This window comes from Micromonospora sp. CMU55-4 (assembly GCF_011602315.1).
Taxonomy (GTDB): domain Bacteria; phylum Actinomycetota; class Actinomycetes; order Mycobacteriales; family Micromonosporaceae; genus Micromonospora; species Micromonospora chalcea.
This window is the reverse complement of the sequence record NZ_JAAOLH010000002.1, coordinates 561,044-607,226: the sequence shown is the minus strand read 5'-3', so window position 1 is coordinate 607,226 and position 46,183 is coordinate 561,044. Positions and strand designations below refer to the sequence as shown.

Here is a 46,183-nt window from a genome sequence, read left to right as displayed (position 1 = left end):
TCCGGATCGGGCGCCCCCCCCCGCCCCCCCCGGCCGCGGGGCCGGCGGGGCCGCGGGGGGCCCCCGGGGCCCGCGGGGGGGTGGGGGGGCTCGTGCGGGGGTCGCCCCGGCCCGACCGGCGGGGCCGCCCGCCAGCCGAGCAGCAGCCCTGGCACCGTGCCGAGCACGGCGAGCACGACGGCTGTCCCGGCGTACACCGGTCGGCCGTGCAGCCATCCCACCATCGCCGCCCCGGCCAGCGCCGCGGTGAGGCCCGCGGCGGCCAGCACCTCGGCGACCCACCGGCCGGGCGCCGCCCGCAGATCGCGCGAGACGAGGGTGAGCGCCGCGGCGCCCAGCAACAGCGGCACGACGACCAGCGGAGCCAGTCTGACCAGCGTGGTGTTCTCGCTCGTCCAGACCGCGAACAGCAGCATCGCGATCAGGACCTGGAGCGCGCCCTGGAGGACAGGCAGCGACGAGCCGTGACCGGACGCCCGTCCGGCCCGTGTCCGGGCGACCAGAAGCACCAGCACGACCAACGCCGGCACCAGCAGCAGCGCACGGACCGTGTCGTCGTAACGGTCCCCCGGCGAGATCATGCCCAGCGGCGGCGGCTCCCCTTCCCACCGGCCACCCGGGAAACCGATCCGCTGCCACCTGCCGGCGACGTCACGCAACGCGAAACCGTCCCGGGCGTTCGCCACCAGCACCACGTGTCCGCCACCGGGGACGTCGAGTACGGCGAGGTCCTGACCGGTGATCCGTTTCCCGTCCGGCCCGGCCTCCTCGTAGCGGGCCTTCAACAACTCCCGCTGCTTCTCGGGGATCTCCCAGGACAGTCGCCAGGTCCGTCCGGCGTCGTCGCTCTCCTCCACGCGGATCCGGCCCGACGCCACCCGGTAGCAACGCTGGGGCGTGGCGGCAACGCACACCGGGTGGTCCGGTCCGATCCTGGTCGGCACGCGCTTCCACAGGGCCTCCTGCTCGGCGTCCACCGGGTCGCGCCACGTGACGCCGGCGTCGTCGCTGATCCGCCACCAGGTGGGGATGCCCTCCTCCGCCGACATCGGGCCGGTGGCGGCGCCGGCGGCCAGCCGACCGTCGACCACCTTGGTGGCGACCGCGTCGGGGCGCTCGATCGGGCTCGTGGCCGCCACCGCGACGAGCGCCGCCGGCAGCAGCACGACCAGCCGGACCAGCCGGGCGGCCCGGTGCCCCACCGGGTCCCGCCGTGCCGCCTTCCACGTCCACGCGGCCACCGCGAGCGCCGGCAGGGTGAGCAGGTCGGTCCGGTCGGCCCGGATCAGCGACGGCCCGCTCACCACGCTCCACAGGCCGGAGGCGGCCGTCGCGGCGTACCCACTGCTCTTGACCAGCGCGAAACCGGCACCGACCGAACCCAGCGCGAAACCGGCGACGGCCCGGGGCCGGAGCCCGGGCACGGCCAGCGTCACCAGCACCGCCACCAGCGGCGGCGCGAGCACCAGCCCGGCGACGTCGCTCAGCTTGCCGGTCACCAGGCCCGGAAAGGCCGCCTTGAACACATGGTCGTTGAGCACCAGCACGATCAACGAGAGCACGGTTCCCGGATGACCCAGCCAGGCGAGCGAAATCCGGGCACCGTCGGGTGCTGTCGACTCGGAGGGGCGCATCCGTCCATCGTGGGCGCGGACAGTCGCGCTCCGGCCACGGAACGGTGAGGATGCGGCGTCAGGTGCCGTCGGAGGAGTGACCGGGGAACAGGTGCGCGGTCGGGTCGATGACGACAGCCGCGTTGTTCACAGCCGTGGCCGCCTCGCCGAAGCCGGTGGCGATCAGGCGGACCTTGCCCGGATATTCGGTGATGTCGCCGGCGGCGAACACCCGGGGCAGGTTGGTGGCCATCGCGCTGTCCACCACGATGTGCCGCCGGTCGATGTTCAGCCCCCACTCGGCGAGCGGGCCGAGGTCGGCGGTGAAGCCGAGCGCGGCCACCACCGTGTCGACCGGCAGCGTCTCCGCCTCGCCGCCGCGGACGGTCAGCTCGGCGCCGGTGACCGTCTCCTCGCCGTACAGGCGGCTCACCTCGGCGTTGACGACGATCCGCACCGGCAGCGCGCGGACCCGCTCGATGGTGGCGGCGTGCGCCCGGAAGCGGTCCCGCCGGTGCACGAGCGTCACCGACCGGGCCAGCGGCGCGAGCGTGGCGGCCCAGTCGAACGCCGAGTCGCCGCCACCGACGATGAGCACGTGCCGGTCGGTCAGCTCGGCCGGCTGCGGCACGAAGTAGACGATGCCGCCGCCGGTGAAGCTCTCCGCGACCGGCAACGGCCGGGGCGTGAAGCTGCCGAGCCCGCCGGTGACCAGCACCGCGCCGCAGCTCAGCTGCTCGCCGCCGGCTAGGCCGAGCACCGGCCGGCCGTCGAGGTAGGACAGCTTTTCCGCGCGTACGCCGAGCTGGTAGTCGGGGTGGAAGGGCGCGGCCTGGGCGACCAGGTTCGCGACCAGCTCGCGGCCCTTGATCGCGGGAAAGCCGGCGACGTCGAGGATCAGCTTCTCCGGGTACATGGCGGTGATCTGACCGCCCGGCTCGGGCAGCGCGTCGATCACCGACACGGAGAGTCCGCGGAATCCGGCGTAGTAGGCGGCGAAGAGCCCGGCGGGACCGGCCCCGATCACGGCGACATCGACCTCGCGCATGGCTCACCGTCACTTTCCGCTTCGGGATCAACCCTCGCTGATGCCGAAACGGTAGGCGGGCGGGTGGCCGCGGGCAAGCATGTCCCGGGGTCTGATCAACGTGCCGTCAGGGCAGCGTCATCCTGGGTGAGCCGAGACGGTCCGCGTCGTCGGTGTCCCGGCGGCGGCGGAACAGGATCGCCGCCACGACGCCGCCGAGCAGCCCGAACAGGTGGCCCTGCCAGGAGACGCGCTCGTCGGTGGGGAGGATGCCCAGCAGTTGCCAGCCGTAGAGCAACCCGACGAGCAGGCCGACGGCGAAGTTCCACCAGCTCCGCTCGACGACGCCGCGGGTGAGCAGGATGCCGAGGTAGCCGAAGATCACGCCGCTGGCGCCGACCACCACCGAGTTGGGCGAGCCGGTGAACCAGACGCCCAGGCCACTGACCAGGATGATGACAGCGGTGGACCAGAGGAACCGGCGGGTGCCCGCGGCGAGCACGAACGTGCCCAGCAGGATCAGCGGGATGCTGTTGCTGTAGAGGTGGTTCCAGCCGGCGTGCAGGAACGGCGAGAAGAAGACACCGTCCAGGCCCTGGATCCGCTGCGGGATGATGCCGGCGGTGTAGTCGAGGCCGAGTCGCAGGCCGACGTCGAGCGCCTCGATGAGGAACAGCACCGGCACGACCGCGCACATGGCGACGAAGGCCCGGCCGAGCGCCGCGTAGAACGCATCGGTGCCGAACCGGTGAGGGTCGCCGCCGCGTGGGCTGTCAGGCCAGGTCACCTACCAAGAGCTATCAGTAAAAGTGGCGGGCCGCCAGTCGGGGCCGGGTACGACGACGGCGGGACACCCGGTTCCGCCCGGGTGTCCCGCCGTCGTCACGACGTCAGTACCAGCCTGAACTCTGCGACTTCTGCCAGGCGCCGCACGGGGTGTCGTACCGGCCCTTGATGTAGCCGAGACCCCACGTGATCTGGGTCGCCGGGTTCGTCTTCCAGTCGTCCGCGACCGAGGCCATCTTGCTGCCCGGCACGGCCTGCGGGATGCCGTAGGCCCCGGAGGAGCTGTTGGACGCCTTCGGGTTCCAGCCGCTCTCCTTGGTCCAGAGCTTGTCCAGACACGGGAACTGGTCGATGCCGAAGCCCTTGTCGAGCATGACGGCGCAACCGATCTTCCGGTTGCCGCTGTACTCCGCGCACGAGGACGGGATCGGGCCGTCGTACGGCTTGATCTTCGTCTCGCTCTCCGCCGCCTCCCGTTCCTTCTTGCGGGTGGCGGCGGCCGCCTCGGCCTTCTTGGCCCGCTCGGCGGCCTCCTTCGCCGCCGCGGCGGCACGCAGCTTCGCCTGGTACTCGGCGGCACGCTGCCGGGACGAGTCCACGCGGTGGTCGGACAGCCGTTCGCGCTGGTACGCGTACTCCGCCTGGTCGACCTCCAGGCCGACCTGCGCGGTCAGGCCCTGCTGCTGGGTCTGGCGATCCTCGCCCAGATAGAAGCCGCCGGCCACGCCCACGGAGAGCAGTGCCACAGCGGCGGTGCGGGCGCCGAACCGGCTCCACAGCCGACTCACGAAGTTTCCCTTCGTCGGGGGCAGGGACGCGGCACGCGTGGCCTACCGGGCCGCGCCGAGGTGCCGCGAGCGCTCCGGTACCGGTGTGACTGCGGGGCGTACATGGCTCCCGAGTGGTCGGTGACGCTCGATGGACACCATTGCGCACAGTGAGGCCGGTGGGAAATGGCCGGGCCGAAAAGTGACCTGCGTCACCCTGAAAATCAGGATAAAGTGGGGCAAAAGCGGCGGTCAGCCGGGGATGTCCTCCAGTAGATCGGTGACCATAGCGGCGATCGGAGAACGCTCCGATCGGCTGAGCGTGACGTGCGCGAAGAGGGGATGCCCCTTCAGCGCCTCGATCACCGCCGTCACCCCGTCGTGCCGGCCGACCCGCAGATTGTCCCGCTGCGCCACGTCGTGGGTGAGCACCACCCGCGACCCCTGACCGATCCGGGACAGCACGGTGAGCAGGACGCCCCGCTCCAGCGACTGCGCCTCGTCGACGATGACGAACGCGTCGTGCAGGCTCCGGCCGCGGATGTGGGTCAGCGGCAGCACCTCCAGCAGCCCGCGCGAGGTGACCTCCTCCAGCACGTTCTCGTGCACCACCGAGCCGAGCGTGTCGAAGACGGCCTGCGCCCACGGCGACATCTTCTCCGACTCCGACCCGGGCAGGTAGCCGAGTTCCTGGCCGCCGACCGCGTACAGCGGACGGAACACGATCACCTTCTTGTGCCGGCGCCGCTCCATCACCGCCTCCAGGCCGGCGCAGAGCGCCAGCGCGGACTTGCCGGTGCCGGCCCGGCCACCGAGCGAGACGATGCCGATCGACTCGTCCAGCAGCAGGTCGAGCGCGACCCGCTGCTCCGCCGAGCGGCCGTGCACGCCGAACGCCTCCCGGTCGCCCCGGACCAGCCGGACCGTCTTGTCCGGCAGCACCCGGCCCAGCGCCGAGCCGCGCCCCGAGTGCAGCACCAGACCGGTGTGGCAGGGCAGGCCCGCCGCGGCGTCGACGTCGAGCGTCTCGCCCGCGTACAGCCGGCCGATCTCCTCCTCGGACAGGTCCAGGTCGGCCATGCCGGTCCAGGTCGGATCGCTGGCCTGGCCGTGGCGGTACTCGTCGGCGCGCAGGCCGACCGAGGCCGCCTTCACCCGCAGCGGCATGTCCTTGCTGACGAGCGTGACCTCACGCCCCTCGGCGGCCAGGTTCAGCGCCACGGACAGGATGCGCGCGTCGTTCGACTCGTTGCGGAAGCCGGGCGGCAGCACCCCGTCGTCGGTGTGGTTCAGCTCCACCCGCAGCGTGCCGCCCTGCTCGTTGGCGGGCACCGGCCGGTCCAGCCGGCCGTGCCGTACCCGCAGCTCGTCGAGCATGCGCAGCGACTGACGGGCGAACCAGCCCAGCTCGGGGTGGTGCCGCTTGCCCTCCAGTTCGGAGATGACCACCAGCGGCAGCACCACCTCGTGCTCGGCGAAGCGGTGGAACGCCGCCGGGTCGGAGAGGAGGACCGAGGTGTCCAGGACGAAGGCCGGGCCGGCTGGTCGGGGCTCCTCGGCCTCGACAGCGGCGCTGCGGCGGCTGCGGGTGGTCCGGCGGGTCTGGGCGGTCGAGGCCGGGGTCTGCTGCTCGGCTCCGGCGGGGGTACGGCGAGTGGTCACAGGCCTGCTCCGCGGATGGGCACCCGGCCACCCGAGTTCCGCCTCTTCCGGTGCCCGGAGGACACGGGGTCGGATGCGGGCCCCGTGTGCGAGGACGCAGGTCCGGGCTGTCCGGCTGGCCCGGGAAAACCCCGCGCCATGCCTAGACGCTAATCGCCGCGGGGCCGCGGGGCTAGAGGTGCGCGTGGATCATCGCGTGCCAGTCGCCGGACGTACACCTGTTCGGGTGACGGGCGGACCGGAACCGGCCGGGATGCATGCCCCCTGCGCGCATCCCGGCCGGTCGCCCACGGGCGGCACCGCGTCGCGGTGCGGGCCTCAGCCCGGCCGCCGCGCCAGCGTGCCGGCCCTCGGCCCGGCGCCGGCCGCGCCGAACGACGATCCGGTGTACGTGGTGCCCGCCCGCCCCACCGCGCCGAGCTGGGCGGTGGCGGTGACCCGGACGGCCGGGGCGGAGCCGGACCGCACGGCGACAGCGGCCGGTACGGCGGTGCCGGCGAACGGCACGGCCGAGCGCCCGGCCGACGTCACCACTGTCGCGCCGGGGGCGGACAGCGCCGAGGCGATCGCGGCCTGGGCATCTCGACGGCGACGGTTCCAGGCGCCCCGGTCACCGTCGAAGTAGCCCTGCCGGTAGCCGAACCGGTAGCCGATGCGGTAGCTCAGCTGCCCGTGCAGGCGACCGGCCGCGTAGCAGGTGGAGCCGAGCACCAGGACGAGCACCACGGCGAGAAAAGGGGTCATCGCTCGTCCGTCCCGGGGAGTGGGTCGACCACCAGCAGGCGTTCCAGGTCGTCGGTGCTGACCTCCTCGACCAGCTCGACGCTGATCCGGCAGCCGTCGAGGATCACCTCGGCCACCGACGCCCGGCGGATCTCGCCGCCGGAGTCGTAGACCCGCACGCTCAGCTCGGGGCAGCCGAGGTGGGTACGCCAGGCGTCCCACTCCCCCCGGTCGCCGACGCTGAGTGAGAGGTACCGGCACCCGCGGGCGAGATAGAGACGCCAGGGGGCGCTCAGCCCTGCGGACACGCCGTCCGCGATCAGCCCGAAGGCCTGGGCACGGGTCGCGAGCTCGGTCACGAGACCCCCTCGGCACCCGCGGAGTGACGCATGTGAGCACTCGTCGTCTCAAGCACGTGACACACCGTAAGTTGTCTCATGAGCGTGACAGTATCAGCTTTTCAGACCTTTGCCGCCGTACTCGTGTCCATCTATTCTGCCCAGGTGACACCCCTCAGGAGCAGCACTGGATCGTTTACCGGAAAACCGCGATCACCGTCACGTCAGCGTGACAGCAGCGTGCCGAGACCGCCCGACGGGACCGACTGGCCGTACCGTCACGGGGTGACCGAGACGGCCAACGCGCGGAAGATCGCCTTCGCCACCTTCGTCCGACGTGCGCTCGACGACGCGCGAGCGCTGCGGGCCTGGAGCGGCACCGAGGTCTCCCGGCGCACAGGCGTCTCCCGCCAGACCATCAACCGCTGGGTCCGCGGCGACTGGGCCAGCGACCCGGAGGCCGAGCGGGTGGTCGCCTTCTGCGAGGGCCTCGGGCTCGATCCGGCCGCCGCCTTCACCGCGCTCGGCTGGGACCGCGCCGCCGGCCCACGGGCCACGCCCACCCCACCTCCGATGGACCCGGACGTGGAGGCGCTGCTGCGCCGACTGGTCGACCCGACCGTGTCGGACGCGGAGAAGTTCCACATTCGAGAAACCATTCGTTACCTCGCATATCGCCCGACACTGCCGGGCGGTGTCCGAAATAGGGGGAAACAGGCCGGGTAGTTCCTCAGATGGCGAAAGAACGGAAGGTCAGACCCGATCGTTTCGCCTCGGGGACGGATCGGACCCGCTAGCGTCCACGTTTGTACTGCTAGGGGCTCGTCATCGGCGGGGGGACGGGACACAGCCGAACCCAGCCCTGCGGGACAGAAGGAGGGGTCTGTCCATGACCCTGAAATGGTTGGCAGTCGTGGTCGCGGTGGTGTCGCTGACATCGTGCGTGACCGGCAACGTGGTGGTCGGCGTACTGGACGGCGGGCAGCTTCCCCTGGTCGTCAACCTCTTCGCGCTCACCACGGCCGGCACCGCGGTGATCCTCGCCGTCGTCGCCGAGCTGCACGATCGTCTCAACGACCGGGTCAGCGCGCTCACCGAGTTCCTGGTGGCGCGGCTGAACGAGATCGAGGCGCACACCGGCGACCGCAACACCGGCTTCGTGGAGGGCTACCTGCTCAGCCACGGGCAGGAGGCGGCAGTGGTGCCGTTCGGGCGCCGGGGACGGGGAGCCGCCGAACGCTGATCCCCACGACGTTCCCACGTCACATCTCGGCCACGAATACGCCGCCCGGCGCGGGGTACGCTGACGCGCGTGCCGCCGTTGAATCTGGGCAACCAGCAGCCGAAGACCCCGTTGAACGCGGAGCACGCCTGGCGTGCGACCGCCGATCGCGCACGGGACGTCGTTCTCTTCTTCGACTTCGACGGCACGTTGGCGCCGGTCGACGACGACCCCACGGCCGTCCGGCCCGCGCCCAACGTGCTCACCGCGCTGGAGGCGCTCGCCCCGCACGTGCGGCGGATCGCCATCGTCTCCGCCCGGCCGGTGGACTTCCTCCGCGACCACCTCGGCGGCCTCGCCGGAATCGACCTGTACGGGCTGTACGGCCTGGAGCACAGCCACTCCGGCGGTGAGACGGTCACCGAGCCGGCCGCTCTGCCGTGGGTGCCCACCATGTCCGAGCTGGCCGAGCAGGCCCGCGCCGAGCTGCCGCCGGGCGCGCTGGTCGAGTACAAGCGGCTCTCCGTCGCGCTGCACTGGCGTACCGCCCCGCAGCTCGGTGAGCTGGTGCAGGAGTGGGGCCGGGCCCAGGCCGAGCGGCTTGGCCTGCGCGCCCAGCCGGGCCGGATGGTGCTGGAACTCAAGCCCCCCGTCGACCGGGACAAGGGCATGGTGATCGGCGAGACGGTCCGGGACGCCGGCGGCGCCTGGTACTTCGGTGACGACGTCTCCGACATCAAGGCGTTCGCCGCGCTGCGCGCCCGCGCCGCCGCCGACCCCGGCTTCCTCGGGGTCTGCGTCGCCGTGGCCAACCCGGAGACCGGGCACGAGGTGGCCGACGCCGCCGACCTGACCCTGGACTCCCCCGCCGCCCTGGCCGAGTTCCTCACCGACGCCCTGCGCCACCTGACCTGACCCCGCTCTTCCGCGTCGATCTTGCACTTGCCGCCCCGACAAACGGGGACGAAAGCCGCGCACGCGGGGCCGGAAGTGCAAGATCGACGGGGAGGCGGGGGGTCAGGTGCCGAATCGGCGCTGGCGGGTAGCGTAGGAGCGCAGGGCACGCAGGAAGTCGACCTTGCGGAAGTCGGGCCAGTTCAGCTCGCAGAAGTAGAACTCCGAGTGCGCGCTCTGCCAGAGCATGAAACCGGAGAGTCGCTGCTCGCCACTGGTCCGGATGATCAGATCCGGGTCCGGCAGCCCCTTGGTGTAGAGGTGCTCGGAGATGTGGTCGACGTCGAGCGAGGTGGCCAGCTCCTCGAGCGTGCCGCCGTTCGCGGCGTGCTCCGCCAGCAGCGAGCGGACCGCGTCGGCGATCTCGCGCCGCCCGCCGTACCCGACCGCGATGTTGACCTGAGCCCCGCCGTCGCGGTCCCGGGTGCGTTCCTCGGCGGCCTTGAGCGCGGCGGCGTGCTGCGCCGGCAACACGTCGAGCGCGCCGACCATCCGCAGCCGCCAGGGGTTGCCCTCCTCGGCCAGCTCCGTGGTGAGGTCCTCGATGATCTGGAGCAGTGGGTCCAGCTCGGCGGCCGGGCGGGAGAGGTTGTCGGTGGAGAGCAGCCACAGCGTGACGTGCCCGACACCGGCCGCGTCGCACCAGCGGAGCAGCTCCTTGATCCGCTCGGCGCCCATCCGGTGGCCGTCGTTCGGGTCGACGAAGCCCATCTCCCGGGCCCATCTGCGGTTGCCGTCGCACATCACGCCGACATGCGCGGGTACAGGCTTGCCCGCGAGCTTCGCCGTCAGCCGGCGCTCGTACACGGAGTAGAGGAGTTTCCGCAGAGTCATCACCTTGCAGGGTAGCGACCCGTGAGAAAGATCAGTGTCTCGGTGGCGTATCAGCCGACGGCGAGCCGGTCCGGCGCGGTCGCGGCACGTCAGCGGCGATTGCCGCGAGCGTGCGGGCGTCCAGCCGCCCGTCGCCGAGCCCCAGCTCCACCACGGTGCGGTAGACCCGCTCGTCGCGCCCGGCCGCGCCGACCACCGCGTCGACCACCCAGCGCCGACGCGCCAGCCAGGCCGCCGCCGAGCTGTGCCGCAGGTGGGTGCCGAGCCGGGCGCGCAGCGCGGCGGCGTACCCCCGGGCGGCCTCGGCCGGACTGCCGGCCGCCGCCGCGCCGGCCAGCGCCCCCGAGCGCAGCGCGTAGAAGATGCCCTCGCCGGTGAACGGGTTGATCAGCGACAGCGCGTCCCCGGCCAGCACCACCCGGCCCCGCCCGGGCGCCGGCCGGTGGGTGGACAGCGGCAGGTGGTGCGCGCGCAGGCCGGTCACCGTGGCCGGGTCGACTCCGGGCAGCAGCGCGGCCATCCGGTCCAGCAGGTGCGCGCGGCTGAGCGGCTCGCCGCGCAGCACCTCCCCGTACCCGACGTTCGCGCGACCGTCACCGATCGGAAAGACCCAGGCGTACGCGGGCCAGCGCGCCGCCGAGGTGACGATGAGCTGTTCGGGCGGCCCGGGCGGGGCCGGCGCGTAGCCCCGGATGGCGAGCGCCAGGTGCCGGTCCGGGTTGACCGGGTGCCCGAGCGCGCGCCGGACCACCGAACCGGCGCCGTCCGCGCCCACCAGCGCCCGCGCCGACAGCTCACCGTCGAGCACCACCCGGTCGGGAGCGATCTCCACCCGGCGTACGGTGTGCCGCCGCAACTCCGCGCCGGCCGCCACCGCCGCCGCCACCAGGCGTGCGTCGAACACCTGGCGGGGCACCGTGTACGCGGGTCTGGGCAGCGTCCGGGCGACGGTGCCGCCACCGGGTGCTACCAGGCGCAGCGCGGGCAGGGGCGGGTAGCCGTCGACGGCCCCGGTCACGCCCAGCTCGTCGAGGACGTCCAGCGCGTGCGCGGCGATGCCGTCCCCGCACGCCTTGTCGCGGGGGAAGTCGGACCGGTCCAGCAGCAGCACCCGCGCCGCCCCGGCCCGTCGTGCGCCGAGCGCGGCGGCCGCTCCCGCCGGCCCCGCCCCCACCACCACGACGTCCCACACCACCTCATCCTCCCCCGCCGGCCCCCACCCCGGGCATCAACGGGACCGGGTGGCCCGGTACAGCGACCAGACGCAGAGGGCTGCCGCCGTGACCAGCGGGGCGCCGTCGCGGATCAGGCCGTCGGCGCCGAGCAGCCACCAGCACAGGGGCAGGTCGATCGCGAGGACGCCGAGGGTGACGGCCACCAGGCCCTTCCGCGCCCACGCCTTGTCGCGCAGCAGGAACGCGGTGCAGAACAGGACGGCGTAGCTGACCGCGATGCCGGCGCCGAACCAGAAGATCAATGCCGGTACGGCGGCCAGCCGCCCGTCCAGCACGGCGCCGGTCGCCACCAGCGCCGGCACCAGCATCAGCGGGCTGTAGGTGAACGCCGCGACCCGGGCGGTGAGCAGCCAGCCGTTCGCCTGCGGACGCTTCGGCGTCATCTCCCGCCAGGCGATCGTCCCGCCCTCGACGACCAGGCCCTTGCGGTGCCGGACCAGGTACGCGCGGATCGCCTCGGAACGGTAGAGCAGCACCACCACGGCGACGCAGAGCGCGGTGAGCACGGCGAACCCGATCAGGCCGGGCAGCGCGGGCACCCCCTGCCGGGGCACGATCAGCCGCCCGACCGCGAAGATCGTGGTCACCGCCAGGATCAGCCCGAACGGCCGGGCGCCCACCCGGCCCTTGTTCACCTGCCCGATCAGCAGCAGGAAGCCGAGCGATCGGAGCATCGCCCAGCCGGTGCGTACGGCCAGACCGAACTCCTGCTCCGGGGCGTACCAGTAGTTGAGCAACTCGACCACGACGGTGGCCGCCGCGGTCACGGCGAGCAGCGTGGTCAGCGCCCGGACGGCGGACGGCCGCCGGACCTCGACAGGTTCAGCGGCCGTCCTCATGGCATCCGATGTTGCCCGGCGCGGGCAACAGGCACACCTGTTACTTCTGCGGCTCCGCGTCGAGGCGGGCGCGCAGCGCGTCCAGCTCGGCCCAGAGCACGCCGGGGAGCTTGTCCCCGAACTTCTCGAACCACTCGGTGACCAGCGGCAGCTCGTTGCGCCACTCGTCCGCGTCGACCTTCAGCGCGATCCGGACGTCCTCCGGGGTCATGTCCAGACCCTCGACGTCGAGCGCGTCCTGCGCCGGGACCATGCCGATCGGCGTCTCCACCGCCTCGGCCCGGCCCTCCAACCGCTCGATGACCCACTTGAGCACGCGGGAGTTCTCGCCGAAGCCCGGCCAGAGGAAGTTGCCCTCGGCGTCCTTGCGGAACCAGTTGACGTAGTAGATCTTGGGCAGCTTGGCCTCGTCGCCGTCCGCGCCCTTGCCCATCTCGATCCAGTGCCGGAAGTAGTCGCCGGCGTTGTAACCGATGAACGGCAGCATGGCCATCGGGTCACGACGCACCACGCCGACCGCGCCGGAGGCGGCGGCGGTGGTCTCCGAGGAGAGCGTGGCGCCCATGTAGACGCCGTGCACCCAGTCGCGGGCCTCGGTGACCAGCGGGATGGTGTCCCGCCGACGGCCGCCGAACAGGATCGCGTCGATCGGCACGCCGTTCGGGTCGTAGTAGTCGTCGGCCAGGATCGGGCACTGGGTGATCGGGGTGCAGAAGCGGCTGTTCGCGTGCGAGGAGAGGTTCTCGCTCTCCGGCGTCCAGTCGTTGCCCTTCCAGTCGATCAGGTGCGCCGGCGGCTCACCCATGCCCTCCCACCAGATGTCGCCGTCGTCGGTCAGCGCCACGTTGGTGAAGATGGAGTTGCCGCGGTCCAGCGTCCGCATGGCGTTGGCGTTGGTCTTCCAGTCGGTGCCGGGGGCGACACCGAACAGGCCGTACTCCGGGTTGATCGCGTAGAGGCGGCCGTCCTGGCCGAACCGCATCCAGGCGATGTCGTCGCCGATGGTCTCGACCTTCCAGCCCGGGATGGTCGGCTCCAGCATGGCGAGGTTGGTCTTGCCACAGGCGGACGGGAAGGCGCCGGCGATGTGGTAGACCTTGCCCTCCGGCGAGGTGATCTTGAGGATCAGCATGTGCTCGGCCAGCCAGCCCTCGTCGCGCCCCATCACGCTGGCGATACGCAGCGAGTAGCACTTCTTGCCCAGCAGCGAGTTGCCGCCGTAGCCGGAGCCGAAGGACCAGATCTCCCGGGTCTCCGGGAAGTGCGAGATGTACTTCGTCTCGTTGCACGGCCAGGCCACGTCCTGCTGACCCGGGGCCAGCGGCGCGCCGATCGAGTGCAGCGCGTGCACGAAGTCGGCGTCGTCGCCCATCGCCTCCAGGATCGCCGACCCCATCCGGGTCATGATCCGCATGGAGGCGACCACGTACGGGCTGTCGGTGATCTCCACGCCGAACATGGGGTTCTCGGCCTCGATCGGACCCATGCAGAACGGGATGACGTACATGGTGCGCCCGCGCATGCTGCCGCGGTACAGCTCCGTCATCGTCCGCTTCATCTCGGCCGGCGCCATCCAGTTGTTGGTGGGGCCGGCGTCCGCCTCGTCGACGGAGCAGATGAAGGTGCGCTCCTCCACCCGGGCGACGTCCGTGGGGTCGGTACGCGCGTAGAACGAGTTGGGCTTCTTCTCGGGATTCAGCCGGATGAGGGTGCCGTTTGAGACGAGCTCGTCGGTGAGGCGGCGCCACTCCTCATCAGACCCGTCCACCCAGACCACGCGGTCGGGGGTGGTCAGTTCCGCGACCTCACGTACCCAGGCCAGCAGCTTGGGGTGGGACGTCGGGGCCTGATCGATACCCCGAACAGCAGCCGGAGCAACCATGTCACTTCTCCTTGTGGTCGACGCTGACCGATCTATGGGGTGCACGAGTTCTGGCGGGCAAGTACGCCGCCTCGTGGAAACCTGGGATTGGGCTCAGCGTAAACCGGACTGCCTCGCCAGTCAGTGGGACTGGTTGTGAAGAACTGCACAAGGTACGGCCACGCTGCGGCTTCACGATCTGATACCCGCTTTCGCGCGCAGTTTCACGCAAATCCTGCGGTGAACCTTCGACGGCCCGCTCCGTCCCCGGAGTGACCGCGACGCCTGATCGCGGGGAAGCGTACGAACATGTCGTGAAAGACGATTCCGTGATGGGCTCCACAGATTCACACAGCGGGTTACCCTCTGCTCACGGACATCGAGAACGGGCGACAGATCCCCGGCCCGGGCGGCCCGGCCGCGAGGGCCACGACGAAGCCGTCGTGGCCGACTCGCCGTTGCGGTCCGCCCGTGTACCCCACAACCGGTACTCTCGGCGGGTGGCCGCGACGATGACCGGGGACCAACCGGGGGCTCCGCAGACCCGTCGGGGTCCGATCGGAGCACTACTCGACCGTTTCGGTCACCTGATCCACGAGTTGAGCAAGTTCGCCACCGTCGGCGGCTTCGCCTTCGTGGTCGACTTCGTCCTCTTCAACTTCCTGTCCAGTGGCCGGGACATGCCGCCGCTCGCCGCGAAGACCATCTCCACGGTGATCGCGGCGACCGTCGCCTTCCTCGGCAACCGGTTCTGGACCTGGCGGCACCGGCAGCGCTCCAACCCGGCCCGGGAGTACGCGCTGTTCTTCTTCTTCAACGCGGTCGGTCTCGGTATCGCGGTGGCAAGTCTCGCGGTCAGCCACTACGGGCTGGGCGCGGTCTGGCCGGCGGTGTTCCAGACCCCGCTGGCCGACAACATCGCCAGCTTCATCGTCGGCACCGGCCTCGGGACGCTCTTCCGGTTCTGGTCGTACCGACGGTTCGTCTTCGTCGACGCGGGAACACCACCCGTTCCGGCAACGAGCCACGACCGAGAGTCCGGGGCGTGACGAACCGCCCATCCCGACCCGCCGGGCCGAGCCGGCCCAGCCCACTGCCTAAGGTGTTCCGCATGCCTGGAGTCCGTCTGCTGCCCGAGCGCTGGCAGAAGTTCATCCACGAGGCGCTCAAATTCGGCATCGTCGGCGGCATCAACACCGTCATCAATTACGCGGTGTTCAATGCCCTGGCACTCACGGTTTTCCGCGACGGTCAGCTGAAAGCGACTGTGATCGCGACGATTGTCGCCACGATCACGTCGTATCTGATGAATCGTCACTGGACGTACCGGGATCGGCCGAAATCGGCACTCCGGCGGGAATACGTCCTGTTCTTCCTTTTCAACGGCGCCGGCCTGGTCATCGAACTCGGCGTCCTGGCCCTGGCCAAGTACGGCCTCGGCGTACACGGACTGCTGGCGCTGAACGTCGCCAAGACCATCGGTGTCCTGCTGGCGACGCTGTTCCGCTTCTGGTCCTACCGCACGTTCGTCTTCCAGCCGGTGCCCAAGCACGCCGAGGAGACCTGGCACTCGGTGCCGCGTGACGAGTGGGACAACGTCGCCGAGATGGACCCGGTGGCCGAGCTGGCCGAGTCGGTGAGCGAGCTGGAGGAGGAGGAACCTCCCCCGGGCGCCGGGCGACCCGACTACGCGCCGCCCCGGGGCCGTCCGGCACCTGCTGACGCCGGGCTCGGGGGCGCGCTCGGCGCCGACCTGGACGCCGAATTCGCCGCCGAACTCCAGCCCCGCCGCGCGCGCCGCTGACCGACGAAGAGGGCCGGCACCTCCGCTTCCGGGGGTGCCGGCCCTCTTCGGTCGGCGGCGCGGTCAGGGCTGGTCGCGCAGGGACTTGCCCTCGGCCATGTCGGCGAGGATCTCGCGCATCTCGTCGTCGCCCAGGCTGTGCTTGTCGTGGTGCGCCTCGACCAGCTCGTACAGCTTCGTCTGCACCCGGTCCACGCCCGGCACGTCGTGCAGCACCGACTGGCCGCGCTCACCCGCCGACTCGATGGTCAGCGTGCCGCAGCCGAGCAGCCGCTCCACGAAGCGCTGGTTCATGGCGTGGTCGTTGATCCGGGTCAACGGCAGGTCCCGCCGGTTGCGCGACAGCACCCCCTGCTGGAGCAGGACGCGCTCGTTTGTGAACAGGTAGTGCGTGGTGCGCCAGACCAGGAACGGCCACAGAGCCAGCCACAGCACCAGCGCCAGGGCGACCACCGCGAGGGCGTAGAGCGCGATGGTGCCGCCGCTGCCGTCGGGCAGCAGAATCCAGCCGGCGACGACTGCCGCGACGGCGAGCACGAGCACCAGGACCGGCCGGATCAGGGCCTTCCAGTGCGGGTGCAGGTGCAACACGACGTGCTCGTCCTCGGTGAGCACGTCTTCGGGGAACGCCACGGGGGAACCTCCTCGCAGAACAGGACGCGCTGACCGTAACCGGTCGGCGCATCCCGTCGGCATCGGCCGCGCGGGCGGCTGCCCGTGGTTGTTAAGAGGGGGCCCTTCCTCTACCGGAGGCGTTAAGAGGGGGCCCTTCCTTTCACCGCAGGTGCAGCACGTCTCCCGCGGCCAGCCGCAGCGTCTCGGCATTCGTCTCCACCAGGAGCTGCCCGTCGGCGTCCACCCCGGTCGCGGTGCCGTGCGCCTCGCTGCCGTCGGGCAGCAACACCCGCACCTGGCGACCGATGGTGGCGCACCCGGCCAGGTACGCCTCGCGCAGCCCACTGGCCTCCGCATCACCTCCGGCGTCACGCCAGCGCTCGTACCAGTCGGCGAGCGAGCGCAGCAGCGCCCGCAGCAGCGGGTCCCGGTCGGTGGCGGTGGCGCCGGCGAGCTGGAGCGAGGTGGCGGGCAGCCCGGTCGGGTTCTCCGGCAGCTCGTCGGCGCGCAGCGTCACGTTCAGCCCCACGCCGACCACGATCGCGGGCGGCCTGTCGTTCTCCCCCGGCACCGCCTCGGCCAGCACGCCGGCGCACTTCGCGCCGTCCACCAGCAGGTCGTTGGGCCACTTCAGCCGCGCGTCCAGCTCGGCCAGCAGGCGTACCGCCTCGACCAGCGCGACACCGGCGAGCAGCGGCAGCCACCCGTACCCGGTGACCGGCACCGGCGCCCAGCCGCGCTCGGGGACCGCCTCGCCGGGCCGCAGCAGCACGCTCGTGGCGAGACCGGCGCGCGGCGGCGACTGCCAGACACGGCCCCGACGGCCCCGGCCGGAGGTCTGCCGCTCGGCGACCACCACCAGGCCCTCCGGCTCGCCGGCGCGCGCCGCGGCCACCGCGTCGGCGTTCGTCGAGCCGGTCTCGGCCAGCAACTCCAAGCGTCGCCAGGGCCCGTTCGGCGCGACCAGCGCGCGCCGCAGCCGGGCCGCGGAGAGCGGCGGTCGGTCCAGATCCGTGTACGGCGAGCCGGGCATCACGCCAGCCTACGGCCCGGATGAGGCGTACTGCACAGCCTCAGACACCTGAACCATCGTTATATTCCACGGGTGACTACCGAGACCGGGTTCAACATCCACACGACCGCCGGCAAGCTGGCGGACCTGGAGCGACGGCTCGACGAGGCGGTGCACGCCGGGTCGGCACGCGCGGTCGAGAAGCAGCACGCGCGGGGCAAGAAGACCGCCCGCGAGCGGATCGAGATGCTCCTCGACGAGGGATCGTTCGTCGAGCTGGACGAGTTCGCCCGGCACCGCTCGACCAACTTCGGGCTGGAGAAAACCCGCCCGTACGGGGACGGCGTGGTGACCGGCTACGGCACCGTGGACGGCCGGCAGGTCTGCGTCTTCTCGCAGGACTTCACCGTCTTCGGCGGCTCCCTCGGCGAGGTCTTCGGCGAGAAGATCGTCAAGCTGATGGACCTCGCCATGAAGATCGGGTGCCCGGTCGTCGGCATCAACGACTCCGGCGGCGCGCGGATCCAGGAGGGCGTCACGTCCCTCGGGCTCTACGGCGAGATCTTCTTCCGCAACGTGCGGGCCAGCGGCGTCATCCCGCAGATCTCGCTGATCATGGGCCCGTGCGCGGGCGGCGCCGTCTACTCCCCGGCGGTCACCGACTTCACCGTCATGGTCGACCAGACCTCGCACATGTTCATCACCGGCCCCGACGTGATCAAGACGGTCACCGGCGAGGACGTCGGCATGGAGGAGCTGGGCGGCGCCCGTACCCACAACACCCGCAGCGGCAACGCGCACTACCTCGGCACCGACGAGGAGGACGCGATCGAGTACGTCAAGGCGCTGCTGTCGTACCTGCCGTCGAACAACCTGGACGAGCCGCCGGTGTTCGACGCGCCCGCGATCCTCGACGTCACGGATGAGGACCGGGAGCTGGACACGCTGATCCCGGACTCGGCCAACCAGCCGTACGACATGCACCGGGTCATCGAGCACGTGCTCGACGACGGCGAGTTCCTCGAGGTGCAGCCGCTGTACGCGCAGAACATGGTGGTCGGTTTCGGTCGCGTCGAGGGGCGCCCGGTGGGCGTGGTGGCGAACCAGCCGATGCAGTTCGCCGGCACGCTCGACATCGCCGCGTCGGAGAAGGCGGCCCGGTTCGTACGCACCTGCGACGCGTTCAACGTCCCGGTGCTCACCTTCGTGGACGTGCCCGGCTTCCTGCCCGGCACCGGCCAGGAGTGGGACGGCATCATCCGGCGCGGCGCGAAGCTCATCTACGCGTACGCCGAGGCCACCGTCCCGAAGGTCACAGTCATCACCCGCAAGGCGTACGGCGGCGCGTACGACGTGATGGGCTCCAAGCACCTCGGCGCCGACCTGAACTTCGCCTGGCCGACCGCACAGATCGCGGTGATGGGCGCGCAGGGCGCGGTGAACATCCTCTACCGCTCGGAGCTGGCGAACGCCGAGGACCCGGCCGCGGTCCGGGCCGAGAAGATCGCCGAGTACGAGGACACGCTCGCCAACCCGTACATCGCCGCCGAGCGCGGCTACGTGGACGGCGTGATCCCGCCGCACGAGACGCGTACCCAGATCGTGCGGGCGCTGCGGGTGCTGCGGACCAAGCGCGAGACGCTGCCGCCGAAGAAGCACGGCAACATCCCGCTGTAGTACGTCGGGTGCCCCCGCCGCCTCGGTGGCGGGGGCACCGGCGTCAGCAGCCCGGGTTCGTGGCGCGGCACAGCCGCTCGGCCGCGACCCGGGCCAGGTCCCGCAGTGTCACCTCGTCGCCGCCCGGTCCGGTGCTCAGCACCGTGACGAGGTCACCGACCCGCACCACCACCTGCTCCTTCGGCGGGGTCCCGTCACCGAGCCGCGCCCCGGTGTCCAGCCGCCGGCCCTGCCCGACGGCGTGCCGCACGAGCACCGACTCGTCGCCGGCGAAGCCGCTGTCGACCGTCTGCCAGGAGTGGACGACCTCCGCCTGGACCCGCTTGCCCTTCAACTCCACCGGGCCGGTGAACCGCCACGTGCGGCAGGGCGCGAGCAGCGCGGGCAGCTCGTCGAAGAGCCGCTCGCCGTCCCGCGGCGCCAGCCGGTGCACATCCTGCAGGACCACCGCCTGCGGGGCCGACTGGTCACCGGCGCCCGGCCGCTTCCGCAGGAGGGTCACCGACCGCGAGTAGCGGGACTTCACCCACTCCGTCCGCAGGCCCTGCTCCTGCCGGCAGACCTCCAGCATCTTGTCCAGCTGGATCTCCTCGTCGAGGCCGGAGTCGTTCCACGGCGTGGTGCCGGCCGGCCGCACGTCGGACGGTTGCAGCAGCGCCTCGGCGGGCACCTCCGTGGCGCTCCACGGCGTCGCCGACGGATTGGCGGCGACCGGGGCCCGCGCTGGTGAGGCGGCACGCCCGGAGGCCACGAACGCGGCCCCGGAGGAGAGTGCGAGCACCGCCACCGCCGCGGCGGCCACCGTGCGGCGGCTGCGGCGCCGGGCACGTGCCCGCAGCTCGGCCGGTTCCGCCCAGCGGACGTTGCGCAGGTCCCGCTGCATCACGTCGATGAACGCCAGGTCGTCGTCACGCATCGGCGGGCTCCTCCAGATCCACTACCGCGAGCAGTTCGGCCAGGGCGGCTCGGCCCCGGGACAGCCGGGCCTTGACGGTGCCGACCGGGGCCTCGGTCTCCCGGGCCACCTCGGCGACCGGCATGCCGAGCAGGTAGTACAGCGCGAGAGCGACGCGTTGTTCCTCGGGCAGCCGCCGCAACGCGGCCACCACCTCGACCGTGTCGGTACTCGGCGCCGGCATGCTCTCCTCGGCGCCATGGCGCAGATAGGCGCGCGCCCGGCTGCGCAGGCTGCGCCAGCGGCTCACCGCGATCCGGCTCGCCACCACCCGCACCCATGCCTCCGGGTCGTCGTATCCGCGCACTGTGGACCACCGCTGCCAGGCCCGGATGTACGCCTCCTGCACGGCGTCCTGCGCCTCGGCGAGGTCGCCGGTGAGCACGTAGACGAAGCCGAGCAGCCGCTGTCGGCTGCCCCGGTAGAACTCGTCGAATCCGTCGACGTCCGGCACCTGCTACCTCCCGAGTGACGGTCGCAGGGGACACGCCTGGCGTGCCTGGTGCGGTTGCCCGCTCAGCCGATCATTTTCTCGAGTTCGCCGAGCGGGAAGCCGCCGGCCGGGATCCGGTCGCGGACGGCCCGGCGGACGGCGGTCTGCACCACCGCGTTGGCCGGGGTGGGTACGCCGTGCAGGCGCCCGAGCAGCACGATCTCGCCGTTGAGGTGGTCGGTCTCGACCGAGCCCGCGCCCCGGGCCAGGCTCTGCCAGGTGGAACCGCCGGAGCGCTCCTCGCCGCCGACGGGCCGGTGCGACACCAGGTCACCGCGCTCGGCGGCCTCCTCCTCGACGGTGGTGTGCGCGATGCCGGCGGCGGCGAGCGCCGCCTCGCCCTCGGCGCGTACCCGCTTCGACAGGGCCTCGGGCACGTCCCGGCCGAGCAGCGCCTGGAGGCCGTTGCCGAGGTTGGCGAGCAGCTTGCCGTACTTCCAGCGCATCACGTCGTCGCGCACCGGCGCGACGAACCCGGCGGAGGTCAGGTCGGCGGCGACCGCCCGGCTGGTGTCGTCGGCGCCGCTCGGGTAGCGGCCGATGTGCAGCATGCCCGGGTGCGGATGCCCGTTGGCGACCACCAGGCCCGGTTCCAGGTGGGTGGCGGGCAGCCACACGCACACCGGGTGTACGCGGGCGAAGCGCCGCAGCGCGGCCGGCTCGTTCGCCACGCCGTTCTGGGCCAGCACGACCGGCAGCCGTTCGCCCGCCGTTCCGCCGCCCTCGACCGGCGCGTCCGCCCACGCCGTCAGCGCCGCCACGGTGTCCTGCGACTTCACGGTGAGCACCAGCACGGTGTCGGCCGGCAGGGGCGGGCCGTCCGGCCCGGCCACCGCCGGCAGCCGGCCGATGACCTCACGCTCCGGCGTGCGCAGCGTCAGACCCCGCTCCCGCAGCGCGTCCAGATGCGCGCCGCGGGCCACGAGCGTCACGTCGTGGCCGGCGTCGGCCAGGAGTACGCCGATGGTGCCGCCGACCGCGCCCGCTCCGATGATCACATATCGCACGGGTCCGATTCTGCCCCTATGTGGCCTCGCCCGCCGGATACGCCGCTTGTCAGGCGGTGAGCCCCGCGTCGGCCAGGATCGGACCGGCCAGCAGCAGCGCGCCGACCACCAGCGCGCCCACGCTCACCAGCAGGAACACGCCCACCCATAACAGCGCCGGGAACGGCGTGAGCCGGGCGAGCTGGTCGGCGTCGGACTGCGGCATCCGGCCCCGGGCGCGTTGCCGGTGCAGCTCGAACACCGGTCGTACGCCGCCGAGCAGCAGGAACCAGACCGACGTCCAGGCGAACGCGGCCTGCACCTCGGGCGAGGTGTACCAGGAGACGGCGAGCACCACCCCGCCGGTGACAAGCAGCGAGAGCACGCCGAACAGGTTGCGGATCATCACCAGCATGGCGAGCAGCAGCGCCACCGCCAGCCACAGCAGCAGCGTGATCCGGTTCCCGGCCAGCAGCCACGCGCCGCCGAGGCCGAGCAGCGACGGCGCGACGTACCCGGCGAGCAGCGTGAGGATCATCCCGGGCCCGGTGGGGCGGCCGGCGGAGAGCGTCAGCCCGGAGGTGTCCGAGTGCAGCCGGATGCCGTGCAGCCGGCGGCCGGTGAGCAGCGCGACGAGCGCGTGGCCGCCCTCGTGCGCGATGGTGACCGCGTTCCGGGCGATCCGCCACGGCAGCCGGGTGGCGACCACGGCGAGCGCGACCACGGCGGTGAGCACCACCAGCAGCGGCGGCGGGTCCGGCTGGGCGCTCGTCAGCGTGTCCCAGAGCGTGGTGAGGCCGTCGATCAGGGGCATGGGCGGGGAGCCTACCGGCCCGAGCCGTGTCGTTCGACCGGCCGAGTCTCATAGAGTGTGAGACTGATCGGACGAGGCGCCGGAGCGGAGGTGAGGTCGGTGAGCGCAGCTCCCTTGGAGCCCTACAGCTCGCACGAGCAGGACGGCGACAGCCACTCGCTGCGGCTGCACCGGCTCGACGGCGCGCACTACGTCGAGGACGCGGTGGCCAAGGCGGGTGAGACGCTCAGTGTCACCGAGCCGTTCCGCTGGGCGATGGACCCGAGCGCGCTCCGCTGATCCGCAAACGACGCGCCACCTGGGCGAACGATGGGCGTCGATGAAAATTTCCTTGCTCCCTATTGCGATCTAGGGCACTAAGCTCCAAAGATGGGCGTCAATAAACGGACGTTCCTCTGGAGGCAACCATGGCCCGTACCAGACTCTCCGTACGCCGGCTCCTCGCTGCCGGCCTGGCCGCCGCCGCCACCGCGGCCGTGGCCCTCGTGGCGACCGCCGGACCGGCCGCCGCCGCGACCACGCCCGGGATCGACGTCTCCCGTTACCAGGGCAGCATCAACTGGACCAGCGTGCGCAACGCGGGCATCCAGTTCGCCTTCATCAAGGCCACCGAGGGCACGAGCTACAAGGACCCGAACTTCAACGCGAACTACGTCAACGCGTACAACGCCGGGGTGATCCGCGGGGCATACCACTTCGCCCGGCCGAACATCTCCGCCGGTTCCACCCAGGCCAACTACCTGGCCAGCAACGGCGGCGCCTGGTCGGCCGACAGCCGCACGCTGCCCGCCGCGCTGGACCTGGAGGGCAACCCGTACAGCGGCGGCTACTGCTACGGCCTGAGCACCACCGGCATGCGCAACTGGGTCCAGGACTTCCTCAACACCTACCGCTCCCGCACCGGCCGGTACGCGGTCATCTACACCACGACGAGCTGGTGGAACCAGTGCACCGGCAGCTGGAGCGGCCCGTGGGCCAACCACCCGCTGTGGATCGCCCGCTGGGCCAGCTCGCCCGGCACCCTGCCGGCCGGTGCTCCGTTCTACAGCTTCTGGCAGTACACGAGCACCGGCTCCGTCTCCGGGATCAGCGGCAACGTGGACCGCAACTACTGGAACGGTGACCGCAGCCGGCTGATCGCCCTGGCCAACAACACCTGATCCACCGGCTTACGACAGTGGGACCGCCTCCGTGCGAGGCGGTCCCACTGTCGCGTCGTACGTGGCTCAGGCTCTGCGGCGCGCGGAGGCCGGCACGGGCGTCCGGCGCATCCAGCGCCACGCCGCCACACCCGCGATCGTGAGGGTCAGCACACCGAGGACCGCGACCGGCGCGGACAGGCCGGCGGCGATCAGGAGCAGCACGACGTCGCCGAGCGCAACGAGCATCCACAGTGCCAGCCGCGGGCCGGTGTCCCTGCGTCGGTAACCCATGTCGCGCCTCCTTCCGTCGTCGGAGGATTCATACCCCCGAGGACGGAAAGCCATGCGAGCGAGTTTCGTGACCGGCGGGATTCCCGGTCAGTTCTGGCGGTCCGGCACGAAGCCCTTGGTGATGATCTCCCAGTTCGCCAGGTTGGCGTCCCAGTCCTTCGCCGGGACCTCCCAGCGCAGCGCGAAGCCCCGGTTGCTGGCGGTCGCCACACCACGGTTGCGGACGTGGAAGCGGGTGTCGCCGTTGCGCGTCTCCAGCCAGTCCCAGTCGGCGCAGGTGCGGAAGTAGGGGTCGCACTTGGTGATGCCGACCAGTTTGTAGTTGCGCACGAAGTTGCGCCGGCTCGACTCCTGGCTCTTCCAGTCCGCGTACGCGTCCTTCTTCGGGTTCGGCGTCCACTGGATGAACAGCACCCGCCGAGCGCCACCGACCTCATAGAGCACGACGTTGTCGCTGCGGACCCGCGCCTCGAAACCGTTCGGGATCGGCACCTTGAAGCCGTTCGGGCCGGTGTAGAGACGCCAGCCGGCCGGCAACGCGGCCCCGGACGCCGACGGGCTGGCCGACGGCGTGGGGCTGGCCGACGCACTGGTCGCCGGGGCGCTCGGGGACGCGCTCTCGCTCGCCGCGGGCGGCGGCGCCGCCGACGCGGAGGTGCCGGCCGTCGGCTGACCGCCGTCGCCGTCGTCACCGTTGTTCAGCAGCGGCACGGCCACCACCAGACCGACCAGCAGCAGCAGTACCAGCGCGCCGATCAGCAGGTTGCGCCGGTTGGGCGCGGACTTCTCGACCGGCAGCACCGTGGCCCGGCCGGTCGACTGCGCCTCCTGCACCGGAGCCGGGCTGACCGGTGCGGAACCGGACACGGCCGGGCTGACCGGCGCCGGGGCGTCGGTGACGGGCTCGCCGTCGAGCCGCGTCTCGTCCAGCGCCGGGTCGACGCCGTCGACAGGGGCCTCGTCGTCCACCCGGGTCTCGTCGGTGGAGGGCGCCGGGTCGAGCTTGGTGGTCGGATCGGCGGCCGGCGGAGCCACCTTCGCCGTCGGGCCGGCGTCCGAGGTGGGCGCCGCCACCTTCGCCGTCGGGTCGACGGCTGCGGCCGTACCCCCGGTGGCGGCCCCGGAGACCGAGGTCGCCGCGCGCTCGGCCTGGTCGGCCGGGCGCGGCGCCGGCACCAGCGGCGGGCGCGGCACGCGCGGACCGTTCGGCCCCGGCCGGCGTACGCCGTCCAGCAGTGAAATGCCCTTGGCCCGGCGACCGGCGGCCTTGCGCAGCATGCGCTCCGCCACCTCGGCGGTGATCCGCTCGTCCGGGTCCTTGCGCAGCAGGCCCTGGAGCACCGGCTTGAGCGGCCCGGCGTTGCGCGGCGGCGGCAGCGGCTCGGTGGCGAGCGCGGCCAGCGTGGCGATCGCCGACGGACGCGCGTACGGCGACTTGCCCTCGACCGCCGCGTAGAGCGTGGCGCCGAGCGACCAGAGGTCGGCCTCCGGCCCGGCCGTGCCGTCCCGCGCCCGCTCCGGCGAGATGTACGCGGGCGAACCGAGCACCATGCCGGTGCGCGTCACGTTCGGGTCGCCGGGGATCGTGGCCAGGCCGAAGTCGGTGAGCACCACGCGGCCGTCCTCGCCGAGCAGCACGTTGCCCGGCTTGACGTCGCGGTGCATGATGCCCGCCTTGTGCGCGGCCTTCAGCGCGTTCAGCACGCCGAGGCCGATCTCGACCGCCTTGGCCGACGAGACCGGACCGTCCTCGGCGATGGTGTCCTGCAACGACTTCGACGCCACGTACTCCATGACGATCCACGGATCGCCGTCGGTGCGCAGCACGTCGAAGATGCGGACCACGTTGACGTTGTTGAGCCGGGCGATCGCCCGCGCCTCCCGCAGCGAGCGCTCGCGCATCTCGCGGCGCTCCTCCGGGGTGAGGCCGGGCGGCGGGACCAGTTCCTTGATGGCCACGTCCCGGTGCAGCACCTCGTCCCGCGCCTTCCAGACGCGGCCCATGCCGCCCTGACCGAGCGGCGTGATAAGCCGGTACCGGTCGGCGACGAGTTGGGGGAGCGCGTTCGACATCGCAGAAACCGTACCCGGCCGCTGCGACGCCTACACCGTCGGCACGCCACTGTACGGCGAAGGTCGAATTCGTGGCGGTTACCCTTGGGGCATGTCTGCCGAAGAGCCGCTGTTCCGGATCGTCCGCGGCGTGCCCACCGCCGAGGAGCTGGCCGCTCTGGTCGGCGCGATCATGGTGCGTACCCGCCCGGCCCAGGCCGCCACGCCGGCCCCCGTGTCGCAGTGGGCGCGCAGCGCACGTCCCGCCCTCGCCGGCCCGGTCGCCGGCGCCGGCGCGTGGCGGGCCTCCGGCCTGCCCCGCTGACGTCTGGTTCCACCCGCGGCGCCGGGCGGGGCTGCCGGGATCCACGTTGAGCCACTAACCTCACTCAGGGAAACCGTGTGGTGACGGGCAGGAGGCTCCGATGATCCCGGAGGACAACCAGCCAGCCGGCTGGCTGCGCGGCTACGGCGGCATCGAGGCCGACATCCGACAGATGCGGGAGTTCGCCGACCGCCTCCAGGACGAGGTGACGCGCAACTACTCGCCGCATCTGTCGTACATCGCCGACGACATGAAGGCCCCGGTGCCGAACCCGGCCGACGCCTTCATCGAGCTGGTCCATTTCCTCCAGGCCCACCACGACACCCAGACGGCAGCGGTCAGCGCCGTGTGGGACCTGGCACCCGCCACCGGCCGGCTCGCCGACGCCGCCGGCCGGATCGCCAACCACTACGGCGACGCCGACGCGTTCTCCTCCGCACGGGTCACCGACGTCGAACGGGCACTCGCCGGGCCGTCGAGCACCGTCGCCCGCCCGCTGCCGCCACTGGCCGACCCCACCGCCCCCGAACAGAGCCGGGTGATCCTGCCGTGATCGAACGGGGCAGCGGACGCACCTCCGGGCTGACCGACTGGCGACTGATGGACGTCCTCAGCATGTGGGCGTGCCTCCAGGACCAGGACACCGCCGGCCAGTGGAAGCAGGTCGCCGGTTGGCGCAAGGTCTGTGACCTCGCGCTGACCCACCTCAGCCGGCTGCGGGAATACCGGCGCGGCCTCGCCGAGGCCTGGCCGCCCGAGACCAACGCCGCCGCGCGGGCGTACATCGCCGAACTCGACCAGCTCATCGACCGCGTGCAGCGCACCCACGACGCCGCCGCCGCGAACTACGACGCGCTCGCCGCCGCCACCCGCGCCATCGGCAGCGCGCGGGCCGAGCTGCAACCCCTGCACGAGGAGTACGAGAAGAGGCTGCGGCAGAAGCGGGCGTACGAGGCGACGATCGCCGACCCGAAGGCGGTGGCGGGTAGCCGGTTGCCGGAACGGCCCCCGGTCACTGACGACGACTTGGAGCAGTTGAACGTACGGGCGCGCGGGTTGATGACGGGGTTGAGCGGCGAGCTACAGCACGCCCAGGTCATGCTCCAGCGCCCGCCAACACCAGTCGGCCCCGGTCGTCCAGGTCGTCAGGTTAATGATCCCGACACCTACGACCAGGCTCCTCCAATTATCCCGCCTGTCGTTCCAGTGCAGGTTTCAGGCAGCTCGGGGAAACCGTCGCCTAGAAACCCTGCGGTCTCCCCCGTCGAGACGAAACCCTTGACGCCTCCGATCAGCGGCGTCGGACCGATACTCGGAGCAGCCGCACCTGGCACGGCGCAGGCCCCGCCTGAGGCATCTGCGCCACCCATCAAGCCGACGTCTCCAACCACGCCCAGCATTGGCGCCCAGGCAGGTTTCGCACCCACAGGAAGCATGGGACCAGTTTCGCCGCGCCCGCCAGCACCCCCGAGCGGGCCAAACCTGCCTTTCAACGACCCGAACCGCACTTCACCTGGCGGCAGCGGACGCCAGGCTCTGCCCAATGGCTTTATTGGAACACCGACAGGCGGGAGCATCGGCCAACCAACTCCCAACAATCCGCGGCGCGTAAATCCCATTGGTGGGGTCATTGGTGGCGGCGCAGGCACTGCACCTAGCGGCGCGGCGGGTTCTAGGCCTGGAGCAGGACGAACTACTCAACCAGGAGCTAGCTACGGCAACTTCCCAGTAGGCGGCTCACCTTCTGCAGCATCGCACTTTGGTACTAGGAACCGGCGCGAGCATGACGGCGAGGGAACACCGCTGTGGGACGCGGACCATCCATGGCGAACCAACAGAGGCGTGGATCCCGTGATGCTTCCACCGGAAGAGGACGGCCCGATAGACCCTGGCCCAGCAATCGGCTTTAACCGGTGAGTGTGGGTCGACCGCTCCTGGCAGCACTTCTGACACTCCTCGGAGCCCTACCGGCACAACAAATGATCGCAGCACCGACTGCGCCCGCAGACCTCATACGGGCAGACCAGTGGCACCTGCGCTACTTACGGGCGGATGACGCCAATTCAATCAGCCGCGGGAGCGGGGTGCTAGTTGCAGTTCCTGACACCGGCGTTGACCCCCACCCAGACCTACTAAGTAATCTACTTCCCGGGACGACAACAATAGCGGGCAGGTCCGGCGACGGCCGCAGTGACCTGAACAGTCACGGCACCAGCATGGCCGGCCTAATCGCCGCGCATGGGCAGTCAGACGGAACAGGAGCGATTGGGATTGCCCCGGCGGCAAAGATCTTGCCAATCCAGTCCTCCGGCGGGAACAATATAGGAGAAGCAGATGACCTCGCTTCGGGGATACGCTACGCAATCTCGCAACATGCCGATATAATTAGCGTCTCCAGTAGCGGCGCATCAAGCCCCGAGTTGGTTAACGCAACTCGGGCTGCCCTTTCGGCCAACATTATCGTTGTCGCAGCTGCCGGAAACGCCCCCGACGACACTCATGTTGGCTATCCCGCAAGTGAGCCCGGTGTAATTGCAGTCGGAGGAGTAGACCGCACGGGAAACCACGCTTCCGTTTCAGTCCGCGGGCCAGAGATTGATATTGTTGCCCCAGCCGTTGATATCTACAGCACCAGCTACGGCGGCAAATATTCGAAGGGCACGGGGACATCCAGTGCTACCGCGATTGTTGCCGGCGCTGCTGCCCTGATCCGCTCCAAGTACCCCAACCTCCCCGCGCAGGAAGTCGCCCACCGGCTGACCGCCACCGCCGTCGACAAGGGACCACCAGGCCGCGACGACCAGTACGGCTATGGCGTCATCGACCTGGTAGCGGCGCTCACCGCTGATGTCCCCCCGCTCGGCTTCGAGTCCTCGAACGTCACGCCACCGGCGTCGGCGGAGGCAGCCCCGGAAAAGGGCGACGACAGCAGCGCGACCGTACGCGGGCTCGCCACCCTGGGTGTGCTGGTGGCGGCGGGCGGCGGATACCTGTTCTGGCGTCGGCGCCGACGTGCCGACGACCCGCCGCCGAGGGTCAGCCGGTAGCGTCGGCGGGGTGTCGACCTCCGTACCGGTGCGCCTCGTGCTCGCCTCGCAGTCTCCCGCCCGCCGCAAGTTGCTCCAGGCCGCTGGCATCGAGCCCGACGTGCTGGTCAGCGGCGTGGACGAGTCGCAGGTGGTCAGCGAGCGCGCCGAGGATCTGTGTCTGGAGTTGGCCCGGTTGAAGGCGCAGGCCGTACGCGATCGGCTGCGGCCGTCGCGGGATGAGCGCACTCTCGTGCTCGGCTGTGACTCGGTGCTGGCCTTCGACGGTGAGATCCTCGGCAAGCCTGATGACGCGGCGGACGCCACCCGGCGGTGGCAGCGGATGCGCGGGCGCAGCGGTGTCCTGCACACCGGGCACAGTCTGATCGACGTGACGTACGAGTCGCGGGCCGAGGCCGTCGCGTCGACCACTGTGCATTTCGCCGACATCAGCGACGAGGAGATCGCCGCGTACGTGGCGACGGGCGAGCCGCTGGCCGTTGCCGGCGCGTTCACCATCGACGGGCTGGGCGGCGCGTTCCTGACCGGGATCGAGGGTGACCCGGGCACGGTGGTGGGGTTGTCCCTGCCGTTGCTGCGCCGGCTGCTCGCCGAGGTGGAGCTGAGCATCGTCGACCTGTGGACGAAGGTCGCGCCCGGGGGCCAGGAGATCGAGCATCTCGGCTAACGTCCGGACATGACCACGAAGCCTCTGCCGCTCACCCCGGAACTGCACGCCTATCTGGTGGCCCACGGGTCCGCGCCGGACGAGATCGTCCGGGAGCTGGCCGAGGAGACCCGGGCGGCCCTGCCCGCCGAGGCGGTGATGCAGGTCGCGCCGGAGCAGGCGGCGTTCCTGACGTTCCTGACCCGGCTGCTCGGCGTACGGCAGGCGGTCGAGGTGGGCACGTTCACCGGCCTCTCCTCGCTGGCGATCGCCCGGGGGCTCGCCGATGGCGGGCGGCTGACCTGCTTCGACATCTCCGAGGAGTACACGGGCGTGGCCCGGCGCTACTGGGAGCGCGCCGGTGTGCAGGACCGGATCGAGCTGCGCATCGGCCCGGCCGCCCAGACGCTGCGCGAGCTGCCCCGCGAGCGTTACCTGGACTTCGCGTTCATCGACGCGGACAAGGTCGGCTACCCGATCTACTGGGACGAGCTGGTGCCGCGCATGCGCCCCGGCGCGGTGGTCGCCGTCGACAACACGCTGCGCGACGGCCGGGTGCTCGCCCCGCGCAACGCCGACGACCGGGCGATCGCCGCCTTCAACGACGCGGTGATCGCGGACGTGCGCGTCGAGGCGGTCATGCTGCCGATCGCCGACGGCGTCACACTCGCCCGAGTGCTCTGAGCCGGCCCGAACACGACCTCGCCGAAGTGGCGGCAACCCTGAACACCGGATACCACCACCTCGCCGAAACGGAGTCGATCAAGTCGCGCGGACCGGCGCGGGCAAGGCACGCCCCAGCCGCACCGTCAGCAGCACCGCCACCGCGATGAACGCGGGCAGCAGCAGGAACGCCGGGTGCGGGCCGGCGCCGTCGGCCACCCACCCGAGCGCGACCGGCGCGATCCCGAAACCCACACCCATCGAGTACGCCGACCAGCCCGCCGCCTTGTCGGCGGCCGGACCGGCGACTGCGAGCGCGATGGAGATCGCCAGCGGGTAGTGCAGCGCGTTGCCCAGGCCGAGCACGACCAGGCCGGTGACGGCGAGCCAGCCGACCGTACTGCCCCAGAACAGCGCGAACCCGGCCAGCGAGACGGTGAGCGCGCCGAGCAGCAGCGGCACCGGCGGCCAGCGCAGCGCGGCCCGGCCACCGGCGATCCGGCCGGCGAACATGCCGCAGACGATCGCGGCCACCGCCGCCGACGCCCCGCCCGCGCTCAGCCCGGCGTGGGTCCGCAGCACGTCGGCGGTCCAGAGCGACAGGCAGACCTCGATCGACCCGGTGACTGACATCAGAACCCAGGCGATCCAGTACGCACGCGGCAGCCGCCCCGCTGCCCCACGCACCCCGGAGGCGGGCACCTCCGACGCCGGCATCCCCGGCGCGGGCACGGCCGAAGCGGGCACAGGCGCGGCGCCCCCGGACGACACGGTGACGGGAGCGCCCGAAGCGGGCACGGCGGCGTCGGATGCGCCGACGGCAGGGACTGCCGGAGCGGGCGCGGCGGCCTCGGCCACCCCGGACGTGGGGACGGCGGGCACCCGGGTGGATGCCGCCACGGGGACCGGTGTGCCGGCAGCCGCGACAGCGGGGGCGCGGTTCGGCCCGCGTACCCGGAAGGTCAGAGCCGCGAGCGCGACAAGCGTGATCAGCCCGACCTCGACGGCCATCAGCGGTCGCCAGCCGAGGCCGGCGTCGACGCTGGCGCCGATGGTCAGCGGCGCGAGGATGCCCATGCCGGCGCACGCGGCGTTGGCCTCGGTGAGCGCGGCGGGGGCGGCGGGTCCGTGCCGGGCGGTGAGCACCACGCTGACGCCACTGACGATCATCATGCCGAAGGTGGCGATGACCGCGACGGCGGCGAGCGTGGCCGGTAGCGGGCGGAGCAGGCCGAGCGCGGTGACGCCGGCGGCGACGCCGGCGAGGCCGAGCCAGATGGCGGGGCCGCGGCCGAGGCGGCGGGCGACCGGGGCGAACAGCGCTCCGCCGGCAAGCGCGCCGACGGCGATGCCGGTGCTGTGCAGGCCGGCGACGGCGGCGCTGGTGCCCTGTTCGTCGCGGAGCAGCGGTACGACCGGGCCGAATCCGTAGAGGAAGAAGCCCCAGAGACCGAGCTGGGCGTAGGTCAGCCAGGTGATCCGGTCACGGGTGAGGCGGGGCACCGGCCCACGCTACGCGCGTGGCGCCGGCGCCCCCTGCCTCCTGAGAGGTACGTCTCCCCTGGTCAGCGGACACTGCGGGCGAACTGGCGGGCGGCCCAGAAAACGCCTGCGGCGGCGAGCACCGCGATGATGCCGAGGCCCTGCCAGACGCGGTCGTTGCCGAGGTCGCCGTTGAACAGCGCGCGCGTGCCCTCGACCGCCCAGGAGAACGGGTTCCACTTGGCCACGCCCTGGAGCCAGCCGGGGGCGAAGGTGAGCGGCAGCAGGATGCCGGAGAGCAGCAGGACCGGCTGCGCGACGGTGTTCATGAGCGGGGCGAGCGCGTCCTCGCTCTTGACCTTGAGCGCGATGCCGTAGGAGACGGCCGAGGTCATCAGCGCGATGAGGGCGAGCATCAGGTACGCCAGGAGCAGGTTGCCGATGAAGACGCGCAGGTCGAACGCGAGCGCCAGCAGCGTGATGATGATCGCCTGCGCGATCAGCGAGACCACGTCACGCAGGGACCGGCCGAGCAGCAGCGCGAGCCGGCTGACCGGGGTGACCCGGGAGCGTTCGATCACGCCGGCGCGCAACTCGGCGATCAGGCCGAAGCCCTGGAACAGGCCGCCGAAGATGGCCAGCAGCACGAGCAGACCGGGCACGAAGATCTTGTACGCGGCGGCCTGCGTCGGGGCGTTCAGCGCGGGCTTGAGCAGCGGGGCGAACAGGAGCAGGTACATCACCGGCTGGAAGACGCCGACGAAGATCCACACCGGGTTGCGCAGCAGCAGTTGCGTCTGGCGCTGGAAGATCAGCCAGGTGTCGCGGGCGAGTTTCATGACAGCTTCTCCGGGGTTCAGGACTCGCGCAGCGAGCGGCCGGTCTTGGTGAGGAAGACGTCGTCGAGGCTGGGCCGATGCAGCTCGATCGAGCGCAGGTCCAGCCCGGCGTGGTCGATGCGGCGCAGCACCTGCGGGATGGCGGTGGCGCCCTCGTCGACGTAGAGGCGCAGGCCGCCCTCGTCGACGGTCTCCAGCTTGCTCACGTACGCCTCGGTGTCGAGCAGTTCGGCGGCGCGCGGGGTGCTCGGGGCGTCCAGTCCGACGATCACCACCTCGCCGGAGATCTCCCGCTTCAGCTCGGCCGGCGTGCCCTCGGCGACGATCTCGCCGTGATCCATGATCGCGATGCGGTCGCAGAGCGCGTCCGCCTCGTCCAGGTAGTGCGTGGTGATGAAGACGGTCATCCCCTCGGTACGCAGCCGGCGGATCTCGTCCCACATGTGCGCGCGGCTCTGCGGGTCGAGGCCGGTGGTCGGCTCGTCCAGGAAGACGATCTTCGGCTCGTGGATGATGCCGAGCGCGATCTCGACCCGCCGGCGCTGGCCGCCGGAGTAGGTCTTGCACTTGCGGTCGGCGTACTCGGTGAGCTGGAAGGCTTCGAGCGCGCGCTCGGCGCGTCGGTGCGCCTCGGCCTTGCTGATGCCGTAGAGGCGGGCCTGGAGCACCAGCTCCTCGCGGGCGCTCGACTCGTCCCAGGTGCTGCCGCCCTGGGCCACGTACCCGATCCGGCGGCGCACCTCGGCCGGGTCCTTGCGCAGGTCGGCGCCGGCCACGGTGGCCTCGCCGCCGTCCGGCTCGATGAGCGTGGCGAGCATCCGCAGCGTGGTGGTCTTGCCGGCGCCGTTGGGCCCGAGGAAGCCGAAGATCTCCCCCTCGGCGACGTCGAGGTTGACGCCGCGGACGGCGTCCACGGTCTTCGTCTCGCGACCCTCGCGGGAGCGGTACGACTTCCGCAACCCCCTGGTCTCGATCATTTCTGCTCCTGGTCGTCCGGGCGGGCCTGACCGGCCGCCGATCGTCCGCGAGGACGCACGAATCCCCCGCGATTCCTGCCGAGGCTAACGCGATATAGCTTCTTTGGTCAACGTTGATTATGTCGTGTCATCGGGAGCCGTCGGTCCAGCCCGACCAGCCCTCGGCCCGCTCCATCCCATCGGGCAGGTACGACACTCCCGACTCGATCCGCTCCGCGATCCGCTCGCACCACGCCGTCTCCGCCTCGGCGCGGGCCAGCCACAGCTCGAACATCCACCCGACGTGCACCGGCTTGCGGGTGCGTACCCAGTCCGAGTCGAGCGAGGCGCGCATCGACTCGACCCCGGCGCGAAGGAGGTTCGCCCGGTTGCGCAGCGCCGCCGCGGCCTCCTCGCGCGGCATCGCCGGCAGGAAGGAGAACGCCGCCACGAACGGGTCCGGCGGCTCCTGCACCTGCCACCACTGCGCGCGCAGCAGCGTCTCGAACTCGTCCTCCCCCTTCGCCGTCACCTCGTACGTGGTGCGGGCCGGGCGGGCGCCCACCTGCTCGACCGAGACGGTCCGCAGCAGGCCCTCGTCGGTGAGTTTGCGCAGCGCGTGGTAGATCGAGCCGGGCTGCACGTTGGCCCACTTGTCCGCGCTCCAGCTCAGCAGCTCACGGCGCACGTCGTAGCCGTGCACCGGCTGCATCCACCGGACCAGGCCCAGAATCATCATCCTCGTTGCCGACACCGGACAAGCGTAATAGACAAATTTGACTACAGTGCCGCATCCCACACTGAGCGATCGTTAGGCTCCGCAGGTAGGCCGCTAAACTCCCGGCAACGACCTCCCGGGAGGAGCCTCAAGGTGCGCAAGGTTCTCATCGCCAACCGCGGCGAGATCGCCGTCCGCGTCATTCGCGCCTGTCGCGACGCCGGCCTGGCGAGCGTCGCCGTCTACGCGGACTCCGACCGGGACGCCCTGCACGCCACGCTCGCCGACGAGGCGTACGCGCTCGGCGGCGACACCGCCGCGGACAGCTACCTGCGCATCGACAAGCTGATCGACGTCGCGGCCCGGTCCGGCGCGGACGCGGTGCACCCCGGCTACGGCTTCCTCTCCGAGAACGCCGACTTCGCCCAGGCCGTCATCGACGCCGGGCTCACCTGGATCGGCCCCACCCCGCAGGCGATCCGCGACCTCGGCGACAAGGTGACCGCCCGGCACATCGCGCAGCGGGCCGGCGCGCCGCTGGTGCCCGGCACCCCGGACCCGGTGGGCAACGCGGACGAGGTGATGGCGTTCGCCGTCGACCACGGCCTGCCGGTCGCCATCAAGGCCGCCTTCGGCGGTGGCGGGCGCGGCCTCAAGGTCGCCCGCACCATGGAGGAGATCCCGCACCTGTTCGAGTCGGCCACCCGCGAGGCGGTCGCCGCGTTCGGCCGGGGCGAGTGCTTCGTCGAGCGCTACCTCGACAAGCCGCGCCACGTCGAGGCGCAGGTGCTGGCCGACCAGCACGGCAACGTGATCGTGGTGGGCACCCGGGACTGCTCGTTGCAGCGCCGGCACCAGAAGCTGGTCGAGGAGGCGCCCGCGCCGTTCCTCACCGACGCCCAGCGCGCCCAGATCCACGACAGCGCCAAGGCCATCTGCCGCGAGGCCGGCTATCACGGCGCCGGCACCGTGGAATACCTGGTCGGCGCGGACGGCACGATCTCCTTCCTGGAGGTGAACACCCGGCTCCAGGTCGAGCACCCGGTGACCGAGGAGACCGCCGGCATCGACCTGGTACGCGAGCAGTTCCGCATCGCCGACGGGGAGAAGCTGCGCTTCACCGAGGACCCGACGCCGCGCGGACACGCCATCGAGTTCCGGATCAACGGCGAGGACCCGGGCCGCAACTTCCTGCCCGCCCCGGGCACCGTCACCGCGCTGCGCCTGCCCTCCGGGCCGGGCGTGCGGGTGGACACCGGCATCTCGGCCGGCGACGTGATCGGCGGCAACTTCGACTCGCTGCTCGCCAAGGTGATCATCGTCGGCGAGACGCGCGCCGAGGCGCTGGAGCGGGCCCGCCGGGCGCTCGACGAGATGGTGGTCGACGGCATGGCCACCGCGCTGCCCTTCCACCGCCTGGTGATCCGCGACGAGGCGTTCACCGCCGAACCGTTCACCGTGCACACTCGGTGGATCGAGACCGAGTGGGACAACACCGTACCGGCGTTCACCGCCGCCGCCGGCGCCGCCGACGAGCCGGCCGAGCGCGAGACCGTCGTGGTCGAGGTGGGCGGCAAGCGGCTGGAGGTCGTCCTCCCCGCCGGGCTCGGCGCGGGTACGGCGGCAGCCGCGCCCGCCGCGAAGAAGCCGGCCCGCCGGGGCGGCGGAGGCAAGGCGGGTGCCGCGGTCAGCGGCGATACGCTCACCTCCCCGATGCAGGGCACGATCGTGAAGATCGCGGTCGCCGACGGCGACGAGGTGGCCGAGGGCGACCTGGTCGTGGTGCTGGAGGCGATGAAGATGGAGCAGCCGCTGCACGCGCACAAGGCCGGCACGGTCAGCGGGCTCGCCGCCGAGGTCGGCGCGGTGATCACGTCCGGCGCCGCGATCTGCACCATCGCCTGAGGTGTAAGGAAGGGCCCCTTCTTAACGCCTGAGGTAGTGAAGGGGCCCCTTCTTAACAGCGCGAGGCCGGGTGGTGTGAGCCACCACCGGGGGCGGGCACGGCCCGGGGCGGGAATGATGGCCGGGTGCGGTTCCTTCACGGCGCGGTCCCCGCGCACGACCTGACCTACAACGACGTCTTCATGGCGCCCAACCGGTCCGAGGTGGGCTCCCGGCTCGACGTCGACCTGGCCACCACCGACGGGACGGGTACCACCATCCCGCTCGTGGTGGCGAACATGACGGCCGTCGCGGGCCGGCGGATGGCCGAGACGGTGGCCCGGCGCGGCGCGGTGGCGGTGATCCCACAGGACATCCCGATCGAGGTCGTCGCCGACGTGGTGGGCTGGGTCAAGCAGCGGCACCTGGTGCACGACACGGCGATCGCCCTCGGCCCGACCGACACCGTCGGCGACGCCATCCATCTGCTGCCGAAGCGGTCGCACGGCGCGGTGGTGGTGGTCGACGGGGACGGCCGGCCGATGGGCGTGGTGACCGAGGCGGACACCGTCGGGGTGGACCGCTTCGCCCAGCTCCGGCACGTGATGTCGACCGAGCTGCACACCGTGCCGGCGGACGCGGACCCGCGTACCGGATTCGACCGGCTGTCGGCGGGCCGGCGGCGGATCGCGCCGGTGGTGGACGGCGACGGCCGCCTGGTCGGGGTGCTGACCCGGCAGGGCGCGCTGCGCGCCACGCTGTACAAGCCCGCGGTGGACGACCGGGGGCGGTTGCGGATCGCCGCCGCCGTGGGCATCAACGGCGACGTCACCGGCAAGGCCGCCGCGCTGCTGGAGGCCGGGGTGGACACGCTCGTCGTGGACACCGCGCACGGGCACCAGGAGCGGATGCTCCAGGCGCTGCGGGCGGTCCGCCGGCTGGACCCGCCGGTGCCGGTGGCGGCGGGGAACGTGGTCACCGCTGATGGCGTACGCGACCTGGTCGACGCCGGTGCGGACATCGTGAAGGTGGGTGTCGGGCCGGGCGCGATGTGCACCACCCGGATGATGACCGGCGTGGGCCGTCCGCAGTTCTCCGCGGTGCTCGACTGCGCCGCGGCGGCCCGCTCGCTGGGGCGGCACGTGTGGGCCGACGGCGGCGTACGCCACCCGCGCGACGTGGCGCTGGCGCTGGCCGCGGGCGCGTCGAACGTGATGATCGGCTCCTGGTTCGCCGGCACCTACGAGTCCCCCGGCGACCTGTACACCGACGCCGACGGGCGGCGCTACAAGGAGAGCTTCGGCATGGCGTCCTCGCGTGCGGTGAGCGCCCGTACGGCCGAGGACAGCGCGTTCGACAGGGCCCGGAAGGCGATCTTCGAGGAGGGCATCTCCTCGGCCCGGATGTACCTGGACCCGAACCGGCCCGGCGTCGAGGACCTGATCGACGAGATCATCTCCGGGGTGCGCAGCGCGTTCACCTACGCGGGCGCGCGCAGCCTGGAGGAGTTCCACGAGCGGGCGCTCGTCGGTGTGCAGAGCGCCGCCGGCTACACCGAGGGGATGCCGCTGCCGACGAGCTGGTGACGTTCGGTCCCGCTCAGTCGAACAACCGCCTGATCACGGTACGGGCGGCAGCCTCCGGGTCGTCGCCCACCCGTGGCGGCAGCGCGCCGGAGAGCCAGAGCGTGGCGAAGCCGTGCACGATCGACCAGGCGGCGAGCGCGTCGGCGTCCGGCTCCCGCCCGGTGTGCCGGGCCACCCCCTCGCGCAGCACGTCGCCGGAGCGGGCGCGGGCGGCGACCAGCTCCGGGTCGTCGGCCCGGTACAGCTCGGGCCGGAACATGACGTCGAAGTGCGCCCGGTGCCGCACCGCGAACCCGACGTAGGCCACGCCGGTGTCGAGCAGGTCGTCCCCGGCCTGCCGCAACGCGTCGGCGAGCAGGTCGAAGCCCTGGGTGGCGAACGCGGTGAGCAGCCCGGCCTTGTCGCCGAAGTGGTGCGCCGGCGCGGCGTGCGAGACCCCGGCGCGCCGAGCCAGCTCACGCAGGCTCAGCGCGGCCGGTCCGGACTCGGCGATCGCCTCGGCGGCGGTGCTCAGCAGGACGCGGCGGAGGTCGCCGTGGTGGTACGAGGCCATGCAGTCACCCTAACTTGTCATTGACAAGATGGCACCATCGCCGCAATCTTGTCAGCGACAAGATTTTCGTCGGAGGGATCGACAATGGCACCCCTGATCGCACTGCTCGCCGGCACCGCGCTGGCCCGGATAGCCGGCCTGCTCGGCGTGGACGCCCTGGACGGGTGGCACCCCGCGCTGCGAGTGGGGCTGGCGCTGATGTTCGTGCTGACCGGCGTGGCCCACTTCGTGTCCCGCCGCGCCGGCCTCATCGCGATGGTCCCGCCGTCGCTGCCCCGGCCGGCCTTGCTGGTCACCGTCACCGGCGTACTGGAACTGGCCGGCGCGCTCGCGCTGCTGTTCCCGGCCACCGCGCGCCCGGCGGCGGCCGGGCTGGCACTGCTGATGCTCGCCATGTTCCCGGCCAACGTGTCAGCCGCACGGCGACGCCTCATGCTCGCCGGGCGCCCGGTGACGCCGCTCGGCGTCCGTACCGTGCTCCAGGTCGTCTTCGTGGCCGCGGCGCTGGCGGTGACCCTCGGCGGATGACCCGCCGCGGGCCCGGCGACCCCGCCCGCCCACGCCGACCGGCGGAACCCGGCTCAGGCCCGGGACGGCTCCGCTTCGGCGGGCTGGGACTCCCCGGTCTCCCCGTGGCGAACTGTCGGCAGGCGCAGGCAGGCGACCAGACCGATCAGCAGGAAGCCGGCGCCCGCGAACGCCGCGTACCGGGTGGCGTCGGAGAACGCCGCCTTCGCCTCCTCGGCGATCGGCGCGGTACGCGGGTCCGCCTCCAGCCCGCCGATCGCCGCGCCGGCGCTCTCCTTGACCGCGCTGACCACCTGGTCCCGCTGGGCCGGGTCGAGTCCGGGCTGGTCGGCCAGGCGGTCGCCGAGCAGCCCGCCGAGGCCGGCGAAGAGCACGGTGCCGAGGACCGCGATGCCGAGCGCGGAGCCGACCTGCCGGGCGGTGCTCTGCAGGCCCGAGCCCTGGCCGCTGCGGCGTACCGGCACCTCGGACAGCGAGACGCCGGTGAGCTGGGCGGTGGCCAGGCCGACGCCGACGCCGTAGACGAACAGGAAGCCCACCGGCGCCCACCAGCTGGTGTCCGGCGCGACCACGAATCCGAGCCCGGCCACGCCGACCAGTTCGGCGGCGACACCGAGCTGGACCACCCGGGCCGCGCCCCAGCGCTGAGTCAGCGGCGCGCCGATGCCGCTGGCCAGGAAGCTGCCGACGGCGAGCGGCAGCAGCGCCAGGCCGGTCCGGAAGGCGCTGTAGCCGAGCACGTTCTGGAACCACAGCGGCAGCGCGAACAGCAGGCCGAACTCGCCCAGGCTGACGATCGCGGCGGCCAGGATGCCGTTGCGGAACGAGCCGATGCCGAACAGCGACAGGTCGAGCAGCGCCGGACGGCCGGCCCGGTTGCGGCGTACCTGCTGGGTCAGGAAGAGCCCGAGCGCGGCGAGCCCGAGGAGCGCGGCCACCGGCACCGGTGAGATCGACGCGGTCCAGTCCAGCCCGAAGAGGCTGAACGGCCGTTCCCGCTCCCACCAGCCGTAGGTGCGGCCCTCGATCAGCGCGAAGACCACGCCGGTCATGCCGATCACGGAGAGCAGCGCGCCGGTGAGGTCCAGGCCGCGTTCGGCCCGGTCGTCGCGGGACTCGGCCACCAGCACGAGCGTCGCCACGATCACGGCGAGGCTGACCGGGACGTTGATGCCGAAGGCCCACCGCCAGGAGTACGTGGTGGTGAGCCAGCCGCCGAGCAGCGGCCCGAGCGCTGCCGCGCCACCGATGGTGGAGCCCCAGACGGCGAACGCGATGCCCTTCTCCCGGCCGGTGAAGTTGGCGTTGAGCAGGGAGAGCGAGGTGGGCAGCATCATCGCCCCGCCGACGCCCTGGAGCACCCGGGCGGCGATGAGCGTCTCGCCGGAGCCGGCGAGCGCGGCGAGGACGCTGGCGACCACGAACACTGTGACGCCGACGAGAAACATCCGCCGCCGTCCGGACCGGTCGGCGAAGCGGCCGGCGACCAGCAGCAACGCGGCGAAGACCAGGGTGTACGCCTCCTGCACCCACTGCGCGTCGGTGGAGGTGATGTCGAGGTCCCGGATGATCTGCGGCACCGCGACGTTCACGATGGTGGCGTCCACGATGATCATCGCTACGCCGAGGCTGATGGCCAGCAGCCCGAACCAGCGTCCGCGCCCGTCGCCGCGCATGGCGCCCTCCCTTTAGCTAGATTTTCTAGCTACCCGAAGTGCTAGCTTTATCCCATGGAGGGGGTGCCGTCAACCGGGGAGCCCGCACCGGGTCCGCCGCCGAGCAGCGAGACCTCCCGGGCGCTGCGCGAGGTGCTGCGGATCGCCGGTGACACCCGGGCCGCGCTGGCCCGCCGCCTGGGCCTCAACTCGACCGACGCCGCCGCGATCCATCACCTGATCTCCAGCCCGGAGCCACTGGGCCCGGTCGAACTGGGCAACCGGCTCGGCATCCGGTCCGCCTCGGCGACCACGCTCGTGGACCGGCTGGTGCAGGCCGGTCACGTCGCCCGGGCCCCGCACCCGCACGACCGGCGTCGGCTCAGCCTCCAGGTGACCGAGAGCGGCGTGGGTGAGGTGCTGGAGGCGCTGCGCCCGATGCTCGTCGGCGTCGACCGGGCGGTCTCCCGGCTCACCCCCGAGCAGGCCGAGGCCACCACAGCGTTCCTGCGCGAGGTCACCGAGGTGATGCGCGAGTACGTCGCCACCGCCCCGGACGAGCCTCCGCGCGCCCGCGCCGACCGCGGCTGAGGAGATTCTCAGAAATAGTTTGGGCCCTGATGGTTCGGGAGCTAATCTGACGCTCGTGAACATGGGCCCGCTCGTCCGCTTCCCCGACGCCCTGCACCACGCGCCACTCGGCCGGCTGGTCTCCATCGCCGGCCACGTCGTCGAGCAGCACTGGGGGCGTTACCTCGCCGAACACCACGGGCTCACGTCCGCCGGCATGCGGGTCCTGATGATCCTCCTCCGATCCGGCGACGTGAGCCACCGGGAAATGGCCGAGCTGTGCTTCGTCCGGCCCGCCACGCTCACCGGCATCGTGGACACCCTCGAACGCGACGGCTTCGTCACCAGGCGCCGCGCGCCCGAGGACCGCCGCACCGTCCGGCTCGCCCTCACCGACAAGGGCGGCGAGCACGCCCGCACCATCATCGACATGATCCACAGCGACCGGCCACTGACGTCCGTCGACGCCGACCCGGACAAGCGGGCGGTCATCCGCGAGTTCCTGATCGAAATCATCACCGGCATGTCCGACGGAGACCTCCGTCGGTTGAACCGGGACAGCGAGTCCGACACCGAGCCGCCAACGGGGAGCCATCCGTGTTGATCCGCCTGCTCCGCACACATCTACGCCCGTACCGACGATGGCTGGTCGCCGTGGTGGCGTTCCAGTTCGTCGGCACCATCGCCTCGCTCTACCTGCCCAGCCTCAACGCCGACATCATCGACCGCGGCGTCGCCGTCGGCGACACCGACCAGATCCTGCGTACGGGCGGCTGGATGCTGCTGGTCAGCCTGCTCCAGATCGCCTGCTCGATCGCCGCCGTCTACTTCGGGGCGAAGACCGCGATGGGCTTCGGCCGCGACGTGCGGGGCGCCATCTTCCGGCGGGTGAACAGCTTCTCCGCCCGCGAGGTGGCCCGGTTCGGCGCGCCGTCCCTGATCACCCGCAACACCAACGACGTCCAGCAGGTGCAGATGCTGGTGCTGCTGAGCTGCACCATGCTGGTCGCCGCGCCGATCATGAGCGTCGGCGGCGTGGTGATGGCGCTGCGCGAGGACGTCGGGCTCTCCTGGCTGATGCTGGTCTGCGTACCGGTGCTCGCCGTCGCGCTGGGCCTGATCATCCGCCGGATGGTGCCGGGCTTCCGGCTCATGCAGACCCGGATCGACACCGTCAACCGGGTGATGCGCGAGCAGATCACCGGCATCCGGGTGGTCCGGGCCTTCGTCCGGGAGCCGTACGAGACCGACCGGTTCCGGGCGGCGAACACCGACCTGACCGCCACCGCGCTGCGGATCGGACGGCTCCAGGCGCTGATCTTCCCGATCGTGATGCTGGTCCTGAACGTCTCCAGCGTCGCGGTGCTCTGGTTCGGCGCGGCGCGCGTCGACTCCGGCCAGATCCAGGTCGGCGCGCTGACCGCGTTCCTGCAGTACCTGATGCAGATCCTGATGGCGGTCATGATGGCCACCTTCATGCTGATGATGGTGCCCCGGGCCGCGGTCTGCGCCGAACGCATCGAGGAGGTGCTGGACACCGACTCGTCGGTGGTGCCGGCGCCCGACCCGGTCACCGAGGTCACCGGCCACGGCGAGCTGGAACTGCGCGGCGCCGGATTCCAGTACCCGGGCGCGAGCGCGCCGGTGCTGCACGACATCTCGTTCCGCGCCGAACCGGGCCGGACCACCGCGATCATCGGCTCCACCGGCGCCGGCAAGACGACGCTGCTGACCCTGATCCCCCGGCTCGTCGACCCGACCGCCGGCGCCGTCCTGGTCGACGGCGTGGACGTCCGGGAACTCGCCCCGGAGGAGCTGTGGCGGCGGATCGGGCTGGTACCCCAGCGGCCGTACCTGTTCAGCGGCACCGTCGCCAGCAACCTGCGGTACGGCAACCCGGACGCCACCGACGCGGACCTGTGGGCCGCGCTGGAGATCGCCCAGGCGCGTGACTTCGTCGCCGAGATGGCGGGCGGACTGGACGCGCCGATCGCGCAGGGCGGCACGAACGTCTCCGGTGGCCAGCGGCAACGGCTGGCGATCGCCCGCGCGCTCGTACGCAAACCGGAGATCTATCTCTTCGACGACTCCTTCTCCGCGCTCGACCTCGGCACGGACGCCCGGCTGCGGGCCGCCCTCAAGCCGGTCACCGCGGACGCGGCGGTGGTGATCGTGGCCCAGCGGGTCTCCACGATCGTCGACGCCGACCAGATCATCGTGCTCGAGGACGGGGGTGTCGTCGGGATGGGACGACATGAGGAACTGCTGGAGAGCTGCCCCACGTACGCCGAGATCGTGGCGTCGCAGCAGACGGCGGAGGTGGCCGCGTGAGTGCGCCGGTACCGCAGCAGAAGAACGAACCGAAGCGGCTGCCTCCGGCCGGACGCCGGCCCGCCGGTGGACCGCCGCACATGAACATGGGCATGCCGGCCGAGAAGGCGATGAACTTCGGGCCGTCGGCGCGCCGCCTGCTGGGGCGGCTGCGGCCGTACCGGCTCCAGCTCACCGGCGTGCTCGCGCTGGCCCTGGGCAGCGTCGGGCTCAGCGTCGTCGGACCGAAGGTGCTCGGCCACGCCACCGACATCATCTTCAGCGGGGTGATCGGGCGGCAGCTCCCACCCGGCACCACCACCGAGGCGGCGGCGGAGGCGGCCCGCGCCGAGGGCAACGGCAACTTCGCCGACATGCTGGCCCGGATGGACGTCATCCCCGGCGCCGGCATCGACTTCGACGCGCTGGGCCGGGTGCTGGCGTTCGCGGTGGTGCTCTACATCGGCGCGAGCATCCTGCAGTGGGCGCAGGGCTGGGTGCTCAACGGGGTGGTGCAGCGCACCGTGCTCAAGCTGCGCGCCGACGTGGAGGACAAGCTCAACCGGCTGCCGCTGCCGTACTTCGACAAGCAGCCCCGGGGTGAGCTGCTGAGCCGGGTCACGAACGACATCGACAACGTGTCGCAGACGCTGCAGCAGACGCTCAGCCAGTTGCTCACGTCGCTGCTCACAGTCGTCGGCGTACTCGGAATGATGTTCTGGATCTCGCCGTTGCTGGCGCTGGTCGCGCTGGTCGCGGTGCCGCTGTCGGTGGTGGTCACCGGCCAGATCGCGAAGCGGTCCCAGGGCAAGTTCATCGCGCAGTGGAAGCACACCGGCGAGCTGAACGGCCAGATCGAGGAGGCGTACACCGGGCACGAGCTGGTCAAGGTCTTCGGCCGGCAGAAGGAGGTCGAGGCCGCCTTCCACGCCAAGAACGAGGAGTTGTTCCGGGCCAGCTTCGGCGCGCAGTTCGTCTCCGGCATCATCATGCCGGCGATGTTCTTCATCGGGAACCTCAGCTACGTCGCGATCGCGGTGGTCGGCGGGCTGCGGGTGGCGTCGGGCTCGATGAGCCTCGGTGACGTGCAGGCGTTCATCCAGTACTCGCGGCAGTTCACCCAGCCACTCACCCAGGTCGCCTCGATGGCCAACCTGCTGCAGTCCGGCGTGGCCTCGGCCGAGCGGGTCTTCGCCGTGCTCGACGCCGACGAGCAGAGCCCCGACCCGGCCGAGCCGGCCCGGATCGCCGACCCGCACGGGCGGGTCGAGTTCGAGCACGTCTCCTTCCGGTACGACCCGGAGAAGCCGCTCATCGACGACCTGTCCCTGGTCGCCGAGCCGGGCCACACGGTCGCCATCGTCGGTCCCACCGGCGCGGGCAAGACCACGCTGGTCAACCTGGTCATGCGGTTCTACGAGCTGGACGCCGGCCGGATCACGCTGGACGGGGTGGACATCTCCACGATGCGCCGCGACGACCTGCGCGGCCGGATCGGCATGGTGCTGCAGGACACCTGGCTGTTCGGCGGCACCATCCGGGACAACATCGCCTACGGCCGCCCGGACGCCACCGAGGAGGAGATCCTCGCCGCCGCGCGGGCCACGTTCGTGGACCGGTTCGTCCGCAGCCTGCCGGACGGCTACGACACCGTGATCGACGAGGAGGGCAGCAACGTCAGCGCCGGCGAGAAGCAGCTCATCACCATCGCCCGCGCGTTCCTGGCCGAGCCGTCGCTGCTGATCCTGGACGAGGCGACAAGCTCGGTGGACACCCGCACCGAGGTGCTGCTCCAGCGCGCCATGGCGGCGCTGCGCTCGGACCGGACGAGCTTCGTCATCGCGCACCGGCTCTCCACCATCCGCGACGCCGACCTGATCCTGATGATGGAGCAGGGCCGGATCGTGGAGCAGGGCACCCACGAGCAGCTCGTCGCCGCCGGTGGCGCGTACGCCCGGCTCTACCGGGCGCAGTTCACCGGCGCGGTGATCACCGACGAGGTTCCGGCGCCGGCACCGGCCGGCCCGCCGAACGGAATGCGTGCCGGCGCCGGCACGCCGGTCGGGAACTGACGTGGACCCGGCCACAGGTCCGACACCGGTCCCCGTCCGGGTGCCTCACCGGCACCCGGACGGGCCGGGGTCAGACCGGGAGCAGCGCCGCCGACCGGCTCGCGACCACCGCGCCGATCAGGCCCAGCGCCTGCGCGGCGGGCATCGGGTCGAGCACCCGGCCGTCGCGCAGACGCAGCGAGAGCGACCCGTCGGCCGCCTCCCGGGGGCCGACCACCCCGGTGTACGGGATGCGCCTGCGGGCCGCGTCGCGGATGCGGGCGCCGAGCGAGCCGGCATGGTCCACCTCGGCCCGCAGCCCGGCCGCCTCGGCCCGGTGGGCCAGCCCGGCGGCCGCGTCGGCCTGCGCCGCGTCGAGCGGGAGCAGCAGCAACTGCACCGGGGCGTACCAGGCCGGGAACGCGCCCTCGTGCACCTCGATCAGGTACGCGAACAGCCGCTCCATGCTGCCGACCAGGCTGCGGTGCACCATCACCGGCCGTTTCCGGCGGCCGTCCGAGTCGGTGTACGACAGGTCGAACCGCTCCGGCTTGTCGAAGTCGAGCTGGACGGTGGAGATGGTCGACTCCCGGCCGGCCGCGTCCACGATCTGAATGTCGATCTTCGGGCCGTAGAACGCGGCCTCGCCCGGCGCCTCCACGACGTCC

47 protein-coding genes (1 of these 47 only partly in view) are annotated in these 46,183 nt (G+C 71.8%); 21 read left to right on the top strand and 26 right to left on the bottom strand.

Features of this window, described 5'->3' with window-relative positions; genetic code table 11:
• The 7 genes from HA073_RS06155 to HA073_RS06125 form a co-directional block, all read right to left on the bottom strand.
• The coding region (locus tag HA073_RS06155) for a hypothetical protein (RefSeq protein WP_166455855.1) at positions 1-1,634 on the bottom strand (1,634 nt) is incomplete at its 3' end.
• A gap of 58 nt (positions 1,635-1,692) precedes the next feature.
• A complete protein-coding gene (locus HA073_RS06150) occupies positions 1,693-2,661 on the bottom strand; it encodes an NAD(P)/FAD-dependent oxidoreductase (protein WP_043326622.1) in 969 nt (322 codons plus the stop codon).
• 106 nt (positions 2,662-2,767) lie between these two features.
• Positions 2,768-3,427 (bottom strand): rhomboid family intramembrane serine protease, encoded by a 660-nt coding sequence (locus HA073_RS06145; RefSeq protein ID WP_030501272.1) that lies wholly within the window; start codon positions 3,425-3,427, stop codon positions 2,768-2,770.
• Between the two features lie 103 nt (positions 3,428-3,530).
• Positions 3,531-4,214: a transglycosylase SLT domain-containing protein gene (locus HA073_RS06140; RefSeq protein ID WP_043326625.1), complete on the bottom strand. Its 684-nt coding sequence runs from the start codon at positions 4,212-4,214 to the stop codon at positions 3,531-3,533.
• Between the two features lie 231 nt (positions 4,215-4,445).
• A complete protein-coding gene (locus tag HA073_RS06135) occupies positions 4,446-5,855 on the bottom strand; it encodes a PhoH family protein (protein WP_043326627.1) in 1,410 nt (469 codons plus the stop codon).
• A 318-nt stretch (positions 5,856-6,173) separates the two neighbouring features.
• Entirely contained in the window at positions 6,174-6,599 is a 426-nt protein-coding gene (locus tag HA073_RS06130; RefSeq protein WP_064447659.1) for a hypothetical protein, read from the bottom strand.
• Positions 6,596-6,937 carry a hypothetical protein gene (locus HA073_RS06125; protein ID WP_064447658.1) on the bottom strand — a complete coding sequence of 114 codons (342 nt, stop codon included), beginning with the start codon at positions 6,935-6,937 and terminating at the stop codon, positions 6,596-6,598. Before HA073_RS06125 ends, HA073_RS06130 begins: the two co-directional genes overlap by 4 nt.
• 264 nt (positions 6,938-7,201) lie before the next feature.
• Between HA073_RS06125 and HA073_RS06120 the strand changes: the two genes are divergently transcribed.
• From HA073_RS06120 to otsB, 3 genes are all read left to right on the top strand, one after another.
• The gene (locus HA073_RS06120) at positions 7,202-7,642 is read left to right on the top strand and encodes a helix-turn-helix transcriptional regulator (protein ID WP_030501268.1); all 441 of its coding nucleotides are present in this window, start codon (positions 7,202-7,204) and stop codon (positions 7,640-7,642) included.
• Between the two features lie 163 nt (positions 7,643-7,805).
• On the top strand, positions 7,806-8,159 hold the full coding sequence (locus tag HA073_RS06115; protein ID WP_013284062.1) for a hypothetical protein: 354 nt from the start codon (positions 7,806-7,808) through the stop codon (positions 8,157-8,159).
• A gap of 69 nt (positions 8,160-8,228) precedes the next feature.
• The gene (gene otsB, locus HA073_RS06110) at positions 8,229-9,053 is read left to right on the top strand and encodes a trehalose-phosphatase (protein WP_043326635.1); all 825 of its coding nucleotides are present in this window, start codon (positions 8,229-8,231) and stop codon (positions 9,051-9,053) included.
• Positions 9,054-9,155: 102 nt separating this feature from the next.
• Here the strand turns inward: otsB and HA073_RS06105 are convergent, their stop codons facing one another.
• Genes HA073_RS06105 through HA073_RS06090 form a run of 4 tightly spaced genes read right to left on the bottom strand, consistent with a single transcriptional unit; the run spans position 9,156 to position 13,882 of the window.
• Complete coding sequence (locus tag HA073_RS06105; protein WP_043326637.1) at positions 9,156-9,926, bottom strand: isoprenyl transferase; 771 nt, start codon at positions 9,924-9,926, stop codon at positions 9,156-9,158.
• A gap of 31 nt (positions 9,927-9,957) precedes the next feature.
• Positions 9,958-11,121: a geranylgeranyl reductase family protein gene (locus HA073_RS06100; RefSeq protein WP_281605149.1), complete on the bottom strand. Its 1,164-nt coding sequence runs from the start codon at positions 11,119-11,121 to the stop codon at positions 9,958-9,960.
• A 33-nt stretch (positions 11,122-11,154) separates the two neighbouring features.
• A complete protein-coding gene (locus HA073_RS06095) occupies positions 11,155-12,000 on the bottom strand; it encodes a hypothetical protein (RefSeq protein ID WP_166455853.1) in 846 nt (281 codons plus the stop codon).
• Positions 12,001-12,040: 40 nt separating this feature from the next.
• Complete coding sequence (locus tag HA073_RS06090) at positions 12,041-13,882, bottom strand: phosphoenolpyruvate carboxykinase (GTP) (protein WP_113972039.1); 1,842 nt, start codon at positions 13,880-13,882, stop codon at positions 12,041-12,043.
• Positions 13,883-14,373: 491 nt separating this feature from the next.
• Between HA073_RS06090 and HA073_RS06080 the strand changes: the two genes are divergently transcribed.
• Entirely contained in the window at positions 14,374-14,910 is a 537-nt protein-coding gene (locus HA073_RS06080) for a GtrA family protein (RefSeq protein ID WP_043330644.1), read from the top strand.
• Positions 14,911-14,972: 62 nt separating this feature from the next.
• Positions 14,973-15,665, top strand: a complete 693-nt coding sequence (locus HA073_RS06075) for a GtrA family protein (protein WP_043326646.1) — start codon at positions 14,973-14,975, stop codon at positions 15,663-15,665.
• A gap of 63 nt (positions 15,666-15,728) precedes the next feature.
• Here the strand turns inward: HA073_RS06075 and HA073_RS06070 are convergent, their stop codons facing one another.
• Both HA073_RS06070 and HA073_RS06065 read right to left on the bottom strand, forming a co-directional pair.
• Complete coding sequence (locus HA073_RS06070) at positions 15,729-16,298, bottom strand: PH domain-containing protein (protein ID WP_043326648.1); 570 nt, start codon at positions 16,296-16,298, stop codon at positions 15,729-15,731.
• A 142-nt stretch (positions 16,299-16,440) separates the two neighbouring features.
• Entirely contained in the window at positions 16,441-17,313 is an 873-nt protein-coding gene (locus tag HA073_RS06065; protein WP_166455852.1) for a biotin--[acetyl-CoA-carboxylase] ligase, read from the bottom strand.
• Between the two features lie 72 nt (positions 17,314-17,385).
• Here HA073_RS06065 and HA073_RS06060 point away from each other — a divergent pair, with 72 nt between their 5' ends.
• On the top strand, positions 17,386-18,969 hold the full coding sequence (locus HA073_RS06060; protein ID WP_013284052.1) for an acyl-CoA carboxylase subunit beta: 1,584 nt from the start codon (positions 17,386-17,388) through the stop codon (positions 18,967-18,969).
• Between the two features lie 43 nt (positions 18,970-19,012).
• On the opposite strand, the gene HA073_RS06055 is transcribed toward HA073_RS06060, so the two are convergent.
• The 4 genes from HA073_RS06055 to HA073_RS06040 form a co-directional block, all read right to left on the bottom strand.
• Entirely contained in the window at positions 19,013-19,885 is an 873-nt protein-coding gene (locus tag HA073_RS06055; protein ID WP_166455851.1) for a hypothetical protein, read from the bottom strand.
• Positions 19,878-20,378 carry a SigE family RNA polymerase sigma factor gene (locus tag HA073_RS06050; RefSeq protein ID WP_043326656.1) on the bottom strand — a complete coding sequence of 167 codons (501 nt, stop codon included), beginning with the start codon at positions 20,376-20,378 and terminating at the stop codon, positions 19,878-19,880. Before HA073_RS06050 ends, HA073_RS06055 begins: the two co-directional genes overlap by 8 nt.
• Before the next feature lie 62 nt (positions 20,379-20,440).
• Positions 20,441-21,424 carry a ketopantoate reductase family protein gene (locus tag HA073_RS31095; protein ID WP_166455850.1) on the bottom strand — a complete coding sequence of 328 codons (984 nt, stop codon included), beginning with the start codon at positions 21,422-21,424 and terminating at the stop codon, positions 20,441-20,443.
• Between the two features lie 49 nt (positions 21,425-21,473).
• The gene (locus tag HA073_RS06040; protein WP_166455849.1) at positions 21,474-22,217 is read right to left on the bottom strand and encodes a M50 family metallopeptidase; all 744 of its coding nucleotides are present in this window, start codon (positions 22,215-22,217) and stop codon (positions 21,474-21,476) included.
• Between the two features lie 99 nt (positions 22,218-22,316).
• Here HA073_RS06040 and HA073_RS06035 point away from each other — a divergent pair, with 99 nt between their 5' ends.
• Entirely contained in the window at positions 22,317-22,496 is a 180-nt protein-coding gene (locus HA073_RS06035) for a hypothetical protein (protein WP_233514584.1), read from the top strand.
• Positions 22,497-22,624: 128 nt separating this feature from the next.
• Positions 22,625-23,377 carry a GH25 family lysozyme gene (locus tag HA073_RS06030; RefSeq protein WP_043326667.1) on the top strand — a complete coding sequence of 251 codons (753 nt, stop codon included), beginning with the start codon at positions 22,625-22,627 and terminating at the stop codon, positions 23,375-23,377.
• 66 nt (positions 23,378-23,443) lie between these two features.
• Here the strand turns inward: HA073_RS06030 and HA073_RS06025 are convergent, their stop codons facing one another.
• Both HA073_RS06025 and HA073_RS06020 read right to left on the bottom strand, forming a co-directional pair.
• On the bottom strand, positions 23,444-23,650 hold the full coding sequence (locus HA073_RS06025; RefSeq protein WP_043326669.1) for a hypothetical protein: 207 nt from the start codon (positions 23,648-23,650) through the stop codon (positions 23,444-23,446).
• Positions 23,651-23,737: 87 nt separating this feature from the next.
• The gene (locus tag HA073_RS06020; protein WP_166455848.1) at positions 23,738-25,723 is read right to left on the bottom strand and encodes a serine/threonine-protein kinase; all 1,986 of its coding nucleotides are present in this window, start codon (positions 25,721-25,723) and stop codon (positions 23,738-23,740) included.
• A gap of 91 nt (positions 25,724-25,814) precedes the next feature.
• On the opposite strand from HA073_RS06020, the gene HA073_RS06015 reads away from it, so the two are divergent.
• From HA073_RS06015 to HA073_RS05990, 6 genes are all read left to right on the top strand, one after another.
• Positions 25,815-26,027: an acyl-CoA carboxylase subunit epsilon gene (locus HA073_RS06015; protein ID WP_030501250.1), complete on the top strand. Its 213-nt coding sequence runs from the start codon at positions 25,815-25,817 to the stop codon at positions 26,025-26,027.
• A gap of 100 nt (positions 26,028-26,127) precedes the next feature.
• The gene (locus tag HA073_RS06010) at positions 26,128-26,580 is read left to right on the top strand and encodes a hypothetical protein (protein ID WP_113972043.1); all 453 of its coding nucleotides are present in this window, start codon (positions 26,128-26,130) and stop codon (positions 26,578-26,580) included.
• Positions 26,577-27,944 (top strand): hypothetical protein, encoded by a 1,368-nt coding sequence (locus HA073_RS06005; protein WP_158629857.1) that lies wholly within the window; start codon positions 26,577-26,579, stop codon positions 27,942-27,944. Before HA073_RS06010 ends, HA073_RS06005 begins: the two co-directional genes overlap by 4 nt.
• A gap of 62 nt (positions 27,945-28,006) precedes the next feature.
• Positions 28,007-29,074 carry a S8 family serine peptidase gene (locus HA073_RS06000; RefSeq protein ID WP_082931073.1) on the top strand — a complete coding sequence of 356 codons (1,068 nt, stop codon included), beginning with the start codon at positions 28,007-28,009 and terminating at the stop codon, positions 29,072-29,074.
• Between the two features lie 10 nt (positions 29,075-29,084).
• Complete coding sequence (locus HA073_RS05995; RefSeq protein WP_069087146.1) at positions 29,085-29,741, top strand: nucleoside triphosphate pyrophosphatase; 657 nt, start codon at positions 29,085-29,087, stop codon at positions 29,739-29,741.
• A 9-nt stretch (positions 29,742-29,750) separates the two neighbouring features.
• The gene (locus HA073_RS05990) at positions 29,751-30,404 is read left to right on the top strand and encodes an O-methyltransferase (RefSeq protein WP_064447649.1); all 654 of its coding nucleotides are present in this window, start codon (positions 29,751-29,753) and stop codon (positions 30,402-30,404) included.
• Between the two features lie 78 nt (positions 30,405-30,482).
• Here HA073_RS05990 and HA073_RS05985 read toward each other — a convergent pair whose 3' ends face one another.
• From HA073_RS05985 to HA073_RS05970, 4 genes are all read right to left on the bottom strand, one after another.
• Positions 30,483-31,886: a sugar MFS transporter gene (locus tag HA073_RS05985; protein ID WP_166455847.1), complete on the bottom strand. Its 1,404-nt coding sequence runs from the start codon at positions 31,884-31,886 to the stop codon at positions 30,483-30,485.
• A 62-nt stretch (positions 31,887-31,948) separates the two neighbouring features.
• Positions 31,949-32,704, bottom strand: a complete 756-nt coding sequence (locus HA073_RS05980) for an ABC transporter permease (protein WP_013284036.1) — start codon at positions 32,702-32,704, stop codon at positions 31,949-31,951.
• Positions 32,705-32,721: 17 nt separating this feature from the next.
• The gene (locus HA073_RS05975) at positions 32,722-33,681 is read right to left on the bottom strand and encodes an ATP-binding cassette domain-containing protein (RefSeq protein WP_166455846.1); all 960 of its coding nucleotides are present in this window, start codon (positions 33,679-33,681) and stop codon (positions 32,722-32,724) included.
• Positions 33,682-33,808: 127 nt separating this feature from the next.
• Complete coding sequence (locus HA073_RS05970; RefSeq protein WP_043326691.1) at positions 33,809-34,399, bottom strand: PadR family transcriptional regulator; 591 nt, start codon at positions 34,397-34,399, stop codon at positions 33,809-33,811.
• A 132-nt stretch (positions 34,400-34,531) separates the two neighbouring features.
• Here HA073_RS05970 and HA073_RS05965 point away from each other — a divergent pair, with 132 nt between their 5' ends.
• Positions 34,532-36,283, top strand: a complete 1,752-nt coding sequence (locus tag HA073_RS05965; RefSeq protein ID WP_069087149.1) for a biotin carboxylase N-terminal domain-containing protein — start codon at positions 34,532-34,534, stop codon at positions 36,281-36,283.
• Positions 36,284-36,408: 125 nt separating this feature from the next.
• Positions 36,409-37,848, top strand: a complete 1,440-nt coding sequence (locus HA073_RS05960; protein ID WP_043326696.1) for a GuaB1 family IMP dehydrogenase-related protein — start codon at positions 36,409-36,411, stop codon at positions 37,846-37,848.
• A gap of 13 nt (positions 37,849-37,861) precedes the next feature.
• Here the strand turns inward: HA073_RS05960 and HA073_RS05955 are convergent, their stop codons facing one another.
• Positions 37,862-38,401 carry a TetR/AcrR family transcriptional regulator gene (locus HA073_RS05955; protein WP_064447645.1) on the bottom strand — a complete coding sequence of 180 codons (540 nt, stop codon included), beginning with the start codon at positions 38,399-38,401 and terminating at the stop codon, positions 37,862-37,864.
• A gap of 84 nt (positions 38,402-38,485) precedes the next feature.
• Here HA073_RS05955 and HA073_RS05950 point away from each other — a divergent pair, with 84 nt between their 5' ends.
• On the top strand, positions 38,486-38,929 hold the full coding sequence (locus HA073_RS05950; protein WP_113972046.1) for a DoxX family membrane protein: 444 nt from the start codon (positions 38,486-38,488) through the stop codon (positions 38,927-38,929).
• A 53-nt stretch (positions 38,930-38,982) separates the two neighbouring features.
• On the opposite strand, the gene HA073_RS05945 is transcribed toward HA073_RS05950, so the two are convergent.
• The gene (locus HA073_RS05945; RefSeq protein WP_043326702.1) at positions 38,983-40,605 is read right to left on the bottom strand and encodes an MFS transporter; all 1,623 of its coding nucleotides are present in this window, start codon (positions 40,603-40,605) and stop codon (positions 38,983-38,985) included.
• 54 nt (positions 40,606-40,659) lie between these two features.
• Between HA073_RS05945 and HA073_RS05940 the strand changes: the two genes are divergently transcribed.
• From HA073_RS05940 to HA073_RS05925, 4 genes are all read left to right on the top strand, one after another.
• On the top strand, positions 40,660-41,175 hold the full coding sequence (locus HA073_RS05940; protein WP_064447643.1) for a MarR family winged helix-turn-helix transcriptional regulator: 516 nt from the start codon (positions 40,660-40,662) through the stop codon (positions 41,173-41,175).
• 61 nt (positions 41,176-41,236) lie between these two features.
• Complete coding sequence (locus HA073_RS05935; RefSeq protein ID WP_043330646.1) at positions 41,237-41,758, top strand: MarR family winged helix-turn-helix transcriptional regulator; 522 nt, start codon at positions 41,237-41,239, stop codon at positions 41,756-41,758.
• Positions 41,752-43,485 carry an ABC transporter ATP-binding protein gene (locus HA073_RS05930; protein ID WP_030501234.1) on the top strand — a complete coding sequence of 578 codons (1,734 nt, stop codon included), beginning with the start codon at positions 41,752-41,754 and terminating at the stop codon, positions 43,483-43,485. Before HA073_RS05935 ends, HA073_RS05930 begins: the two co-directional genes overlap by 7 nt.
• Positions 43,482-45,536, top strand: a complete 2,055-nt coding sequence (locus HA073_RS05925; RefSeq protein WP_043326707.1) for an ABC transporter ATP-binding protein — start codon at positions 43,482-43,484, stop codon at positions 45,534-45,536. Before HA073_RS05930 ends, HA073_RS05925 begins: the two co-directional genes overlap by 4 nt.
• A 70-nt stretch (positions 45,537-45,606) precedes the next feature.
• Here the strand turns inward: HA073_RS05925 and thrS are convergent, their stop codons facing one another.
• Positions 45,607-46,183: the 3' portion of a threonine--tRNA ligase gene (gene thrS, locus HA073_RS05920; protein WP_166455845.1), read on the bottom strand. It continues 638 nt past the right edge of the window; only the last 577 of its 1,215 coding nucleotides appear in the window; its start codon lies off the right edge, out of view; it ends in the stop codon at positions 45,607-45,609.

What these genes read in the sequence shown, in the direction of transcription:
- HA073_RS06150 (WP_043326622.1), bottom strand. Translation starts at nt 2,661, where the DNA reads ATGCGCGAGGTCGATGTCGCCGTGATCGGGGCCGGTCCCGCCGGGCTC.
- HA073_RS06130 (WP_064447659.1), bottom strand. Translation starts at nt 6,599, where the DNA reads ATGACCCCTTTTCTCGCCGTGGTGCTCGTCCTGGTGCTCGGCTCCACC.
- HA073_RS06115 (WP_013284062.1), top strand. Translation starts at nt 7,806, where the DNA reads ATGACCCTGAAATGGTTGGCAGTCGTGGTCGCGGTGGTGTCGCTGACA.
- HA073_RS06105 (WP_043326637.1), bottom strand. Translation starts at nt 9,926, where the DNA reads ATGACTCTGCGGAAACTCCTCTACTCCGTGTACGAGCGCCGGCTGACG.
- HA073_RS06095 (WP_166455853.1), bottom strand. Translation starts at nt 12,000, where the DNA reads ATGAGGACGGCCGCTGAACCTGTCGAGGTCCGGCGGCCGTCCGCCGTC.
- HA073_RS06090 (WP_113972039.1), bottom strand. Translation starts at nt 13,882, where the DNA reads ATGGTTGCTCCGGCTGCTGTTCGGGGTATCGATCAGGCCCCGACGTCC.
- HA073_RS06080 (WP_043330644.1), top strand. Translation starts at nt 14,374, where the DNA reads ATGACCGGGGACCAACCGGGGGCTCCGCAGACCCGTCGGGGTCCGATC.
- HA073_RS06075 (WP_043326646.1), top strand. Translation starts at nt 14,973, where the DNA reads ATGCCTGGAGTCCGTCTGCTGCCCGAGCGCTGGCAGAAGTTCATCCAC.
- HA073_RS06065 (WP_166455852.1), bottom strand. Translation starts at nt 17,313, where the DNA reads ATGCCCGGCTCGCCGTACACGGATCTGGACCGACCGCCGCTCTCCGCG.
- HA073_RS06055 (WP_166455851.1), bottom strand. Translation starts at nt 19,885, where the DNA reads ATGCGTGACGACGACCTGGCGTTCATCGACGTGATGCAGCGGGACCTG.
- HA073_RS06040 (WP_166455849.1), bottom strand. Translation starts at nt 22,217, where the DNA reads ATGCCCCTGATCGACGGCCTCACCACGCTCTGGGACACGCTGACGAGC.
- HA073_RS06030 (WP_043326667.1), top strand. Translation starts at nt 22,625, where the DNA reads ATGGCCCGTACCAGACTCTCCGTACGCCGGCTCCTCGCTGCCGGCCTG.
- HA073_RS06025 (WP_043326669.1), bottom strand. Translation starts at nt 23,650, where the DNA reads ATGGGTTACCGACGCAGGGACACCGGCCCGCGGCTGGCACTGTGGATG.
- HA073_RS06020 (WP_166455848.1), bottom strand. Translation starts at nt 25,723, where the DNA reads ATGTCGAACGCGCTCCCCCAACTCGTCGCCGACCGGTACCGGCTTATC.
- HA073_RS06015 (WP_030501250.1), top strand. Translation starts at nt 25,815, where the DNA reads ATGTCTGCCGAAGAGCCGCTGTTCCGGATCGTCCGCGGCGTGCCCACC.
- HA073_RS06010 (WP_113972043.1), top strand. Translation starts at nt 26,128, where the DNA reads ATGATCCCGGAGGACAACCAGCCAGCCGGCTGGCTGCGCGGCTACGGC.
- HA073_RS06000 (WP_082931073.1), top strand. Translation starts at nt 28,007, where the DNA reads ATGATCGCAGCACCGACTGCGCCCGCAGACCTCATACGGGCAGACCAG.
- HA073_RS05990 (WP_064447649.1), top strand. Translation starts at nt 29,751, where the DNA reads ATGACCACGAAGCCTCTGCCGCTCACCCCGGAACTGCACGCCTATCTG.
- HA073_RS05980 (WP_013284036.1), bottom strand. Translation starts at nt 32,704, where the DNA reads ATGAAACTCGCCCGCGACACCTGGCTGATCTTCCAGCGCCAGACGCAA.
- HA073_RS05975 (WP_166455846.1), bottom strand. Translation starts at nt 33,681, where the DNA reads ATGATCGAGACCAGGGGGTTGCGGAAGTCGTACCGCTCCCGCGAGGGT.
- HA073_RS05970 (WP_043326691.1), bottom strand. Translation starts at nt 34,399, where the DNA reads ATGATGATTCTGGGCCTGGTCCGGTGGATGCAGCCGGTGCACGGCTAC.
- HA073_RS05955 (WP_064447645.1), bottom strand. Translation starts at nt 38,401, where the DNA reads ATGGCCTCGTACCACCACGGCGACCTCCGCCGCGTCCTGCTGAGCACC.
- HA073_RS05950 (WP_113972046.1), top strand. Translation starts at nt 38,486, where the DNA reads ATGGCACCCCTGATCGCACTGCTCGCCGGCACCGCGCTGGCCCGGATA.
- HA073_RS05945 (WP_043326702.1), bottom strand. Translation starts at nt 40,605, where the DNA reads ATGCGCGGCGACGGGCGCGGACGCTGGTTCGGGCTGCTGGCCATCAGC.
- HA073_RS05940 (WP_064447643.1), top strand. Translation starts at nt 40,660, where the DNA reads ATGGAGGGGGTGCCGTCAACCGGGGAGCCCGCACCGGGTCCGCCGCCG.
- HA073_RS05935 (WP_043330646.1), top strand. Translation starts at nt 41,237, where the DNA reads ATGGGCCCGCTCGTCCGCTTCCCCGACGCCCTGCACCACGCGCCACTC.